This is a genomic window from Hymenobacter edaphi, from assembly GCF_003258365.1.
Classification (GTDB): Bacteria; Bacteroidota; Bacteroidia; order Cytophagales; family Hymenobacteraceae; genus Solirubrum; species Solirubrum edaphi.
Window position 1 is genome coordinate 115344 of record NZ_QHKM01000002.1, and the last position, 54055, is coordinate 169398.

Annotated in this window: 57 protein-coding genes (2 of these 57 only partly in view); 24 read left to right on the plus strand and 33 right to left on the minus strand. The window is 66.3% G+C overall.

Annotated features, from left to right (window positions below; genetic code table 11):
• The 4 genes from DLM85_RS08120 to DLM85_RS08135 all read left to right on the plus strand — a co-directional run.
• Window positions 1-347, plus strand: the 3' portion of a protein-coding gene (locus DLM85_RS08120; RefSeq protein WP_111477613.1) for a BLUF domain-containing protein. The gene continues 79 nt to the left of window position 1, outside the view; only the last 347 of its 426 coding nucleotides appear in the window; the start codon falls outside the window, past its left edge; its stop codon occupies window positions 345-347.
• A gap of 64 nt (window positions 348-411) precedes the next feature.
• Window positions 412-1731 carry an amidohydrolase gene (locus tag DLM85_RS08125; protein WP_111477614.1) on the plus strand — a complete coding sequence of 440 codons (1320 nt, stop codon included), beginning with the start codon at window positions 412-414 and terminating at the stop codon, window positions 1729-1731.
• 349 nt (window positions 1732-2080) lie between these two features.
• Window positions 2081-4537, plus strand: a complete 2457-nt coding sequence (locus DLM85_RS08130; RefSeq protein ID WP_111477615.1) for a M4 family metallopeptidase — start codon at window positions 2081-2083, stop codon at window positions 4535-4537.
• Window positions 4538-4659: 122 nt separating this feature from the next.
• Window positions 4660-5550, plus strand: coding sequence for an ATP-grasp domain-containing protein (locus DLM85_RS08135; protein WP_111477616.1), 891 nt, complete (start codon window positions 4660-4662; stop codon window positions 5548-5550).
• Window positions 5551-5760: 210 nt separating this feature from the next.
• Here the strand turns inward: DLM85_RS08135 and DLM85_RS08140 are convergent, their stop codons facing one another.
• The 3 genes from DLM85_RS08140 to DLM85_RS08150 form a co-directional block, all read right to left on the minus strand.
• Window positions 5761-6546 (minus strand): SDR family oxidoreductase, encoded by a 786-nt coding sequence (locus DLM85_RS08140; RefSeq protein WP_111477617.1) that lies wholly within the window; start codon window positions 6544-6546, stop codon window positions 5761-5763.
• Window positions 6547-6650: 104 nt separating this feature from the next.
• Window positions 6651-7352 (minus strand): hypothetical protein, encoded by a 702-nt coding sequence (locus tag DLM85_RS08145; RefSeq protein WP_111477618.1) that lies wholly within the window; start codon window positions 7350-7352, stop codon window positions 6651-6653.
• A gap of 67 nt (window positions 7353-7419) precedes the next feature.
• Window positions 7420-8145 carry a tetratricopeptide repeat protein gene (locus DLM85_RS08150; RefSeq protein WP_133256962.1) on the minus strand — a complete coding sequence of 242 codons (726 nt, stop codon included), beginning with the start codon at window positions 8143-8145 and terminating at the stop codon, window positions 7420-7422.
• A gap of 201 nt (window positions 8146-8346) precedes the next feature.
• Between DLM85_RS08150 and DLM85_RS08155 the strand changes: the two genes are divergently transcribed.
• Window positions 8347-9234 (plus strand): alpha/beta hydrolase, encoded by an 888-nt coding sequence (locus DLM85_RS08155; protein WP_111477620.1) that lies wholly within the window; start codon window positions 8347-8349, stop codon window positions 9232-9234.
• A 107-nt stretch (window positions 9235-9341) separates the two neighbouring features.
• Here DLM85_RS08155 and DLM85_RS08160 read toward each other — a convergent pair whose 3' ends face one another.
• From DLM85_RS08160 to DLM85_RS08170, 3 genes are all read right to left on the minus strand, one after another.
• Entirely contained in the window at window positions 9342-10046 is a 705-nt protein-coding gene (locus DLM85_RS08160) for a phospholipase D-like domain-containing protein (protein WP_111477621.1), read from the minus strand.
• A gap of 147 nt (window positions 10047-10193) precedes the next feature.
• Window positions 10194-11423 carry a glycoside hydrolase family 1 protein gene (locus DLM85_RS08165; protein WP_111477622.1) on the minus strand — a complete coding sequence of 410 codons (1230 nt, stop codon included), beginning with the start codon at window positions 11421-11423 and terminating at the stop codon, window positions 10194-10196.
• A gap of 203 nt (window positions 11424-11626) precedes the next feature.
• On the minus strand, window positions 11627-12568 hold the full coding sequence (locus DLM85_RS08170; RefSeq protein WP_111477623.1) for a cation diffusion facilitator family transporter: 942 nt from the start codon (window positions 12566-12568) through the stop codon (window positions 11627-11629).
• Between the two features lie 148 nt (window positions 12569-12716).
• On the opposite strand from DLM85_RS08170, the gene DLM85_RS08175 reads away from it, so the two are divergent.
• The 3 genes from DLM85_RS08175 (at window position 12717) to DLM85_RS08185 (ending at window position 16449) form a co-directional block, all read left to right on the plus strand.
• The gene (locus DLM85_RS08175) at window positions 12717-14153 is read left to right on the plus strand and encodes an APC family permease (RefSeq protein ID WP_111477624.1); all 1437 of its coding nucleotides are present in this window, start codon (window positions 12717-12719) and stop codon (window positions 14151-14153) included.
• A 223-nt stretch (window positions 14154-14376) separates the two neighbouring features.
• Window positions 14377-15069, plus strand: coding sequence for a hypothetical protein (locus tag DLM85_RS08180; protein ID WP_133256964.1), 693 nt, complete (start codon window positions 14377-14379; stop codon window positions 15067-15069).
• A 699-nt stretch (window positions 15070-15768) separates the two neighbouring features.
• The gene (locus DLM85_RS08185) at window positions 15769-16449 is read left to right on the plus strand and encodes a hypothetical protein (RefSeq protein WP_133256965.1); all 681 of its coding nucleotides are present in this window, start codon (window positions 15769-15771) and stop codon (window positions 16447-16449) included.
• Between the two features lie 119 nt (window positions 16450-16568).
• On the opposite strand, the gene hemB is transcribed toward DLM85_RS08185, so the two are convergent.
• The 7 genes from hemB to rocD form a co-directional block, all read right to left on the minus strand.
• The gene (gene hemB / locus DLM85_RS08190; protein ID WP_111477627.1) at window positions 16569-17561 is read right to left on the minus strand and encodes a porphobilinogen synthase; all 993 of its coding nucleotides are present in this window, start codon (window positions 17559-17561) and stop codon (window positions 16569-16571) included.
• Between the two features lie 223 nt (window positions 17562-17784).
• The gene (locus tag DLM85_RS25025) at window positions 17785-18546 is read right to left on the minus strand and encodes a hypothetical protein (protein WP_207890995.1); all 762 of its coding nucleotides are present in this window, start codon (window positions 18544-18546) and stop codon (window positions 17785-17787) included.
• A gap of 61 nt (window positions 18547-18607) precedes the next feature.
• On the minus strand, window positions 18608-18760 hold the full coding sequence (locus tag DLM85_RS25745) for a hypothetical protein (protein ID WP_207890996.1): 153 nt from the start codon (window positions 18758-18760) through the stop codon (window positions 18608-18610).
• Window positions 18761-19131: 371 nt separating this feature from the next.
• The gene (locus DLM85_RS08205; protein WP_111477630.1) at window positions 19132-19413 is read right to left on the minus strand and encodes a hypothetical protein; all 282 of its coding nucleotides are present in this window, start codon (window positions 19411-19413) and stop codon (window positions 19132-19134) included.
• Window positions 19414-19837: 424 nt separating this feature from the next.
• Complete coding sequence (locus DLM85_RS08210) at window positions 19838-20074, minus strand: hypothetical protein (protein ID WP_133256967.1); 237 nt, start codon at window positions 20072-20074, stop codon at window positions 19838-19840.
• A gap of 174 nt (window positions 20075-20248) precedes the next feature.
• Window positions 20249-20899 (minus strand): alpha/beta hydrolase, encoded by a 651-nt coding sequence (locus tag DLM85_RS08215; protein WP_111477632.1) that lies wholly within the window; start codon window positions 20897-20899, stop codon window positions 20249-20251.
• 101 nt (window positions 20900-21000) lie between these two features.
• A complete protein-coding gene (gene rocD / locus DLM85_RS08220; RefSeq protein ID WP_111477633.1) occupies window positions 21001-22263 on the minus strand; it encodes an ornithine--oxo-acid transaminase in 1263 nt (420 codons plus the stop codon).
• Between the two features lie 168 nt (window positions 22264-22431).
• On the opposite strand from rocD, the gene DLM85_RS08225 reads away from it, so the two are divergent.
• Both DLM85_RS08225 and DLM85_RS25405 read left to right on the plus strand, forming a co-directional pair.
• Window positions 22432-22812, plus strand: coding sequence for a RidA family protein (locus DLM85_RS08225; RefSeq protein ID WP_111477634.1), 381 nt, complete (start codon window positions 22432-22434; stop codon window positions 22810-22812).
• Between the two features lie 9 nt (window positions 22813-22821).
• Entirely contained in the window at window positions 22822-22983 is a 162-nt protein-coding gene (locus DLM85_RS25405; RefSeq protein WP_165822061.1) for a C1orf53 family protein, read from the plus strand.
• Here the strand turns inward: DLM85_RS25405 and DLM85_RS08230 are convergent.
• A complete protein-coding gene (locus DLM85_RS08230; protein WP_133256968.1) occupies window positions 22980-24458 on the minus strand; it encodes a DUF6056 family protein in 1479 nt (492 codons plus the stop codon). The two genes, DLM85_RS25405 and DLM85_RS08230, sit on opposite strands and share 4 nt — an antisense overlap.
• Before the next feature lie 199 nt (window positions 24459-24657).
• On the opposite strand from DLM85_RS08230, the gene rpmB reads away from it, so the two are divergent.
• The 8 genes from rpmB to rimO all read left to right on the plus strand — a co-directional run bounded on the left by rpmB (window position 24658) and on the right by rimO (window position 31797).
• Window positions 24658-24897, plus strand: coding sequence for a 50S ribosomal protein L28 (rpmB, locus tag DLM85_RS08235; RefSeq protein ID WP_059068864.1), 240 nt, complete (start codon window positions 24658-24660; stop codon window positions 24895-24897).
• A 212-nt stretch (window positions 24898-25109) separates the two neighbouring features.
• Entirely contained in the window at window positions 25110-26744 is a 1635-nt protein-coding gene (locus tag DLM85_RS08240) for an aminopeptidase P family protein (protein ID WP_111478036.1), read from the plus strand.
• Between the two features lie 204 nt (window positions 26745-26948).
• On the plus strand, window positions 26949-27131 hold the full coding sequence (gene rpmG / locus DLM85_RS08245) for a 50S ribosomal protein L33 (RefSeq protein ID WP_059068866.1): 183 nt from the start codon (window positions 26949-26951) through the stop codon (window positions 27129-27131).
• Window positions 27132-27139: 8 nt separating this feature from the next.
• The gene (locus DLM85_RS08250) at window positions 27140-27301 is read left to right on the plus strand and encodes a DUF4295 domain-containing protein (RefSeq protein ID WP_111477636.1); all 162 of its coding nucleotides are present in this window, start codon (window positions 27140-27142) and stop codon (window positions 27299-27301) included.
• Between the two features lie 257 nt (window positions 27302-27558).
• Window positions 27559-28536, plus strand: a complete 978-nt coding sequence (gene ftsY, locus DLM85_RS08255; RefSeq protein WP_111477637.1) for a signal recognition particle-docking protein FtsY — start codon at window positions 27559-27561, stop codon at window positions 28534-28536.
• A gap of 128 nt (window positions 28537-28664) precedes the next feature.
• Complete coding sequence (locus DLM85_RS08260; RefSeq protein WP_133256969.1) at window positions 28665-29000, plus strand: hypothetical protein; 336 nt, start codon at window positions 28665-28667, stop codon at window positions 28998-29000.
• A 91-nt stretch (window positions 29001-29091) separates the two neighbouring features.
• Complete coding sequence (locus DLM85_RS08265; protein WP_111477639.1) at window positions 29092-30237, plus strand: acyltransferase family protein; 1146 nt, start codon at window positions 29092-29094, stop codon at window positions 30235-30237.
• 246 nt (window positions 30238-30483) lie between these two features.
• Window positions 30484-31797 carry a 30S ribosomal protein S12 methylthiotransferase RimO gene (gene rimO / locus DLM85_RS08270; RefSeq protein WP_111477640.1) on the plus strand — a complete coding sequence of 438 codons (1314 nt, stop codon included), beginning with the start codon at window positions 30484-30486 and terminating at the stop codon, window positions 31795-31797.
• Between the two features lie 4 nt (window positions 31798-31801).
• Here rimO and DLM85_RS08275 read toward each other — a convergent pair whose 3' ends face one another.
• Both DLM85_RS08275 and DLM85_RS08280 read right to left on the minus strand, forming a co-directional pair.
• On the minus strand, window positions 31802-32983 hold the full coding sequence (locus tag DLM85_RS08275; RefSeq protein WP_165822062.1) for an acyltransferase family protein: 1182 nt from the start codon (window positions 32981-32983) through the stop codon (window positions 31802-31804).
• Window positions 32984-33173: 190 nt separating this feature from the next.
• Window positions 33174-33380 carry a hypothetical protein gene (locus DLM85_RS08280; RefSeq protein WP_111477642.1) on the minus strand — a complete coding sequence of 69 codons (207 nt, stop codon included), beginning with the start codon at window positions 33378-33380 and terminating at the stop codon, window positions 33174-33176.
• A gap of 163 nt (window positions 33381-33543) precedes the next feature.
• On the opposite strand from DLM85_RS08280, the gene bshC reads away from it, so the two are divergent.
• The 3 genes from bshC to DLM85_RS08295 are packed head-to-tail and all read left to right on the plus strand — an operon-like array spanning window position 33544 to window position 36322.
• On the plus strand, window positions 33544-35124 hold the full coding sequence (gene bshC / locus DLM85_RS08285; protein ID WP_111477643.1) for a bacillithiol biosynthesis cysteine-adding enzyme BshC: 1581 nt from the start codon (window positions 33544-33546) through the stop codon (window positions 35122-35124).
• Window positions 35125-35177: 53 nt separating this feature from the next.
• The gene (locus DLM85_RS08290; RefSeq protein ID WP_243635901.1) at window positions 35178-35768 is read left to right on the plus strand and encodes a 5-formyltetrahydrofolate cyclo-ligase; all 591 of its coding nucleotides are present in this window, start codon (window positions 35178-35180) and stop codon (window positions 35766-35768) included.
• A gap of 56 nt (window positions 35769-35824) precedes the next feature.
• Window positions 35825-36322 (plus strand): ExbD/TolR family protein, encoded by a 498-nt coding sequence (locus DLM85_RS08295; protein WP_111477644.1) that lies wholly within the window; start codon window positions 35825-35827, stop codon window positions 36320-36322.
• 103 nt (window positions 36323-36425) lie between these two features.
• Here DLM85_RS08295 and DLM85_RS08300 read toward each other — a convergent pair whose 3' ends face one another.
• The 5 genes from DLM85_RS08300 to mnmC2 form a co-directional block, all read right to left on the minus strand.
• The gene (locus DLM85_RS08300; protein WP_165822063.1) at window positions 36426-36974 is read right to left on the minus strand and encodes a GDYXXLXY domain-containing protein; all 549 of its coding nucleotides are present in this window, start codon (window positions 36972-36974) and stop codon (window positions 36426-36428) included.
• A gap of 5 nt (window positions 36975-36979) precedes the next feature.
• Entirely contained in the window at window positions 36980-38206 is a 1227-nt protein-coding gene (locus tag DLM85_RS08305; protein ID WP_111477646.1) for a DUF2157 domain-containing protein, read from the minus strand.
• 49 nt (window positions 38207-38255) lie between these two features.
• Window positions 38256-38801, minus strand: a complete 546-nt coding sequence (locus DLM85_RS08310; protein WP_111477647.1) for a hypothetical protein — start codon at window positions 38799-38801, stop codon at window positions 38256-38258.
• A 68-nt stretch (window positions 38802-38869) separates the two neighbouring features.
• Window positions 38870-39118, minus strand: coding sequence for a hypothetical protein (locus DLM85_RS08315; protein ID WP_111477648.1), 249 nt, complete (start codon window positions 39116-39118; stop codon window positions 38870-38872).
• Window positions 39119-39145: 27 nt separating this feature from the next.
• The gene (gene mnmC2 / locus DLM85_RS08320; protein ID WP_111477649.1) at window positions 39146-39826 is read right to left on the minus strand and encodes a tRNA (5-methylaminomethyl-2-thiouridine)(34)-methyltransferase MnmC2; all 681 of its coding nucleotides are present in this window, start codon (window positions 39824-39826) and stop codon (window positions 39146-39148) included.
• A 225-nt stretch (window positions 39827-40051) separates the two neighbouring features.
• On the opposite strand from mnmC2, the gene DLM85_RS08325 reads away from it, so the two are divergent.
• Both DLM85_RS08325 and rlmN read left to right on the plus strand, forming a co-directional pair.
• A complete protein-coding gene (locus tag DLM85_RS08325) occupies window positions 40052-40486 on the plus strand; it encodes a thioesterase family protein (protein WP_111477650.1) in 435 nt (144 codons plus the stop codon).
• 236 nt (window positions 40487-40722) lie between these two features.
• Complete coding sequence (gene rlmN, locus DLM85_RS08330; RefSeq protein WP_111477651.1) at window positions 40723-41796, plus strand: dual-specificity RNA methyltransferase RlmN; 1074 nt, start codon at window positions 40723-40725, stop codon at window positions 41794-41796.
• An 80-nt stretch (window positions 41797-41876) separates the two neighbouring features.
• On the opposite strand, the gene DLM85_RS08335 is transcribed toward rlmN, so the two are convergent.
• From DLM85_RS08335 to DLM85_RS26185, 12 genes are all read right to left on the minus strand, one after another.
• Complete coding sequence (locus tag DLM85_RS08335) at window positions 41877-42581, minus strand: hypothetical protein (RefSeq protein WP_111477652.1); 705 nt, start codon at window positions 42579-42581, stop codon at window positions 41877-41879.
• Window positions 42582-42634: 53 nt separating this feature from the next.
• On the minus strand, window positions 42635-43393 hold the full coding sequence (locus DLM85_RS08340) for a LytR/AlgR family response regulator transcription factor (RefSeq protein ID WP_111477653.1): 759 nt from the start codon (window positions 43391-43393) through the stop codon (window positions 42635-42637).
• Window positions 43332-44486, minus strand: coding sequence for a sensor histidine kinase (locus tag DLM85_RS08345; protein ID WP_111477654.1), 1155 nt, complete (start codon window positions 44484-44486; stop codon window positions 43332-43334). The genes DLM85_RS08340 and DLM85_RS08345 overlap by 62 nt, the downstream gene beginning before the upstream one ends.
• 74 nt (window positions 44487-44560) lie before the next feature.
• A complete protein-coding gene (locus DLM85_RS08350) occupies window positions 44561-45217 on the minus strand; it encodes a hypothetical protein (RefSeq protein WP_111477655.1) in 657 nt (218 codons plus the stop codon).
• A 120-nt stretch (window positions 45218-45337) separates the two neighbouring features.
• Entirely contained in the window at window positions 45338-46132 is a 795-nt protein-coding gene (locus tag DLM85_RS08355) for a hypothetical protein (protein WP_111477656.1), read from the minus strand.
• Window positions 46133-46175: 43 nt separating this feature from the next.
• A complete protein-coding gene (locus tag DLM85_RS08360) occupies window positions 46176-46643 on the minus strand; it encodes a site-2 protease family protein (protein WP_111477657.1) in 468 nt (155 codons plus the stop codon).
• 8 nt (window positions 46644-46651) lie between these two features.
• Window positions 46652-47380, minus strand: coding sequence for an ABC transporter permease (locus DLM85_RS08365; RefSeq protein WP_111477658.1), 729 nt, complete (start codon window positions 47378-47380; stop codon window positions 46652-46654).
• 13 nt (window positions 47381-47393) lie between these two features.
• A complete protein-coding gene (locus DLM85_RS08370; protein ID WP_111477659.1) occupies window positions 47394-48254 on the minus strand; it encodes an ABC transporter ATP-binding protein in 861 nt (286 codons plus the stop codon).
• Window positions 48241-49119 (minus strand): SagB family peptide dehydrogenase, encoded by an 879-nt coding sequence (locus DLM85_RS08375; protein ID WP_111477660.1) that lies wholly within the window; start codon window positions 49117-49119, stop codon window positions 48241-48243. The genes DLM85_RS08370 and DLM85_RS08375 overlap by 14 nt, the downstream gene beginning before the upstream one ends.
• 60 nt (window positions 49120-49179) lie before the next feature.
• Window positions 49180-50481, minus strand: coding sequence for a YcaO-like family protein (locus DLM85_RS08380; RefSeq protein WP_111477661.1), 1302 nt, complete (start codon window positions 50479-50481; stop codon window positions 49180-49182).
• Between the two features lie 3 nt (window positions 50482-50484).
• A complete protein-coding gene (locus DLM85_RS08385; protein ID WP_111477662.1) occupies window positions 50485-51456 on the minus strand; it encodes a TOMM precursor leader peptide-binding protein in 972 nt (323 codons plus the stop codon).
• A 115-nt stretch (window positions 51457-51571) separates the two neighbouring features.
• Entirely contained in the window at window positions 51572-51700 is a 129-nt protein-coding gene (locus DLM85_RS26185) for a hypothetical protein (protein ID WP_279387742.1), read from the minus strand.
• A 754-nt stretch (window positions 51701-52454) separates the two neighbouring features.
• On the opposite strand from DLM85_RS26185, the gene DLM85_RS08390 reads away from it, so the two are divergent.
• Window positions 52455-54055, plus strand: partial view of a TonB-dependent receptor gene (locus DLM85_RS08390; protein ID WP_111477663.1) — the 5' portion only. It continues 538 nt past the right edge of the window; 1601 of the gene's 2139 nt are visible here — the first part of the coding sequence; its start codon is at window positions 52455-52457; the stop codon falls past the right edge of the window.

Sequence of the window (54055 nt, forward strand, 5' to 3'; positions counted from 1 at the left end):
GCGCCCGCAACGCGGAGCTGAACGTCACCGGCATGCTGTTCTACGGCCCCGGCCACTTTCTGCAGCTGCTCGAAGGCGACGAGCTGACCCTGGCCGCCCTCTACGAGCACATCGGGCAGGATGCGCGCCACCACAGCCTGGTGAAGCTGGCCGACAAAGCCGTGGTGGGCCGCAGCTTCGGCGACTGGGCCATGGCCTTCCGCCCCCTCGACCCCGAGCTGTTCCGCTACGTGCACGGCTATCAGCCGCTGGAGGACGTGAACCTGGTCAATACCGGCCTCAGCCACGCCGACGTGATGCTGCTGGAGCTGCTGCGCACGCATCTGCTGGGTCCGCAAGCGGACTAAACGCGGGTTGGCCCGCCCGGCCGCGCATCGTACCTTGCCGCCCGACCTTGTCTGCCGGCCCCGTATGCTTCGCCTTCGCCCTACTGCCCTGCTGCTCGCCTGCGGGCTACTAACTGCCCCGCCCCTGCGGGCCCAGAAGAAACCCACCGCCGACGGGCGCATCGAGGCCGCCGCGGCCCGCGTGGAAGCCCAGGTCATTGCCTGGCGCCGCGACATTCACGAGCACCCCGAGCTGGGCAACCGCGAAACCCGCACCGCCGCCCTCGTAGCCGCCGAGCTCAGGCGCCTGGGCCTGGAAGTGCAGACCGGCGTGGCCCATACCGGCGTGGTGGGCCTGCTGCGCGGCGGCAAGCCCGGCCCCGTGGTGGCCCTGCGCGCCGACATGGACGCGCTGCCCGTGACGGAGGAGCGCAAAGTGCCCTTCGCCTCCAAGGTGCGCGCCCAGTACAACGGCCAGGACGTGGGCGTGATGCACGCCTGCGGCCACGACGCGCACGTGGCCATGCTGCTGGGCGCGGCGGGCGTGCTGGCCTCCATGAAAGCCGAGCTGCCCGGCACCGTCAAGTTTATCTTTCAGCCCTCCGAGGAAGGCCCGCCCCCCGGTGAGGAAGGCGGCGCCAAGCTGATGGTGCAGGAAGGTGTGCTCGACAAGCCCAAGGTCGACGCCGTGTTCGGGCTGCACATCAACGCCCAGACCGAGGTGGGGCAGCTGAAGTACCGCGCCGGCGGCATGATGGCCAGCGCCGACGTGTTTCAGATCAAGGTGAAGGGAAAATCGGCCCACGGCGCCTACCCCTGGCTGGCCGTCGACCCGGTGGTGGCCGCCGCGCAAATCGTGGTGGCGCTGCAAACCATCGTCAGCCGCGAGGTGCAGCTCACCGACGACGCGGCCGTGGTGACGGTGGGCATGGTGCACGGCGGCGTGCGCAACAACATCATTCCCGAGCAGGTGGAGCTGCAGGGCACCCTGCGGGCCCTCAACACTAAAACCCACGAGCTGCTGGCCCAGAGCGTGCGGCGCGTGGCCACCAATGTGGCCGAGGCCGCCGGCGCCACCGCCGAAGTGGAGGTGCGCCCCGCCGCCCCGCTCACCTACAACGACCCCGCCCTGACGGCCCGCATGCTACCCACGCTGCGCCGGGTGGCGGGCATTCCGAACGTGACGGAAATGCGCGCCGTGACCGGGGCCGAGGACTTTGGCTGCTACCAGGAAAAGGTGCCCGGCCTCTTTCTGTACCTCGGCGGCATGCCCGCCGGTACCGATGCGGCCCGCACCGCCCCGCACCACACCGCCGGCTTCTACGTCGATGACGCCGGCCTGAATCTGGGGGTGCGCACCCTCGCGCAGCTGGCCGTTGATTACCTGAGCGGCAGCGGCCGCTGATCGTACGTTTGCTGCTGCCCGCGCCGCCGGCTCCCCGCAAGTGGAGCCGGCGGCGCGCGTGTTAGCCGGCGGGCCGCCGGGGTGCGGGCCGCGGGTTCGTGTTGAAGCCGGTTGGTGGAAATGTTCAACAAGATGGCCCGCGCATACAAGGCTCGGGGGTGAGCGGGCGCGTTACGAAACCATGGATATTAGGTTGGGTTTATTGAGATTTTTCCATCAGGAAAAATATTTTGCCATAAAGCAGCCTAAGAAACGCTCGGAATTAAAAAATTATTAATTTGCTAACCCGCCAGGTCATATCTGGTATCTGTCCAACTCTTTTCCCAGCCAAACTCCCTTTCCACCGCTTATGCTTAACAAGTACTCCGCCCTCGGACTGGCATTGCTCGGCAGCCTGGCTGCCCAGGCACAGGATGGCGCCCGCGTTGGCGCCCCCCAGCTCCTTAAAGGTGCCGATGGCCAGCCCGAATTCGTGCAGTTCCCCGCCGCCGCCCGGCCCCTCGATGCGCGCCTGGCCCTGGCCGCCGCCCTGCCCCTCACCCAGCACGACGAGCTGCGCGCCGCCCGCACCGAAGCCGACGAGCTGGGCTTCTCCCACGAGAAATTTCAGCAGTACTACAAAGGCGTGAAGGTGGAGCACGCCACCTTCACCGCTCACCGCCGCAACGGCGCCGTGGAAAGCCTCAGCGGCGACTTTGAGAAGCTGCCCGAAGGCCTGAGCGTGCGCCCCTCGCTGTCGGCCGAATCGGCGCTGCAGGCGGCCATGAGCTTTGTGCGCGCCAGCCAGTACATGTGGCAGCTGCCCAACGAGGGCGCATCGGCGCTGGCCACCGAGGGCAAGAGCACCTTCAAGCCGGCCGGGGAGCTGGTGCTGGTGCGCAACGCCATGAGCATGGACGCGGCCAAGGCCGGCCAGCTCACCCTGGCCTGGAAGCTGGACGTGTACGCCGCGCAGCCGCTGAGCCGCGCTTACATCTACGTGGACGCCCACACCGGCGAAATCGTGCTGCAGGACGCCATCATCAAGCACGCCGCCGCCACCGGCAGCTTCGCCACGGCTTACTCGGGCACCCGCTCGCTGGCCACCGAAACTGCCACCGGCGGCTACCGCCTGCGCGAGTACACCCGCGGCCTGGGCATCGAAACCTACAACGCCAAGCGCAGCAACAGCTACACCGCCGCCGTTGACTTCATCGACGCCGACAACAACTGGACGGCCGCCGAGTACAACAACGCCACCTACGACAACGTGGCCGGCGACGCCCACTTCGGGGCCCAGGCCACTTACGACTACTGGAAGCTGGTGCACAACCGCAACTCCTACGACAACGCCGGCGCCAAAATCAAGAGCTACGTGCACTTCGACGACGTGCCCGGCGGCGCCGGCTACGAAAACGCCTTCTGGAACGGCTCGGTGATGACCTACGGCGACGGGGCCAGCACCTTCAAGCCGCTGGCCTCCATGGACGTGTGCGGCCACGAAATCGGCCACGCCGTGTGCGAAAAAACGGCCAACCTGACCTACCAGAACGAGTCGGGCGCCATGAACGAGGGCTTCTCCGACATCTGGGGCGCCTGCGTGGAGGCCCGCGCCGTGTCGAGCTACGGCCTGACCGGCAAGTCGACCTACCTCATCGGCGAGGAAATCATGAAGGCCGGCGGCGCGCTGCGTTCCATGAGCAACCCCAACCAGTACGGCCAGCCCGACACCTACCAGGGCACCTACTGGAAGGCCACCACGTCGTCGCCCACGCAGTCGAACGACTACGGCGGGGTGCACACCAACTCGGGCGTGCTCAACTACTGGTTCTACCTGCTGGCGCAGGGCGGCTCGGGCACCAACGACAAAGGCACCGCCTTCTCGGTGGCCGGCATCGGCATCGACGCGGCCGCCAAAATTGCCTACCGCACCGAAAGCGTGTACCTCTCGGCTTCCTCGAACTACGCGGCGGCCCGCACGGCCTCCATTTCGGCCGCTACCGACCTCTACGGCGCCGGCTCGACGCAGGTCACGGCCGTGACCAACGCCTGGGCTGCCGTGGGCGTGGGTGCCGCGGCGGGCGGCGGCGGTGGCACCGCCATGTACTGCGCTTCGAACGGATCGACGCAGTCGTACGAGTGGATTGACCTGGTGCAGCTGGGCTCGATCAACCGCACTTCCGGCAAGGAAACCGGTGGCTACTACAACGGCACGGCCACCAGCACCAGCCTGGCGGCCGGCGCGGCGGCCACCGTCTACTTCTCGGCCGGCTTCACCAGCACGGCTTACACCGAGTACTGGAAAGTATACATCGACTACAACAAGAACGGCGTGTTCACCGACGCGGGCGAGCTGGTAGTGTCGGGCTCCTCGTCGAGCGCGGCTACGCTGAGCGGCACCTTCACCGTGCCCACCACGGCCAAGAGCGGCACGACGCGGATGCGCGTCATCATGAGCGACGCTTCGGCTACTACCAGCTGCGGCAGCTTCAGCTACGGCGAAACCGAGGATTACACGGTGAACATCACCGGCGGCGCGGCCCTCACGCCGGGCGTGGCTGGCATCAGCGGCGCTACGGCCATCGGCAACGAAGTAGGCCGCGACGCCGTGGCTTACCCGAACCCCACGGCCGGCCTGCTGACTGTGGCCCTGCCCAACAACGGCGAGCTGAAGTCGGTGAAGGTGTACGACCAGCGCGGCGCCGAAGTGAAGGTGCGCGTGCTCGACCGCGGCCAGCTCGACGTGAGCAGCCTGAAGGCCGGCATCTACCAGGTGAGCCTGTCGGACGGTCAGAAAGCCTTCCGCACCCGCTTCGTGAAGGAATAACCGCCTTCCGCTACTGTTAGAGACCTGAAAAGCCCGTCGCGCAGCCGCGCGGCGGGCTTTTTTTATGTTTGCAGCCCGCGGCGGTGCGTCCGGTTGCGTCGGCGCCGCGTCTGTTTCGCCCTATGCACATTGCCCTTGTTACCTGCGACGCCCTGGCCCAGTACCAGAGCACCGGCGTCGCCGACGAAGACCACCAACTCGCCGCCTGCCTGCGCGCCCGCGGCCTCGACGTCACGTTCGCCTCGTGGTCGGATGCCGCGGTGCGCTGGGAGCAGTTCGACGCGGCCGTGCTCAAGTCGCCCTGGGACTATTTCGACCGCCCCGCCGAGTTTCACCGCTGGCTCGACGAGCTGGACCGCCGCGGCGTGCGCCTGCTGAATCCGACGAGCATCGTGCGGCCCAACGCCGACAAAAGCTACCTGCGCGACATGGAGCAAGCCGGCGTGCCCATTGTGCCGACGGTGTGGCTGCCCAAGGGCAGCCGCGTGGATACCGCCGCGCTGCTCACCGCGCTGGGCCACCCGGAGAAGCTGGTGCTCAAGCCCACGGTGAGCGGCGGCGCCAAGGACACCTTCGCCCTCACACCCGCCGAGGCCGCAGCCGCCACCGCCCAGCTGCAGGCCCTGGTGAATACTGGCGACTTCATGGCCCAGCCCTTCCTGGCGCAGATTCAGACCGCGGGCGAATGGTCGTTGGTGTTTTTCGGCGGGCAGCTCAGCCATTGCCTGCGCAAAACGCCCAAGTCCGGCGACTTCCGCGTGCAGCACATGTTCGGCGGCGGCATCCACGCCGAAACCCCGCCAGCTTTCATCCAGGAGCTAGCCGCCGACATCGTGCAGCGCTTCACCCCCGACTGCCTCTACGCCCGCGTCGATGGGGTGGAAAACGGTGCGGGCGGCTTCTGGCTGATGGAGCTGGAGTTGATCGAGCCCTTCCTCTACCTCGACTCGGCCGGCCCGGCCGCCTACGCCCGCTACGCCGACGCGCTGCTGGCGCTGCTGAACCGTGCGTAGCAAAGGCGGTGGCGCTGGCAGTCATCGTGAGCGAAGCGCGGCAGTCTTCCCTCTCGTGGCACCAACGGCGCAAAACGCCCTACTCGAAAACGGCGCCGCCCGAAACTGGAGTTACCGGTTTCGGGCGGCGCTGCTTGTTTGGTCGGCACATTGGTCAGGACCGAGTGCTTTGCCGTGCTTCCGCGCAATGACTGCCAGCGCTACCGTTTGCTAAAAGCCGTGGCCGATGAAGCCGCCGTCGACGGACAGCGTCTGGCCGGTGACGTAGCTGGCGGCGGGCAGGCAGAGGAAAGCCACCGCGGCGGCCACTTCCTGCGGCTCGCCGATGCGGCGCATGGGTGTGCGGTCGAGGACTTCCTGGCGGTAGTCCTCGTTGCTGAGCACGCCGGCGGCCAGGGGCGTCTGAATGTACCACGGCGCCACACAGTTGACGCGGATGCCGTCGGGGGCCCACTCGGCGGCGAGGTAGCGGGTGAGCTGCACCAGGGCGGCCTTGGTCATGCCGTACACGGCGCCGGTGCGCACGTGCGTCAGGCCCGCCACCGAGGAGATGTTGACGATGGCGCCGGCCCCGCTTTCCTTGAGCAGCGGGTAAGCCAGCTGGCACAGGCTGAACGCCGAATCGAGGTTGGTCTGCATCACGTGCTGATACTCCTCGGCGGTATACTCCGTGGTGGGTTTGCGCACGTTAGTGCCCACGTTGTTGATCAGCCCGTCGAGGCGGCCCCAGCGGGTTTGCACCGCGTTGAGCAGGGTCTGGCGGCCGTCGAGGCGGCTCACGTCGCTGGGAATGGCGTGGGCATCCAGGCCCTGCTGCTGCCAGGCCGCCACGGCCGCCTCCAGCGGCTCGGGGCGGCGGGCCACCACTACCACCGTGGCCCCGAAGCCCAGCAGCTCCTCGGCCACGGCGGCCCCAATGCCGGCCGAAGCTCCGGTGACGATAAACACGCGGTCTTGCAGCGACCAGCGCGTGGCCGCATCAGCGGGAAAGGGCATAGCTCGGTGGAGAAAGGGGAAGGTAGCACCAGGTGGCAGTTCGCGTACCGCTGAGCGGCAACCGGACGCCCGTCAGCGGCGGTACGCGAAACTACCGGTACGCGCTACTTGATCTGGTACTCGGCTTTCAGCTCGAAGGTGGCGTAGCCGTCATTCTGAGCGGGGTTGCCGCGCTGGCTCACGTCGTCGAGGTGGTCGGTGGTGGTGAAGGTGTAGAGGCCCTGGGCCGATATCCAGAGGCGCGGCACCACATTGAAGCTCAGCCCGCCGCCCACGGGCGCAATCAGGGCCGTGCCGGGGTAGTCGGGCCGCTCGGGGGGCAGAAAGCCTTCGGGCACGTTCGGGATGTTCACGCCCCGGTAGGCCTTGGGGTTGTAGATGGCGAAGCCCCCGCCGGCCTGCAGATAGGGCTTGATGCGGGCGTACTGGTTGCGCGTGGCGCCGTACCACGAGGGGTCGGTCAGCGGCTCGAAGCGCACGAAGCTGGTCAGCGAGAGGTTACGGCCGCGGAAGGCCAGGGCGCGCTCCAGCAGCTTGTCGGTGCCGGCTAGCTGAAACCAGGTCAGGTCGCCGCCCACGGCCCAGTGCGGGCGCCAGGTGTACACCAGCCCGGCGCTGACGGCCGGGCCCGGGCGCAGGCCGCCCAGGTCGCCGAAATAGAGGGCTGCGCCGCCGCCGGCGGTCAGGCGCAGCGGGCCGCGGTAGAAGCCGCGGCCCTGCGCGTCGTAGTGGCGGCGCGGGCCCTGGGCCTGCGAGGCCAGCGGCGCCAGCAGGGCGGCGCCGAGGAGAAAGGAGGCTATGCGCACGAAATCGAAGCAATGGTGAGTAGGCCGGAGTACGCCCGCCGCGCGGCGGGCGTTGCCGGGCCCGAACTTACTTAAACATGCCCTGCGGGTCGGGCAGCTTGTCCTTAAGCTGGCTGATGAGCTCAAAATCGATGCTGCTGAAGTCCAGCGTGCGGGCTTTGTGCAGGGATTCCCAGGCGCCCGGGTAGTTTTCCTGCTTGAACTGCACCCAGCCCAGCTGCTGCCAGGCGTAGGCGTTGTTGGCATCGGCGGCGAGGGCGCGGCGCAGGTACTCGTCGGCCGTTTTCAGGTCCTTATTCTTCTTGGTCTGCTCGAAGCGGATCAGGTACACGCCGCCCACGTCGGTGAGCAGCTGGGCGTCGGTGGGAGCCAGGGCCAGGGCCTGGCTGAGCAGGCCGATGGCCTCGTCGGGGGCGGCGCTGGCCGTGAGCAGGCCCAGGCCGCGGTACGGCGCGGGATTCTTCGGATCGAGCACCCAGGCCAGGTTGAAGCGGTAACGGGCCGTATCGGCCTGGCCTTCCTTGAGGTATTCGTAGGCCTTGTTGGCGAAAAACTGGCTGGCTTCGGTGCGGGAGGCAAAGCTCTGGTCGGCGCTCCGCAGGAAGGCCGCGCCCACCAGTTGCTGGCCCGCTTCGGGCGTGAGGCCGCCGAACAGGGGCAGCAGGCGCCGGGCCGCGGCGGGCACGTCGGCGGCGGCGCCTTTGGTTTTGGCTTTGACTTTTTGGGCCAGGGCCGGATCGGTCAGCAGCAAGCCGGCCGTGAGCAGGGAAAGCAGAAAAGGAAGTCGTTTCATCGGTACTAACCGGGACGCAGGCGGCGCGCCCCGAGTTCCTAAAGGTAAGCTGCCGGACCGAACAGCGCCCCGCCTGCCCCCAACGTCGCTGCGCCCCGATCATTGCCCGCCCCGGCCAAATCCGGTTCGGCCCGCATCCGCCGGGGCCGGGGCTGCGTAGGTCGGCTGCACCCGCGCCGGGTGCCGCTTTTTCGGCTGCTTATGACAATTTTCCGCTGGCTGCTCGGGCCGGCTTTGCTGGGGCTGCTGCTCGTGGCCGCCAACGAGCTGGCCGTGGCCCGCGCCAGCCGCCGCACGGCCGACGTGGCCTACGTGCCCGCCGCCGACTCGGCCTACGACGCCACCCGCCACCGCCTCGACGTGTATGCCCCGCGCCAGCCAAGCCCCGCGCCGCGGCCGGTGGTGGTATTCGTTCACGGCGGCAGCTGGGCCAGCGGCAACAAGGATTTCTACAGCTACGTGGGCCGGCGGCTGGCCCGGCTGGGCGTGGTGGCGGTGGTTGTCAACTACCGCCTGGCGCCGCAGGTGCGCGTGCCGCAGATGGCCGACGACTGCGCCCGCGCCGTGCTCTGGGTGCAGACCCACATCGGCCGGTACGGCGGCGACGCCGGGCGCATTTACCTGATGGGCCACTCGGCCGGTGGCGGCCTGGCCGCCTGGCTGGCCACCGACGACGCCCTCTTTGCCCGCCGCGGGCAGCCGCGCAACCCCGTGCGCGGCGTCATCCTCGACGATGCCGCCGGCCTCGACATGTACGACTACCTGCGGCGCATGGAGTTTTCCGACGACCGGCAGTACCTGGTGCCCTTCGGCCCTGAGCCGGCGGGCTGGCGCGCGGCCTCGGCGCTGTACCACCTGCACGCCGGGGTGCCGCCCTTTCTGGTATTCGTGGGCGCCAAGACCTACCCCTCCATCACCCGCAGCAACGAGAAATTCCGGCAGCGGCTGGCGGCGCTGGGGGCCGCACCGCCCTACCACGTGCTGCCCGGCAAAAAGCACGCGGCCATGGTGCTGCAGCTCTACTGGCCCGGCAACGTCATCTACCGCGAGCTGCGGGCCTTTGTCGGAGCCGGCACGCCGCAGCGGTAGGCGGTTTCGGCCAGCTGCCCGGCCGGGCCGCGGCGCTGCTGGCTGATCCATAAAAAAGGCCGCTCCAGTTAGGGGCGGCCTTGTACGTTGAGCATACTGCCAGACTTTCAGCCCTCAAACACGGCCATTTCGTGCCAGAGCTTCTCGAAGGCCCGGTCGTAGGGCTGCACCACGGCCGGGTCGTCGGTGACGAGCAGGTTTTCGAGGTTGTAGAGCGCGGCTGAGCGCGTCCAGTTGTAGCTGCCGGTGAGCACGGCGCGGTGGTCGGCCACGGCAAACTTGTGGTGCATGTGGTCGGTGGTGTGGTCCACGCGCACGGGCACGCCGGCTTGCTGCAGCTCCCGCACGTCGGAGCCGCGGTCCAGCAGCTTGTCGTTGTCGGTGATGAGGCGCACGCGCACGCCGCGCCGGTGCGCGGCCAGCAGGGCCTCGGTCAGCCGGTCGTCGGCCACCGTAAACACGCACACGTCGAGGTGGGCAGCGGCCTGCTCGATAAAGCGGCGGATGGCGCCCACGCACTCGTAGCCGGGGCTGAAGTACACCTGCGGCTGGTGGGCCGCCGCGCCGGGCAGCACCGCCGTGGCCCCGGCCAGCCAGTTGATGATGGCCTTGTCGAGCGGGCTGGTTACCATTTCCTTGGCCAGTCCGAATACCTGCTGCCGCAGCCGGGCCACGTCGCCGCCCTGCGCCACGAAGGCCGCGGTTTCGCGCTGCAGCATAGTGGCTTCCTGGGTGGAAAGCGTGGCATCGGCCAGGGCCTGGCGGAAGCGGGTCAGCAGCACTTCGGTATCAGCGGCGGAGGCGGTGGGCATGGAAAAGCGGGTGGGGAGGGGAGAGCAGATGCACAAATCAGAACATTCTGCCAAGCCTTGCGAAACATCTCTACCGCCTTGTTCGCCTGGAGTCGTTCGGTAGAGATGCTTCGGCAAGCTCAGCATGACGGCCTTTTTCGTTTTCAATCAGGGCAGCAGCAGCGCCGGGGCGTTGCGGGCCTTGCTGAGCTGTTTGGTGCGGCCGGGCACGGCGGCGGCTACGTGCTGCTGGGCGTCGCGCAGGGCGGCGGCGTAGGGCTCGTAGAGCACCCGCTCCAGGGTGCCGTCGGCGCGCTGCTCCACGTCCCAGAGGCCCGAGCGGTGCCAGGGCCGGTCCAGGTGGTCCCAGTCGGGCCGGTCGATGATGGGATAGAGGCACACGCCCAGCAGCGGCACGCCGGCCTCGATGGCGGCGGCGCACTCGGCGGCCACGAAGCGCAGCCAGTCGGGGCGGTGCTCCAGCGGGTGGCTGGTTTCGGTGATGACGACGGGACGGTGGTAGCGCTTGTAGGCCTCCTTCAGCAGGCTGCGCAGCGGGCGCCAGCGCGGGTCGCAGGCCTCGTTGGCCCAGCCCAGGCGGGCGTTGCTGTGGCACTCCCACTGGTTGTCGTAGTAGTAGTTGAAGCCCAGCAGGTCCAGGTACTCCGGCCGCCCGCCCAGCTCGGGGCAGATGCGCCCGCTGAGCATGTCGACGGCCTGGTACTGGTACTCGTGCTGCTGCCGGGCCTCGCGCAGCTGCCGGGCCGTGGCCCCGGGCGGCGGCACGATGCTCACCAGCGGCTCGGTGGTAAGGATGCGGATGTTGGGGTCGGCTTCGCGCAGGGCCGCCACGCCCTCGATGTAGGCGCGCATCAGCCCGTACTTCACCTGCCAGCCCTGGCCGGTGCAGTAGGGCACCGTGCCGCGGGCGTCGCCGCCCAGCCAGCTCATAAAGCTGACCTCGTTGATGGGCGTCACGATCAGCTCGCCCTCGGGCCGCACCGAGCGGTAGAAATCAACAAAGGCGCGGCACAGCGAGGCGAAGCGCCGCGCAAACATGGGGTGCAGCGGCGTCAGGTCGTCGGGGTAGCCGAAGTGGCACAAATCCCAGAGCTGCTGAATGCCCTGGCGCCGGCCGCCGGCCAGCAGCTCGGCCACGGTGCTCCAGTCGTAGTGGTAGGGCGTGCGCTCCACCTGGCTCCAGCGAATACCCTCGCGCACCGTGCCGATGCCGAAGGGCTGCAGGCGCTCATAGTCGGCGTCGAGCTGTTGGTAGTGGCCGGTCAGGTGCAGAAAGTCCACCCGGTGGCCGAAGCAGTTCTGCTGGTCGGTGCATTCGTAGCCGCCCATCCAGAAAGATTGAAACGGGGAGGCGGAGCGGTTGTCGACGTACGTCATGCGAAGTACAGGTTAGGTGAGGACCGGCGGGGCGGCCACAGAAACGATTCGCAGTGGGGGGCGTGGCAGGCGGCGGGCGGCAGTTTGGGGTGTTAGGGTACTAAAACGGGGTGACGGGGAATCCGGCTGTCCGGGTGAGCAACCTTGAACGTCATGGCCCGGCTTCGCTCGACATGACGTTCTGCTATTGACGCTCCAGCAAGCTACGCTTCGACCCGCTCGCGGGCGGATACCGAGTGGGCTTCGATGAAAATGCGCTTGAACTCCGGGTATTTCGCCCGGATGCTGTCCTGCAGCCGGTCGACGGCCCGGGCTATTTCGGCGGCGCCCAGCCCGGGGTTGAAGTTCACGTCGAGGGCCAGCACCACGTCGGTGGGGCCCAGGTACATGGTGAGCGGGGTGCGGGCCTGGGAGCCCACGGCCGGGTCGTGGTTGATGATGCTTTCCAGCCCGGTGAGGGTGGCTTCGTCGACGCCTTCGCCCACAATCAGGGCGCGGGTGCGGGCCACCAGAAACACGGCTACCAGCATCAGCAGCACGCCGATGACGATGGAAGCGGCCCCATCGAGGAAGGGGTTGTTGAGCATGTGGCCGAAGTACACGCCCAGCAGCGCCACCACCAGGCCGAGCAGGGCGGCCAGGTTTTCGAGCACCGAGGCGTACACGGCCGGGTCGCGGCTTACGCGCAGCGTCTTCCAGAAACCGGCCTGGCGGGCGCCTTCCAGCTGGTAGAGCGCCTGCATGGCCAGGTAAAACGCCCAGCCTTCGAAGCCGATGGACACGCCCAGCACCACGTAGTTCCAGAGCGGGTCGGTGAGCGGCTCGGGGTGCTCGATGTGCTTGATGCCCTCGTAGAACGACATGCCCCCGCCGATGGCGAAGATGAGCACGGCCACAATCAGGCCCCAGAAGTACAGCTCCTTGGAGCGGCCGAAGGGGTGCCGCGCGTCGGCCGGGCGCTGGCTGCGGCTCATGCCGTAGAGCAGCAGGATGGCGTTGCCGCTGTCGACGAGGGAGTGAATGCCCTCGGAGAGCATGGCCGAGCTGCGGGTGAAGTACGCCGCCACAAACTTGCTAATGGCAATGCCGACGTTGGCGAGCAGGCCGCCGTAAAGGGCGGATTTGGAGGAGTTGGGGTTGGCCACAGAAACGCGGTTGGAGTGGTTCGTCCGGCCTACCTATACGTAAGCCGGCGCTTTTGGCTGAATAGCCCGCAACTTACACCCAAAACCCGCCGTGCCCTTCGCGGGTTACTCCGCGCCGGCCGTCCCGCCGCCCTCACACCCCGCCGCTATGCCCGACACCGCTACGCCTGCTGCCTACCCCGATACCGCTGCTCCGCCCGACGCGCCCCCGCTGCGCCGCGAGCTGGGCCTGCTCTCGGCCACGGCCCTGAACATGATTGACATGGTCGGCATCGGCCCCTTCGTCACCCTGCCGCTGGTGATGGGCTTCGTGGGGCCGTACTTTCTGCTGGCCTGGCTGGTGGGCGCCGGCCTGAGCATCTTCGACGGCCTGATCTGGTCGGAGCTGGGGGCGGCCTACCCCGAGGCGGGCGGCTCCTACCGCTTTCTGAAGCTGGCCTACGGCGAGCAGAAATGGGGCCGGCTGCTCTCCTTCCTCTACGTGTGGCAGACCCTGGTGCAGGCCCCGCTGGTGCTGGCCTCGGGCGCCATCGGCTTCGCGCAGTACTTCAGCTACCTGGTGCCGCTGCCCGCGTGGTGGCAGCCCAAGCTGGTGTCGGGCACCGTCGTGCTGCTGCTCATCGCGCTGCTCTACCGCCGCATCAGCGACATCGGTCGGCTGGGCGTGCTGCTCTGGACGGGCGTGCTCGGGCTGATGGCCTGGCTGATCATCGGCGGGCTCACGCACAGCACCCACGCGGTGGCCTGGCTGCCGGCGGGCGGCGCGGCGGCCCTGCCGGGCATTCTGCTGTCGGCGGCCATGGGGCAGGCCACCGTCAAGACCATCTACAGCTACCTGGGCTACTACAACGTGTGCCACCTGGGCGGCGAAATCCGGGAGCCGCAGCGGGTGATTCCGCGCAGCATCTTCCTGAGCATCCTCGGCATCATGGCCCTGTACCTGCTGCTGAACTGGAGCGTGGGCACGGTCATTCCCTGGCAGGAAGCCAAGGAATCGAAGTTTATCGTCAGCACCTTCGTCGAGCGGCTTTACGGGCCTGCGGCGGCCCAAGTGGCCACGGCCCTGGTGCTCTGGGTGGCGTTTGCCTCGCTGTTTGCGGTGCTGCTGGGCTACTCGCGTATTCCCTACGCCGCCGCCGCCGACGGTGAGTTTCTGCCCATTTTCGCCCGCACCCACCCCACCAAGCACTTCCCGCACGTGTCCTTGCTGCTGCTGGGTGGCATGGGCTTCGTGTTCAGCCTGCTCTTCAAGCTAGGCGAAGTCATCAGCGCCATCCTGGCCATGCGCATCCTGGTGCAGTTCGTGGGGCAGGCCGTGGGGCTGGTGCTGCTGCGCCGCCGCCGGGGCACGCAGGGGCTGCCCTTCCGCATGCCGCTGTACCCGCTGCCCGTCATCGTGGCCGTGGCCGTGTGGCTGTGGGTGTTTTTCAGCATCAAGGACGGCTTCGTGCTCTACGCCGACGCGGCGGCGCACACCCGGGTGTTTTTGCCGTTTCAGGTGGCGGCCCTGCTGATGATGGGGCTGGGTACCGTCATTTTCGTGCTCTGGAGCCGGCGGCTGGGGCGTTGGCCGTTCCGCCGTTAGCGGCCCGGCTTTTATCTTGCGCTTGCTATAAAAAGCCCCATTTCGGCGGACCTCATCCGCGGCGTGGGCAAGCGGCTCACGTCGTTGCTGCCAGTCCGCGCTATGCTTATCCCATGCGCCAAGCGTACCCGGCAGCCGATTGCCGCCAGCCGTTCGGGCGTGTAGTTCGATTTGGTCGATCCGTCCGGTTGGGCTTTCGGCCGTGGCTGGCTGTCGTCTTTACTTGTGCCGTTACCAGCTGCGGGCCTTTTCGCGGTTATGTCGGACTGAAGCGCAGCGGCGGCTTCGTGCCCCGGCAGGGCGCCGACCTGACGCTGGTTACGCCCGTAGCCAGCGTGGGCACCATCTCAGCCGCGGCGACCGGGCCGAGTACAATGCGGGGGCCTCGCAGCAGATGGAAGAGCTGTTGCTGCGGGCCGCGCAGAAGTTTGCGCCGCCGCTGCACGTCGCCGAAACCCTGCCGCTCGACCCCGCGCAGCGCCTGCAGTTGCTACAGGAATTGCAGGAAGCATCACGGGCGCTAAACGAGACCCGGTCTTTTCGCAACCGCAGCCTGCTCCCCGTGCTGGATCGGCTGACTGCCGGGGCCAAAACCCGGTACGTGGTGGCACTGTTGGAGCAGGGCATCACCCGGCAGCCCGGCAATTTTGATAAGCAGAAAGTGAAAAGCGCCCTGGTGACGGCCTTCTCGCTTGGCACGGTCCGGTACACGCCTTACCTGGCGGTGACGTACGTGGGGCTGTTCGTGTTCGACCGGCAGGAAAAGCGCATCGACTACTACAACTACCCGTCGATTGCGACGGTAGAAGCCGACCCGTTGAACGGTAGCAACGTCGAAACCGTGCTGCACACGCTTCTGGCCCGCGACTTCGATGTGCCCCCGCATACATCCGCGCTGAATGCTCCCCAGCCTTAGCACGGCCCCAAGCTTGCCGCCGGCCCAGCAAAACGCCCCGGCCGAACACCACTTCGACCGGGGCTCATTGAGTTGGCAGCAGCAGACCGCAGCTAAAAGCCACGCTTGCCTCTTGCCTTGCAACGGCGCCAATATAGCGACACATGCAGCGTAAAAACATGACAAATGTCAGGTCGCGCGTTTGGCGGGCGTGAATAAAGGCGGGCCGGTAAGGCTGAGAGAAGACCGGACTTATAGCCGTTCCCAAAATCGGTGTAGCCAAGCCCGCGCTACACGTGCCCGAAACCGTTATATTTATTGTATTAATTTGTAATTAAATAATATTTAATATATATTAACTGATACATTATTCCGCCGCCTGCGGGCCGCCGGCGTACGGACTGCCCGCAGCACGGCGGCCCGTATCTGCAAGCTGCTGCGACCAGTATGGCCTGACTGCCTGTGCGCTGCTCCGCTCGGGCCGTTCCGCTTGTTCGACTTGGGGAAGCATTCGGGATACACCCGCCGCCGGCTGGCCGCCGGAGTGCGGTGGCCGTTTTCCATGCTTCTGCTGCTAAAGCCGGCCGTTGGGGCATGGCTTTACCGTGGAAAGCCCGCTCCAGCTTTGGGGCGGGTTTTTTTCGCGTGGGCGGCTCTGGCGCCTTGCCCCGCCTGCTACATTTGCTGAGGTTGCTCCATCCTTATTGATTATCAGCCGCCATGCATCGTTTTATCAGGCTAGCTGCCCTGCTGGGCGCCGTTCTGCTGACCAGCTGCAATGCCACCCGCCATACCTACCATGGCTTCCGGCCCGCTGAAGCGCGGGGAATGACCTGCGTACGGCCCGTGGTGACGATGGGCCTGATCGTGCGCGACGACGAGGTTCGGCCCGACGAATGGTTTTCGGCGCACACGGCCACGCGCCTCCAGCGCAGCCTGCTGCGGCAAGCCGGGCCGCTGCACCTGCAAGCCACCCGGCCCGCCGACGACTCCTTGCACCGCGACCAGCTGCGCCGCGAGGTAGAGCGGGCCGCGGCCACCTTCGTCCGGCAGCGCGGCGGCGCAGGTTTTGCCGAGCCGCTGCCTACCGTGGAAAGCGCGTTGGGCGAGCAGCCTGGCCGCTACGCCTTGCTGCTGGTGTGCCGCGGCTTCATGCGCACCAAAGACAACTACCAGCGCCAAGCCAGCCATTTCGGGCACCAATACGCCATGTACGGCGCGGTGGGCAGTGGGCGGGCGCCGGAAGCAAACCGCCTGGGATTGTACGCGCTGGTGTACGACCGGGAACAGCACCGCGTGGTGTACTTTGGGCACCGCCGCAGCAGCTCCGGCAAGCTGCTCAACGACCGGGTGCTCGACCGACGCGTTAAACAGCTGCTGGCCGCCGATTTCGGCTCCTGACCCCGCGCCTGGCCGCTATGAATGTGGCGGCGCCGCTGCGGTAGGGCAGAAAAGCAAAGCGGCCCCCGTCGAGACGAGGGCCGCTTTGGCAAACGGGTAAGCAAGCGGCGGGGCCCAGACTAGCCCCGGCGCAGCACCGCGGCCGCTTCCTTGGCGAAGTAAGTCAGGATGGCGTCGGCGCCGGCGCGCTTGATGCTCATCAGCACTTCCATCATCGTCCGCTCGCCATCCACCCAGCCGTTCTGCGCGGCGGCTTTCACCATCGCGTACTCGCCCGACACGTTGTAGGCCGTCACGGGCAGCTGGGTGTGGTTGCGCACCTCGCGGATGACGTCGAGGTAGCTCAGGGCGGGCTTGATCATCACCATGTCGGCGCCTTCCTGCTCGTCAAGAACCAGCTCGCGCAGGGCCTCGCGGCGGTTGGCGGGGTTCATCTGGTAGCTCTTTTTGTCGCCCTTTTTGGGGGCCGAGCCCAGCGCGTCGCGGAAGGGGCCGTAAAAGGCCGAAGCGTACTTAGCCGTGTAGCTCATGATGCTCACGTGCGAAAACGCGTTGCGGTCGAGCACGTCGCGAATCCAGGCCACGCGGCCGTCCATCATGTCGCTGGGCCCAATGATGTCGGCGCCGGCGCGGGCCTGGGCCAGGGCCATCTGCCCGAGCACTTCCAGGGTGGCGTCGTTCAGGATTTCGCCCGAATCGGGGTCCACAATGCCGTCGTGCCCGTCCGAGGAGTAGGGGTCCATGGCCACGTCCGACATGATAACCACGTCGGGGAAGGCCTTTTTGATCTGGGCAATGGTGCGGGTGTAGAGCCCGTCGGGGTTGTGGCTTTCCTGGGCCAGCCGGTCCTTCAGCCGGTCATCGATGCTGGGAAAGGGCGCGAAGGACTTGATGCCGAGGTCGACGCAGGCGCCGATTTCGTCGAGCAGGCGGTCGGCCGTAAAGCGCTGAATGCCGGGCATCGACGTGACTTCGATGGTCTTGTTCTCGCCCTCGATCAGGAACACGGGGTAGATGAAGTCGTGCACGGACAGGGTGGTTTCCTGCACCATGTTGCGAATGACTTCGGACTTGCGGTTCCGCCGGGGGCGGTGCGTGGGGATTAGTGCCATGAGAACGTGTGAATCAACCGGGCAAAACAGCCGGGGCAAAGATAAAGTTGCGGGGCGGCTGGTTAGCCGCCGGCCCAGTACCAAGAAAGCCGGAAGTACGTTGCGCGAAGCCGTCGGTCAGCCTGCGCCGAGCGAAGAGCCGGCTCCGGCTCGAACGAAGCCGTGCAGACGTGCCGCGTTTCCTCGCCCCGCGCAGGACGACCAGCCTTAAACAGCTCCGGGCTTAGGCATTGAGCAGCACCAGGGCCAGCACCGCCACAAGAGCCAGGCCGATGCCTCCGATGACCGCCGCTGCCGACGAGCCAAAAATCAACCCTAGAACAAGCGTTGCTAGAAAAACCGAAGCCACTGCCACGGTTACTTTGACCAGAAAACGGCCCAGCGCGTCAATGCCATCGGCGGGATGCGCGGCCGCAACGCGAGTAGAAGTTCGCAAAGGCCGCGCGGCGGAATTCCAGCTGCCGGCATAGCCGCGCCCCAGAAACAGGTACCCCGGTACGCCCAGCGCCAGCCCGCTCAACAAGCCCGGCCAGCCGCCAATGATCAGGCCCACCGCCAAGCCAATGCCCACCAGAGCCAGGCCACCGAGGAAAAACAACTCGTCGGTACTGACAGCCGGGCGCAGTGGTAGAAGCGACTGATTGACGGAGTAAGCCCGCGCCGTCGTCCGCCAGACATGGGACGACCGAGGGGCCGCCTGATGGCGTTGCCCGGCAGTGGAGCGGGTGGGCCGCTCCAGAAGCGGCGGCGCAGCAATGGGCCGCGGCGGTTTTGGGGCCGCCCGTCGAGAAATGGTCGGGGCCGCGGCGAGTGGGGCCGTTTTAGGCTGCTGGCTCGCCACGGCGGAAACCGGCCGCTCCACTACCGCCGAATCGGAAGCCGCCACGGAAGCGGGCGGCCGCGGCGCGGGCCAAAAGCCGAAATAGAACGCCGAACGGCTGCTCTGGCAGCTGCCCAGCAGCACCAGCAGCACCAGCAGACACAAAAAGCACCTCGGATAAACGCGCATAAACGCTGGCGAGAGTTGCGGACTACGTAAGGCAGTGCTAGGGCATGTCGCCCTTGCCGAAGCCCCAGATCATGATGCCCAGTATCACCAGCAGGCTCAGGGCGAACAGCCCCGCCCCGGCCCAGCCGCCGACGGCAACCCAAAGCACAATACCGCCCGCCAACGCCAGGAGGCTGAGAACGTCGCGCACATCGCCTCCCCGCAGCGCCGGCTCTGCCCGCCGCCGAACCGCGGCCGGGCGCTGAACTCGGCGGCTCACTGCGGCAGCCGGCCGGGCCCGGTGCCTGGCCGCGGGGGCGGGCGAGGAGGGCAGGCGGGGCGGAAGCAGCCGGTGGGGCACCCGGCGAACCGGGCGCGGCGGGCTTGTTTCCGGGGCGGCAGCTTCGCCGGCTACGGGTGGCGGGCCCGCCGCAACGGGCCGGGCCGCTGCCGGGGCGGCCCGGCGGAAGTGGAAAGCCGCCTGCTGCGTGCGGCAGCCGACGGCCAGCACGCTGGTCAACAACAGGGTAGAACAAAGCCAATGGCTGACCAACCGAAGCATGGCACGTGAGGCGAAATACCTTACATATTAAAGAACTCCTGGAAGATTTCCTGCCAGGCGTGCTTGCCGCCGATGCCGAGCACCAGGAAATAGTCGCCGAGCAGCATGATGGCCGCGCCCACGCCCAGCCCCAGCCAGCCGCCCAGCCATAGCCCCACGGCCACGCTGCCCACAATGAGCAGGGCTCCCAGCACGATGTGCCAGGTATCGTGCGGGCGGCGGCCCTCGTCGGCCGGCCGGCGGACTTGATGGCGGCTCACGCGGCGCAGCGGCCGCACAAAGGGCGCACGGCGGTGCACCACGCGGGCGGCCGGAATAGCCCCCGCAGCGGATGGCTGAACGGCGGCGCGCGCCGCTGCACGTGGCGCCGAAGCCGGTGCTTCTGCGGTTGGCTGGGGAGCAGGAGTTACAGCCAGGTCGGCGGGGCCGGCCAAGGCCACTGGGCCGGCCAAGGCCACTGGGTTGGCAGCGGCCGAGGGCGCGGGCTGAAAGGAAAAGGAGGCCTTGGCGCCGGCGCAACCGGTCAGCAAGCCCCCGAGCAAGCCAGCCCAGGCGGCCTGGCGCACAACGCGAGGGGTAGAAAAACGCATCAGCAAGTAGCGTAAGCTGCGCCAATGTAAGCGGCAGTGGGCCTAGGTACGCACCGGCCGCAAAGCAGTTCGCCGCGCCCGGTCCCCATCACAAGACCTGACGCGGCGACGCATCCACTCATTTCCCTTCCCCGGTTTAGCGCTCCGCTTCTGTCCGCTCGGCTAGCAGCGCCCGTGCCTCCGTGGCCGGCAGCACCACCCGCGTGGGCTCGGGGCCCTGCGAGCTGTGCATGAGCACCACGGCCTCGGTGCTATCCGTCGCGTCGACGGCGGTAAACTGCCACTGCGGCGTGGTCAGCGCCGATTTGGTGGTCTGGCAGCTGGCCAACGTCAGCGCGGAAAAAGTCAATATTAGAGCGTAGCGGAGCAGCATAATTGGGGTTCGGTGGTGGCGACAGTACAAAACTATCCTGTCGTTCAGCGCCCTAACCGTCCGCCTCGCCGAAACTGTTCCCCCTCTGTGCGAAAAACCGTTCCGGCTGGCCAAAGCGCTGATAGCGTGCGAATAGGTACCCGGTGGGGCAACGTTGAAGAGCGTTTTCGACGGCTACGTCAGAAAGCGCAAGAGCGCCGCATCATTGATGCTGCTAGTGTGCAGATTCCAGCGGCGGTACAGCGGAAAAAAATGGTTTTGCACCAGCGGATGCCCGGCGCCGGTCAACCCAGCGGGCCAGCGCCCGTGCAGCGCCGCCGAAGCCAGCAACGCCTGGTCCCAACTGCACCACAGATTCAGCCAGGACAGCTCGCCGGCAACCAAGCGGGCCTGCACCGATACCGAGCCGGGGACAAAGCCGGCCGCCACATCAGCTTGCACGAAGACCACGCGGCGTACGCTCGGCTCCAGGGCGTACGCCGCCGCGTAGTGCAGCCACAACTGGCAGCCCAAGGAATGGCAAAGGATTACTTCCGGCTGTTGCGCCCGGCACTGCTCGTGCAGGGCGCGCAAGGTGGCGGTCCGGGTGGTCTGCCGGCGCTCCAGGGCGTAAAGCCGCCAGTGCGTCCGCGGATTGAGGTGGCCCGCCAGGGCGGCCGCCTGCGCCGTTACACCCCAGCGGAAAGCAGCGGCGCGACCAGTAGCCAGTAAAGGTCGCGCCGCTCCGAAGCCGGCATGCGCGCTGAGTGGGCCGTGCTGCAGTGGCCGCCGGAGCTCAGTGCCGTAGCCGGGAATGAGCAGTACCCCGCCCGAAATCTGCCCCATGATAGCAGCCCTTAGCCCGCAGACAAGGCACGACGAACGAAACAACGACGGAGCAAAAGCCCCCGGCAAAGTCGTTGGTGTGCCTCGTTTTGGTTTACCGCCTAAAACGCCAGAATTACCTCCTCAATCACGTCGCAGGCTTCGTGCAGCTGCTCTTCGGTGATGACCAGCGGCGGGGCGAAGCGGATGATGTCGCCGTGGGTGGGCTTGGCCAGCACGCCGCGCTCCATCAGGGTCACGCACACGTCCCAGGCGGTGCGGCCGTCGGCGGCGGGCTTGATGACGACGGCGTTGAGCAGGCCCTTGCCGCGCACCAGCTCCACCACTTCGGGGCGCTTGGCCTGCAGGCGGCGCATCCGCTCGCGGAACACCTCGCCCAGGAAGCGGGCGTTTTCGGTCAGCTTTTCCTCCAGCAACACGTCGAGGGCGGCTACCAGCACGCAGCAGGCCAGCGGGTTGCCGCCGAAGGTGCTGCCGTGCTGCCCGGGCTTGATGCCCAGCATGATTTCGTTGCGGGCCAGCACCGCCGACACCGGCAGCACCCCGCCCGAGAGGGCCTTGCCCAGCACCAGCATATCGGCGTGCAGGCCCTCGTAGCAGGAGGCCAGCAGCTCGCCGGTGCGGCCCAGCCCGGTCTGGATTTCGTCGGCAATCAGCAACACCTTGTGCTTTTTGCAAATGGCGTGGGCGTGGGCCAGGTAGCCATCCGAAGGCACCACCACGCCGGCCTCGCCCTGAATGGGCTCGACAAGGAAGGCGCACACGTGCGGGTCCTGCACGGCCGCTTCCAGGGCCGCCAGGTCGTCGTAGGGCACCACCTGGTAGCCGGGCATGTAGGGGCCAAAGCCGCCGGTGGAGTCCGGGTCGGTGCTGAAGGAGATGATGCCGGTGGTGCGGCCGTGGAAGTTGTGCTCAGCCACCACGATGCGGGCCTGGTTGGGGGCAATGCCTTTCTGCTCGTAGCCCCAGCGGCGGGCCAGCTTCAGGGCGGTTTCCACGGCTTCGGCGCCCGAGTTCATCAGCAGGGCTTTGTCGTAGTTGAACAGCTCGCAGAGGTATTTTTCGGCCCGGCCGAGCTGGTCGTTGTAGAAGGCGCGCGAGGTCAGCGTGAGCTTCTGGGCCTGCTCGGTGAGGGCCCGGATGATGCGCGGGTGGCAGTGGCCCTGGTTGACGGCCGAGTAGGCGGAAAGGAAGTCGTAGTAGTGCTTGCCTTCCACGTCCCAGAGGTGCACGCCCTCGCCGCGGCTGAGCACCACCGGCAACGGGTGGTAGTTGTGGGCGCCGTACTGGTCTTCCAGCTGCATCACATCGTGGCTGCTGAGCTGAATGGGGGCGGCGGTAGCGGGGGGCGTGCTGACGGACATGGTGGGGAATGGGGTTTGGTGAACGGGAGCGGGGAAGGTCCTAAAAGTACGCAAAACGGCTGCCCGAGGTACCGGCGGCTTACCGATGCCGCGGGGCACCGGCGCCGAGCAGCCGATGCCCCGCGGCAGCTACCTTTGCGGCCACCGCTACTTCTCACCCGCTGCTGCATGGAAATCCTGCACCACCCCGACGCCCCGCAGGCCGTCGGGCCCTACTCCCAGGCCATCGTCACGGGCGGCCTCGTGTTCTGCTCCGGCCAGACGCCGCTCAACCCCGCCACCATGCGCATCGAGGCCACCACCATCGAGGAGCAGACGCGGCAGGCGCTGATCAACCTCGACGTGGTGCTGTCGGCCCGCGGCCTGGGGTTGCAGGACGTGGTCAAGACCACCGTGTTTCTGAAGAACTTCGCCGATTTTCAGCGCATGAACGCCGTGTACGCCGTGGTGTTCGGCACGCACCGCCCGGCCCGCACCACCGTGGAAGTGTCGCGGCTGCCGCTGGAGGCACTGGTCGAAATCGAATGCATTGCCGCCCTGCGGGGGTAAGCGCCGCCGATGAAAGCCCAGCCCCAGCCCCTGCAGCCCGGCGACTTTTACTACACCCCGGAAGGCTACCTGGTCTTCACCGAGCAGTACCACCGGCGCCGCGGCTCCTGCTGCGGCAGCGGCTGCCGGCACTGCCCCTGGCGTAAGAAAAAGCCCGACGGCCGGCCCTAGCGTTCCGCCGGGGCGCGCCACTGCCCGCCGAAGTCGTGGTGGGCCTGCGGCAGCAGCCGCTCGTCGGCCACCAGCTCGGTCAGGCCGAAGTACACGGCCGTTTCGGCATTGGCGAAGTAGCCCGGCCACACCGCCAGGTCCTGCCCGGTGAGCAGCACGTGGTAGGGGCGCACGTGCACGATGGGCGGCACGGTGAGCTGCCGGCGCCCGGCCCGGCGCGCCGCTTCGAGCAGGGCGTAGCGCTGCTGCATCTGCCGGGCGTAGGGCCGGGCGCTGTACAGCCATTCCTGCCAGGCCCGGGCCGTGGGGCCGGTGGCGCACAGCACCAGCAGCCCGGCCCACGCCAGCCGCCGGCGCCAGCCCGGGCCGGGCGCCGGCAGCTGGGAGGACGTTGCTGGCTGCTGCTCGGCAGCGGCCAGCAGCGCCGCGCTCCAGCCCAGCAGCAGGGCGTAGATCAGCACGTTATCGATGCGGGCGAGGCTGCCGCCCAGGCCGATAAACGATACCAGCTGCGCCAGGCCCAGCCCCGCCAGCAGCAGCGGCAGGCTCTGGCGCAGCGGAATGCGGTGCCCAAACGGGTTGCCCCGGCCGCGCACCAGCGGCGCCAGCAGCAGGTACACCAGGCCCAGCCCGGCCAGCAGGCGCGGCTGGGCCAGCAGCAGCAGCACGCCCCGCCCGGTGCGCGGCAGGGCCATCAGCAGCTTGTGCGGCAGCGGCTCCAGCCCCGAGCCCTTGTCCACCAGCCGGGTGAAGTTGCCGGGCGCGGCCACCGCCACCACCCCGGCCAGCAGCGTAATCACCAGCAGCCCGGCCCACCAGCGGCGGGTGGCCGGCGCGGCGCGCCGCCCGCTGAGCACCAGCAGCCCCGCCAGCGTGGCCAGCAGCAGCAGCAGTTGCACCTCATTGGCGCCGGCCGTGGCCACCGCGGCCGCCCCCGCCGCCACGGCCCAGCCGCGGCGCTGGCCGGGCGGTTGCCGCAGGCCCGCCAGCGAAGTCAGCAGTACCAGCAGGAAGCCCAGCTGCCCCACCGTGTACACCGCCGCGGCGGTGTACCAGTAAAAGGCGGAGTATACGTCGGGCATCAGCTGCAGGTACAGCAGCAGGGCCGCCAGGCTGGCCACCGCGGCGGGCGTGCGGCGCCGGTGGTCGGGCCACAGCTGCCGCACGCCCGCATACTGCACTGCCGCCAGGGCCAGCAGCAGCCCGGCCGCCGCCCAGCGCACCCCGGCCTGCCACCCCCAGGTGAGCGGGTTGGCCACCGTAATCAGCACGGTGGAGAAAAAGCGGCCCGTCCACTGCTGGTACAGCTCGCGCTGCACGCCCGCGGGGCCGTACGTCCAGGTGCGCCAGGCATTCAGGAAGTCGTCCGAGTACGGCTCGGCGTACGCGCACAGGGCCACGAAGGGCAGCAGGCCCAGCAGCAGCAAGGCCGGCTGCGCGTAGCGGAAAGAGCGGGGGGGAAACGCAGAAGGCATACAACTCGGGCCCCGGCGCCGTGTAGTGGCCGGCGGAGCGCGCCGCCAAAGAACGCACCGGGGCCGCAGAACTCGCGGCGGCGGCCCCGGTGCGGGGAAGGCTAACGCACTATTTTTCAGGGATAGTTTGACTTAGTCAGACTTTTGCCGATATTTGCGTCCCTTTTTCTAGCATCGTCACTTCAAAGTACACATAGCCATGGCCCGAGTTTGTGATCTGACCGGCAAGCGCACGCGCGTTGGTAACAACGTGTCGCACGCCAACAACAAGACCAAGCGCAAGTTCTACCCGAACCTGCAGAAGAAGCGCTTCTACATCCCCGAAGAGGATGCTTGGGTAACGCTGCGCGTAGCCGCTTCGACTATCCGCACGATCAACAAGAACGGCATCATGGCCGTGCTCAAGAAAGCCAAGCAGGAAGGCTACGTAGTATACTAGTCCCGGCTGGTTGATACCGCGCCGTTGGCTGCCCGACACTAGCTGTTGGGCGGCCAACGGCTTTTTTGCGTCCGGCTCCGTAAGCGGCGGCCCCGGCGAAAGTTGTGGCCGCGACAGCGCAACTTTCGCCCAACTTTCGCTTCTTTCAACCACGGCCAGCGCCACCGCCTCCGGTGCCGCGCGCAGCCCCGCTTATTTTTGGTATGAAGTCGATGTCGTGGTTCCGTCGCGGAACCTTCGCGCTGCTTTGCGCGGGCGCCCTGAGCGCCGCGCCCGCCCTGGCCCAGCGTCCGGCCGGCCCCGGTCGCCCCGCTGATTTTCTGGACCCGGGCTTCCACCGCGGCCGCCGCGAAGCCCTGCGCCAGCTGCTGCCCGCAGGCGCGGCGGCGGTCATCTTTACGGCCCCGATGCGCAACCGCGCCAACGACGTCAGCTTCATCTTTCACCAAAACCCCGACCTCTACTACCTCACGGGCTACGACGAGCCCGACGGCGTGCTCGTGCTCTTCAAGGAGCCGCAGACGGTGGGCGGGCAGAGCGGCGTGACCGAGGCCCTGTTTGTGCAGCCCCGCGACCCGAAGCGCGAGCTGTGGAACGGCCGCCGCCTGGGCAAGGACGGCGTGAAGCAGGAGCTGAAGCTGCAATACGTGGCCGACAACAAGGAATTTGCCGCCGCGGGCATCAACTGGGATAAGTTCGGGCAGGTATTGCTGACGGAGCTGCCCGCCGACGTGCGCGACGACGCCAACGACCCGGCCGACCTCTTCAGCCTCGTGGCCACGCTGCGCCAGCAGGCCAAGATTCCGGCCGACTTCGACCCCCGCGTGGCCGAGCTGCACCAGATGATCAGCCGCTTCGGGGTGGCCAACGCCGACAACCTGCGGCCCTACCTGACGGCCCAGGCCAGCGCCCAGCCGGCCCTGGCGGCCGACGCCTACGTGCAAGCCTACCTCAAAGCCGACACCAAGGAAGCCCGCGAAAAGGCCGTGGCCAGCCGCCCCGTCGCCCGCATCGACATCACGACGCTGGGCCAGGCCCTGGACCAGCTGCGCGAGGTGAAGACGCCGGAAGAAATCAAGCTGCTGCGCCGCGCCATCCGCATCAGCGCGGTGGGGCAGCAGGAGGTGATGAAGGCGCTCAAGCCCAACATGGGCGAAATGGAAGTGCAGGGCCTGCACGAGTACGTGTACAAAAAGTACGGGGCCGAGTTTGAGGGCTACCCCAGCATCGTGGGGGCGGGGGCCAACGGCTGCATCCTGCACTACGAAACCAACGACAAGCCCCGCATCGGCTCGGACCTCATCCTGATGGACTGCGGCGCCGAGTACCACGGCTACACCGCCGACGTGACGCGCACCGCCCCGCCCTCGGGCAAGTTTAACCCCGAGCAGAAGCAGATCTACGAGCTGGTGCTGGCCGCCCAGGACGCCGCCTTCTTGGCCTGCAAGCCCGGCGCCACCTTCCGCGCCCCGCACGAGGCGGCGGCCGGCGTCATTACCGAAGGCCTCAAGAAGCTCGGCATCATCAAGGAAGACGCGGAGGTGCGCCGCTACTTCCCGCACGGCACCTCCCACTACCTCGGCCTCGACGTGCACGACCGGGGCCGCTACGGCCCGCTGGCCGCCGGCAACGTCATCACCGTGGAGCCCGGCATCTACATTCCCGAAGGCAGCCCCTGCGACAAGAAGTGGTGGAACATCGGCGTGCGCATCGAAGACGACGTGCTTATCACGCCCGCGGGCTGGGAAAACCTCTCCAAGGAAGCCCCGCGCACCGTGGCCGAAGTGGAAGCCATGATGGCCAAGGCCAGCGCCCTGGACAATTTTAAGCTGCCGGAGCTGAAGTAAGCGGCCCGTTTTTCGTTGTTGGCTATTCCTTTTCCGGCGTCGCCAAAGCGGGCAATACGGCCTGCTGCCAGCCATTCGGGCCGGGCCACGGCCAAGGAATAACCAGAAATCAACAACGAACAACCACTCAGGTGTTTGACTTTTTCAAACCATTTCGTATCTTTGCAGTCCTAAAATCGAAACCCACGTTCTGACCGTACCACGATGGCCAAGAAAGGAAACCGGGTGCAGGTAATCCTGGAGTGCACCGAGCACAAGAACTCGGGCCAGCCGGGCACCTCGCGCTACATCACGACGAAAAACCGGAAAAATACTCCGGAGCGTATTGAGTTGAAGAAATACAACTCGGTGCTCAAGAAAATGACCGTTCACAAGGAAATCAAGTAAGCTGAGTCATGGCTAAGAAAGTAGTAGCTACCCTGAAAACCTCGGGCGGCAAAGACTGGGCTAAGGTTATCCGTGCGGTCCGCTCGCCCAAAACCGGCGCCTACACCTTCAAGGAGGAAATGGTGCCCGTTGACAAAGTGCAGGAGTTCCTCGCTACCGGCACCAAGTAAGGCCTTTAGCGGGTGCGTACGGTCAAGAGGCTGTGCCAACGCCCATCCGGTGCCCCATGGGGCCACCGTTACGCGCCCGTTCAATAAGTGAAGAAGTCCCGCCTTTCCGTGGGACTTTTTTGCGTATTACCCCCGGTGTGCTGCGTGCTCAGAGCTTGGTGCCTGGGCCGGTGGCACCCCTCCGTCGCCGCAGACGGAAGGCAGCCGCGGCTGCCTGTCTCCCAAGCACCAAGCACTAGGCACGAAGCACCAGATACATGGGCCTGTTCGATTTTTTTAAGAAGGACAAGGAAAACCAGGAGCAGCGCGAATCCCTGGACAAGGGGCTGGAAAAAACCAAAACCAGCTTTTTCGACCAGCTCAGCAAAGCCGTGGTGGGCAAGAGTACCGTCGACGAGGAAGTGCTCGACGAGCTGGAAACCGTACTCGTGCACGCCGACGTGGGCATCGACACCACGGTGAAGGTTATTGACCGCATCGAGAAGCGCGTGGCCCGCGACAAGTACGTGGGCACCTCGGAGCTGGACCGCATTCTGCGCGAGGAAATTGCCGAGCTGCTGCAAAAGAACGACTCCGGCTCAACGGCCGTGCTCGAGCGCAGCGACCGGGCCAACGGGCTGCCCTTCGTGATTATGGTGGTGGGCGTCAACGGCGTGGGCAAAACCACGACCATCGGCAAGCTGGCCCACCGCTTCCACTCCGCCGGCAAGAAAGTGGTGCTTGGCGCGGCCGACACCTTCCGCGCCGCCGCCGTCGACCAGCTCATCATCTGGGGCAACCGGGTGGGCGTGCCCGTCATTTCGCACGGCATGAACACCGACCCGGCCTCCGTGGCCTACGACGCGGTGCAGAAGGGCGTGGAAATGCAGGCCGACGTGGTCATCATCGACACCGCGGGGCGCCTGCACAACAAGGTGAACCTGATGAACGAGCTGAGCAAGATCAAGCGCGTGATGCAGAAGGTGATTCCCGACGCGCCGCACGAGGTGCTGCTGGTGCTCGACGGCAGCACCGGGCAGAACGCTTTCCTGCAGGCCAAGGAATTCACCAAAGCCACCGAGGTGACGGCCCTGGCCATTACCAAGCTCGACGGCACGGCCAAGGGCGGCGTGGTCATCGGCATTTCCGACCAGCTGAACGTGCCGGTGCGCTACATCGGCGTGGGCGAGAAAATGACCGACCTGCAGCTGTTCGACCGCCGCACCTTCGTCGATTCGCTGTTTTCCAAGAAGTAAGGCCCGTGGCTGGACGCTATTTGATGAGAGCGGTGCGGGTTATTCCGTTGGTGCTGGGGGTGGCGCTGGCGGGGTGTGGCAAGAAGCAGGAGGTGCAACCGGCTCCCGCTCCGCCGGCCCCCAGTACGATGGAGGTAACCATCAACGGCCAGCTCAAGCAATGGACGCCAACCAAGTACGAAACCTGGAGCCCCGGCGAAAAAACGCTGGCCGTGACCGGTGCTGATGCCGATGGGCGGACCGCTGTAACGCTGAGCTACCGGCAAGGCCCGTACGTGACGGGGTGGGGCGAATTACAGCTTTATCAGGTGGAGGCGAAAGTGAACGGGCAGGTGGTGCCCGTAACCCTGGCCAGCCATACCATCAGCTACGATGCCGCCAGCAAGCGGCTCCGGGGCCGCTTTGCTACCGGGGCGCAAAGCACGCTGCGCATCGAGAACGGTTCCTTCGACCTGCAGCAGTAAGGCCCCGGGCTCACCCGATTATGCGAGTGCGCCGGGCAAATTATCTGACTATCTAGCCAACGGCTGCGCCACCGGGCGCATCTGCTAGGTTATGGAAGTCGTTTACAAAGCGCCGGCCCCGGTTGTGGTGCCGCCCGCCCGCCTCGATGCGTTTCTGAGCCAGAAGCTGCGGTTCTGGTCGCTGGTAGCCATGCTGCTGCTGGTGTACGTGCACGCCTACAACCTGCACAGCCGCTACCTGCAGCCCTTCACGCCGGTCGACGAGCCGCTGGCGGTGGGTACCTTTCTGCAGTACTTTCTGGCCAACGGGCTGCTGCGCTTCCGCATCCCGATTCTGTTTGCCATTTCGGGCTACCTCTTCGCCCACCACGACGCGGGCACGCCGCACCGGGAGCGGGTGAAGCGGCGGCTGCGCACCTTGCTGCTGCCCTACCTGCTCTGGAGCCTGCTCGGGCTGGTCTTCACCTGGGCGCTGGAGCAGCACCCCTACACCCGGCAGCTGGTGCAGCAGGCGGCACTGAGCATCTTCGGGCCGGATAACCCCTTTGTCAGCGGCTACTCGCCGGGGCAGCTGCTGCTGCGCTGGCTGCTGGCGCCGGTGCCCTTTCAGCTCTGGTTTCTGCGCAGCCTGCTGGTGCTGAACCTGGCCTACCCGGCCCTGCGCTGGGTGCTAAGCCGCGCCGCGGGCGCCTACTTCGCCGTAGCGGCGCTGCTGTGGCTGCTGGATATCAACGTGCTGCTGATCGAAGGCACCGGGCTGCTGTTTTTCGGGCTGGGCGTGTGGCTGCGGCGCCGCGACCAAGAAGTGCTGCTGCAGCCGCGCTGGTTTCGGCTGCTGCCGTTCGCGGTGCTCTGGCTGGGCCTTGTCGGGCTGAAAACCTGGCTGGCTTTTCACTACGCGCACCCGCCGTTTATTCCGATGACGCTGCTGCACCGCGCCGCCGAGCTGCTGGGCGTGCTGGTCATGTGGTTTGGCTCGAACGCGGCGGTGCGGGCCTCCATGCGCCGGCCCTGGTTTGTCTGGCTGACGGGCTTCTCGTTTATGATTTACGCCCTGCACGTGCCGCTGGTCAACTACGCCACCGAAGCCGTGCTGGGCCGCTGGCCCGAGCAGCAGATGCTCACGTTTCTGCTGCTGCCGCTGGCGGTGGTGGCCCTGGCGGTATTGCTAGGGGCCGGGCTGCGCCGCGTGGCCCCGGCCGCGTACGGGGTGCTGACGGGCGGCCGCGGGCTGTAGCGCGACCTTCCCGTTCGCGTATCGTTGAACGCCAATCGTTCGGACATCAGCAACGATACGCGAACGGGAAGGTCGCGCTACGGGCAAAGGAACGTTCACAGTAGGAAAAGGCGTTGCCGGGTTCGTACCTTTGCCCTCCGATTTTCGCCGGTGGCGAAAACGCGGCAATTTGTTCAGAACTAGGTGCTTCCCGGCGGGCGGTGCCGCTCAACGATACGCGAAGTGAAGCTTCGCGCCACAGGCAGAATGAAAGTAAAAGGCAATCGGGCCAACAAGGTCAACGTCATCACCCTGGGCTGCTCCAAGAACCTGGTGGACTCGGAAGTGCTGATGGGCCAGCTGCGCGGCAACGGCTACGACGTAACCCACGAATCGACCAAAGATGAATCGGGCATCGTCATCATCAACACCTGCGGCTTTATCGACAACGCCAAGCAGGAAAGCATCGACACCATCCTGCAGTACGCCGACGCCAAGGAAGCCGGCAAGGTGGACAAGGTGTACGTGACGGGCTGCCTCTCGCAGCGCTACAAGGACCAGCTGGAAGTGGAAATTCCGCAGGTCGACGCCTACTTCGGGACCCTGGAGCTGCCCCAGCTGCTCAAGACCCTGAACGCCGACTACAAGCACGAGCTGGTGGGCGAGCGGCTGCTCACCACGCCCAAGCATTACGCCTACTTCAAGATTGCCGAGGGTTGCAACCGCCCCTGCTCGTTCTGCGCCATCCCGCTGATGCGCGGCAAGCACGTGGATAAGACGATGGATGACCTCGTCACCGAGGCCACCAAGCTGGCCCGCCTGGGCACCAAGGAGCTGATTCTTATTGCCCAGGACCTGACCTACTACGGCCTGGAGAAATACGGGGAGCGGAAGCTGGCCGAGCTGGTGCGCCGCATTTCGGACGTGAACGGCATCGACTGGATCCGGCTGCAGTACGCCTACCCCTCGCAGTTCCCGATGGAAGTGCTGGACGTGATGCAGGAGCGCGAAAACGTGTGCAAGTACCTCGACATGCCCCTGCAGCACATCAGCGACAACATGCTGAAAACGATGCGCCGCGGTATCTCGAAGCGCCGCACGGTGGAGCTGGTCGACCAGATCCGGCAGCGCATGCCCGACATTGCCCTGCGCACCACCCTCATTGCCGGCCACCCCGGCGAGACGGAGCAGGACTTTCAGGAGCTGTACGACTTCGTGGAGAAGACCAAGTTTGAGCGCCTGGGCATCTTCACTTACTCGCACGAGGAAAACACCCACGCCTTCTCGCTGGAAGACAACGTGCCCGCCGAGGTGAAGCAGGAGCGCGCCGACGCCATCATGGAGCTGCAGCAGGGCATTTCGATGGAGCTGAACGAGCAGAAAGTGGGCAACACCTACAAAGTGCTGTTCGACCGGAAGGAAAGCGGCTACTGGGTGGGCCGCACCCAGTACGACTCGCCCGAAGTGGACAACGAAGTGCTGGTGCCCGCCACCGAGCAGTACGTGCGCCTCGGCGACTTTGCCCAGGTGAAGATTACCGAAGCCTCCGACTTCGACCTGTACGGCGAAGTGATAAAATAAGCCTTTAGCCGTTGACCACAGCTTTGCGCGCCTCCTTGGTGCGGGGGCTGCCGACACCCGGCGCCGCAAGGCGCCGGGTTTTCAGCTTCAGGAAGGGCCGCTCCAGGTACTCGTAGCTCAGCCAGGCCAGGCCCGCGCTCAGCGGCAAACTCACCAGCGTGAGCCCCACCACCGTGGGCAACTGCGTGGGCAGGCCGAACTGCCTGATGGTTTCGCTCACCACCATGAGCACGATGGGGTGCAGGCAGTAGAAGCCGTAAGTATACGTGCCCCAGTACGTGAGCCAGCGGCTGCGCCCGAGCTTGAACGGGGAGTGCGCGGCGTAATTCTGCTCCAGCACGATGAAGGCGAAAAACGCCGCCCGTAGCAGTCGTTCCACGGCCACGTTCAGCGGGTGCGGGCCGAGCACGTACTGGGCGGCCAGCAGCACCAGCAAGCCGAGGTAGACCGCGGGCACGGCCCAGCGCGGCCAGCGCCCCAGCCAGGCCCGCAGACCGGCGTAGCGGAAGCTGGCCCAGCCGGCCAGGCTGCCCACGGCCAGGTCGCCGGCCACCGAGAGGGTGTGCGCGTAGAGCCGGGCCTCGTCGGTGGGGTGGGTGTAGCGAAACCACAGCGAGAGGCCGATGATGAGCAGGCAGGCGCCGGGCCGCCACCAGCGAAACAGCACCATCAGCAGCACCGGCCACACCAGGTAGAACTGCTCCTCCACCGATACCGACCAGAGCACGGCCAGGTTGAAGGCGGCGGGAATGGCGTTGCCGTGGCGAAATCCGTCGAAGTTGGCCAGAAACAGGGCGAACATGCCCGGGTCGGCCGTTTCGTGCCAGGGCTGCTGCGTCAGGTGCATGTACCAGGGTACCAGTACGAAACCGAAGCCCATGCAGACGAAATACAGCGGCCAGATGCGCAGCGCGCGCCGCCAATAAAACGCCCCGATGCTCACGCGGCCGCGCGCAGCCTCTTCCTGCAGCAGCAGGTAGGTAATCAGAAAGCCCGACAACACGAAAAACAGGCTCACGCCCTGGGCGCCCAGGCTCAGCAGGCGCAGCCCGTAGCGAAACACGGGCGCGTCGTGGGGCGTCCAGAGGTAGGCGTAGATGAACAGCGAGTGAAACAGAAATACGCCCAGGCAAGCCACGGTGCGCAGGCCATCGAGGTGAGAGAAGTACGTAGCGCGTGGTTTCATAGCAGCAGGGCAGGAATAAATATGCTCATTTTTTGCCACAAAATGTAACAATTGCAATAAAACATATAACATTAAATATATTTAATGTCTGCCCGGCCTATCCAAAAAAGAAGCCACCGCAACGCACCCGGAAGGGTGGCAGCGGTGGCATAAATCGAAGCCGGGCGCTCGGCGGCGGCCGGGGCCGGGCTTAGTGGTGCGAGAGGTTGCGGCGGTGTACGCCGCTGGTCCAGTACTGCCACATTCCGATGACGGGCAGGTAGGTCACGGTATTGAACCAGCGCCGCCGTTCCCAGCGGCCGGGAAATTCACCGCTGCGAATGTGCCAGATGGTGAACAGCCAGGGCAACAGCCCGAGCAGGGTCAACCAGACCCAGGGAAGCGTGAAGAGGTGCATAAATGGGTGGAGGCAAGCGGTGAAGGGTGGTTAAGCAATATACAGAATTACCACGGTGCAAAAAAGACGCAGCCGGCGAAATAAGGTTACGTCTGAACATTCGGGGCGGGGTGCGGTTTTTTTGCGAACGTTGCAGCCCGCACCGTTTCCCCAAGGTTCCCCCATGCCCGTGCACTGTCTGCCCTACGCCGCCACCGGCGCGTTCAGCTCCTTCCTTTCCGATTACCTCCAGCAGGAGCCCCGGCTTCAGCCGTTTTACCACCGCTTCCCCACGCTGGCGGCCTTTCGGGAGCAGATGCAGGAGAAACAGGCACAATATCCCGCCGCCACCCGCGCCCGCCTGACGGCCGCCCTGCAGCGCCAGTACGAAACCCTGCCCGAAGTACACCCGGCCGTGCAGCAGAACCTCGCGCTGCTGGCCCGGGACACGACGTTTACCGTCACCACCGGCCACCAGCTCAACGTGCTCACCGGCCCGCTCTACTTTATCTACAAGATTGCCACCGTCATTAAGCTCTGCCGGCAGCTCAAAGCCGAGTACCCGCAGCACGACTTCGTGCCGGTATACTGGCTGGCGTCGGAAGACCACGACTTCGCCGAAATCAACCACCTGCACCTCTTCGGCCGCAAGCTGGAGTGGCAGACCGAAGGCACCGGCGGCCCCGTGGGCCGGCTGCGGCTCGATGGCCTGGCCGAGCAGGTGCTCAGCCAGCTGCCCCCCGAGGTACCCGCCGCCTTTCGCGAGGCCTACGAGCAAAGCCAGACCCTGGCCGAAGCCATGCGCCGCCTCGTGCACACCCTGTTCGGCGAGTACGGCCTGGTGAGCGTGGAGCCCGACGACGCCGCGCTCAAGCCCGTGCTGGCCCCGGTGCTGGCCGAGGAGCTGCGCCGCCAGCCCGCCTACCAGGCCGTGCAGGCCGCCGACGCGGCCCTGGAGGCCGCCGGCTACAAGCCCCAGGTATACACGCGCCCGCTCAACCTGTTTTACCTCACCGATGCCGGGCCGCGCGAGCGGCTGGAGCTGGAAGACGGCCAGGTGGTGGTGCGCAACACCGACCTGCGCTGGCCGGTGGAGGAGGCCGTGCGCCACGCCGAGGACCACCCCGAGCACTTCAGCCCCAACGTGGTGCTGCGCCCGCTCTACCAGGAGCTGCTGCTGCCCAACCTTTGCTACGTGGGCGGCGGGGCCGAAGTGAACTACTGGCTGCAGCTCAAGGGCGTGTTCGACCACTACCAGGTGCCCATGCCGCTGGTGCTGCTGCGCAACTCGGCCCTGTACGTGGGCCGCACCCACCTGGGCAAGCTGCGCAAGCTGGGCCTGAGCCCCGACGACTTGTTCCGGCCGCTGCCCGAGCTGAAAAAGCAGGTGGCCGCCGCCGTGGGGCAGGAGGAAGTGAGCCTGGCCGAGCAGCAGCGGCAGCTGGCCGAGGCCTTTGCCGCCGTGTCGGCCCTGGCCCAGCGCCTGGACCCGACGCTGGTGAAAACCGTGGCGGCCGAGCAGCAGAAGGCGACGGGCATCGTGGCCGGGCTGGAAAAGCGCCTGAGCAAGGCCGCCGAAACCAAGCACGAAACGGCCTACAACCAGCTCAGCGGGCTTAAGGAAAAGCTGTTTCCGGCCGGCAGCCTGCAGGAGCGCCACGACAACGTGCTCAGCATCCTGACCAACAACCCCGGCTTCATCGCGCAGCTCATCGACGCCTTCGACCCGCTGGCGCTGCAGTTCACCGTCATCGAAGAGGAATAACGGGCGCCGCCCGCGTTGGCCGCCTCGTCGTTATCCGTTCTTATCGTTCTTCCGTGGTCCTGAAAGCCGACCTGCGCCGCCTGATGCTGGCCCGCCGCCGGGCCCTGCCGCCGGCCGCGCTGGCTGCCCGCAGCGCGCAGGTGGCCGCCCGGCTGTTCAGTAGCTTCGAGGTGGCCGCGTGGCGCGCGGTGCACGTGTTTCTGCCCCTGCAGCGGCGGCAGGAGCTGGATACTTGGCCCCTCATCCGGCAGCTGTGGGCCCAGCAGCCCGGCACCCGGGTGGCCGTGCCGGTGGTGGAAGCCGACGGCACCCTCACGCACCGCCTGCTGACGCCCGACACGCCGCTGGTGGAAAGCGCCTGGGGCATTCCGGAGCCGATGGCGGCGCCGCGGATGGAGCCGGCCGAGCTGGATGTGGTGCTGCTGCCGCTGCTGGCTTTCGACGAGCAGGGCCAGCGCGTGGGCTACGGCAAGGGCTTTTACGACCGGTTTCTGCTGGAATGCCCGCAGGCCCGGCGCATCGGGCTGAGCCTGGAGCCGCCGGTGCCGCGCATCGACGACGTGTGGCCCGGCGACGTGCCCCTGCACGCCTGCGTGACGCCCGAGCGGGTGTGGCACTTCGGCCCGCCGGCGGGCGGGCAATAAGCGGGAAGGCGGGGCCGTTCAGCGGGTAGGTATTCACCCCAAACCCGCTATCCGTCATGGCCGAAATCCAAGCCGCCGCCCAGCCCCGCAGTGCCAAGCCCCGCGCCAAAAAGCACGCCTTTCGCCTCGACATGACGCCGATGGTGGACCTGGCCTTTCTGCTGCTGACCTTTTTCATGCTCACCACCACGTTCAGTAAGCCCAACGTGATGCAGCTGACCATGCCCGCGAAAGGCCCCGAAACGGGCGTGCCCGCCCGCAACGCCCTGACCCTGCTGCTCGACAAAAACGGCCAGGTACACTACTTCCTCGGCCTGAACGACCCCGCCGCGCAGCCCGCGCTGCGCACCACCAGTTTCGCCGCCGACGGCCTGCGCCGGGTGCTGCTGGAGCAGCGCCGCAGCAACCCGAACCTGCTGGTACTCATCAAAACCACGCCCGAGGCCACCTACCGCGACATGGTCGACGCCCTCGACGAAATGACCATCACCGGCCAGAACAAGTACGCTGTGGTCGACACGGCTCCGGCCGATCTGGCGCTGCTGCACCGTTAGCAGCTGATAACAGCCAGCGGCGCCCGGCTTTCAGGATTGAGAGCCGGGCGCCGTTGTGTGAGGGGACGTGTTAATGCGCCGGAGTTCTTGCCAGACAAGCCGCTCAGCGCGCGGTGTCGGCCGGCAGCTTTTCCAGGCCGGTGATGCGCGACTGGCCCCAGGGCGCGATGCTGATGCGCACCAGCAGCGGCTGCCGCTGCAGGCCCAGGCCGGTGTTTTCGGGCACGTAGTAGCGCTCCAGGCCGTAGCGCAGCTGCAGGCCCTGCCGCCACACATTGCCGATCCAGCCGCGCAGCACCACGTGGCCCGCGGGCAGGGCGGCGGGCGCGGCCGGGTACACGGCCACGGCGCGGTGGTAGCCGGCCGCGGTGGGCTGCAGTTGCACGTACACCGGCCGGCGCCGGCGGGGCTCCTCCTCGCCGCGCCACAGGCGCCGCGGCACCTGGCTGATGTCGTAATTCAGGCTCACGTAGTCGCCGCGCAGCAGGTCGCGCGGGTCGACGGGGGAGGTGCGCAGCGCCACGGTGCGCCCGTAGTGGCTGACGGCGTAGCCCGCCGCGGCCACCAGCAGCACAAACAGCACCTGCGCGGCCACCAGCCGCAGCAGCCAGCGGCGCCGACGTTCGGGCACGGGCGAAAAAAGCGGTAGCATGACCATCAGGGAAGCGACGTGGGCGGCTGGTCGGTGGGCGGCAGGGTGCGGGCCTGCCGGCGCAGGTACCAGCTCAGGCCGAGCAGCAAGAGCCCGCCGAGCAGGAAAAACAACGACTTGTTCAGGAAGTCCCAGGTCAGCTTGAAGTACGCCACCATGGTGGTCAGCACGAAGAGCACGGTGCCGAGGTTGACGCGCTCGGGCGCCTGCTCGCGGAAGCCCCGGTAGAGCACCGAGCCGGAGTAGGCGTAGAGCACCACCAGCGCCGCCACGGCCAGCGGCAGCCCGCCGGGAAAGTAGTAGCCGGGCAGCAGCAGCAGCCAGTCGGTGGTGCTGCCGAGGCGGCCGCGGGCGCGCTTGCCGGCCACCGAAATCAGCAGCACCAGCAGCAGCGCCCCCAGAAATCCTACGAACTGCGGCCGGAGCCGGTCGGTGTAGCTGCCGGCCTCGCCGAACATGGCCAGCCCGAGCATGAACAGGAACGCGGCCACCAGCGGCGGGGCCTGCCAGGTGCGGGCCGCCGGCCGGTCCGGCTGCCAGTCACCGACGGCGTACACCAGCATGGTCGGCACGAAAAACCAGGTGATTTTCAGGTGCAGGTGCTCGATCAGCAGGGCCGATTGCCACAGCAGCCCGGTGGCCAGCACCGCCCCGCAGAAGCCGTCGGGGCGGCGCCACCAGTAGTAGCCCAGTCCGCCGGCCGTCAGCAGGGCGGTGGCGTAGCTGTAGGTGCTCAGGCTGCCCACGCTGTAGCCCTGCGCCATGGCCCCGATAAACACGGTGAGCAGCAGCAGCGTGCGGCTCTGGTACACGTAAGTCAGCGCCACGCCGGCCACCACCCAGGCCAGCAGCCCGGTCACGTCGTAGCCCACGAGCTGGTAAAGCTGGCTGGTGAGCACGATGCTGGCCCCGAACAGCAGCAAGCCCAGGCTGGCCAGCCCCACGCCCAGCCCGCGGTGCCCGCCGGCCAGGAAATACTCGCTGCCGGCATAGGCGCCCACCAGCGCGCCGATGAGCAGGCCCAGCCGCAAAACTTCGGGCAGGTCCTGCCAGTTGGCGGCCACCACGCTCAGCGCGCTCAGGCCCACCAGCACCGAGCCCAGAATCGGCAGCAGCCCGATGGCGCGGGGCTGCTCGGGGTACAGCGCCCGCAGCTGCTGCAGCTGCGCGGGGCTGATGATGCCGCGCTCCACCCAGCCGGGCCCTTCGGTATCGAGGAAGTGTTGACTCATAATGCGGCTTCAACTTACGCGGAACCGCGGAAACAGACCGGGTCGATTGTTATTCTTCGACGTGCCCGCGGCCGTTAGCCCACGCTGTTCGTGCCCGGCAGCGCTGGTCGGAGCGCCGGTTGTGGCCGAGCCAGGGACTGCGCCGGTCGGTGGAAAAGCACACCGCATCTTCCATGATGGGTGAGCCCGGGCGAATCATCAGGCCGTTAAGCGGACAGGTATCGTAGCCGCAGCTGTGCTTGGAGTACGTGCCGAAGTTGCGGTGCCGGAGGCGCTTATCGGCCAGCAGGCGCTGCTGCGCCTGGCTGATTTGCTTCCAAAACGCCCGTTCGTCGGCCACGGTCAGCTCCTGGCCCAGGGTGCAAAGGCGGAAATACGTGCGCGGGTCCTTCAGCTGCAGAAACGCGTAGAACTTCGGAAATACGTCGATGGCGGCATCCCGCAGGCGCTGGCGCTGCGCCAGGTCCAGCTTGTCGTTTTCGAGCAGGCTGCGAAACAGGCCCAGTGAGTTGAAATCGGTGTAGCGCCGGTAGTTGGCCAGCAGGTGCCGGTACTCGGCCTCGGTGAGTTGGTTGAGAAGACGGTTGAGCTTCATGGCAAACGAAAGCGGCCGGTGCCGGGCTGCAGAAGTGCCCGGCACCGGCCGTCAACGGATAATCAGAATTAGCGGGCCACGGGCTGCAGCTCGGCTACCAGTTGCTCGGCCACCCACTGGTCCAGGTTGCGGTACCAGTCGAGGTGGGGCGACCAGCCGGCGCAGCTCAGGCACTGCGTGTCGTGCCAGCGGTGCAGGCAGCGCGGGCAGGTGCCGCCGGTGTCGAACGTGTTCCAGGAATGGCCGCAGGTGCATTGCCAGCGCGACCCGGCCTGGGGCTGCCAGTCGCATTTGGGGCAGGCTATTTCCACTTCCATCGCGCGCTACGGGGTCTTCGACGGGTTTTAGCGTTTCCAGGCCCGGGTCATTTCGCGCTTGCCGGCCGGGCCGGGCAGGCTTTCCACCTGCCAGCCGGCGGCTTTCAGGCTGCGCTTGAAGGAGCCCTTGGCGCAGTAGCTCACCAGGCAGCCGCCGGGGGCTGCGGCGGCGTAGAGCTGCTGAAACACCTCGTCGGTCCACATATCGGGCTGCTTTTCGGGCGCGAAGGCGTCGAAATAGATAACCTGGTAGGTGTCTTCGGCCAGGGGCAGATCCTGCAGGGCGCCTTCCAGCTTGAGCAGGGCAAACTGCGCGGTCAGGGCCTCGGGCGTTTCCCAGCTGGCCTCGTGCAGCAATTCATAGCACTCCAGCAGCTCGGGGTTGAGGATGTAGCGCTCGGCGCCGAGCTTGCGGATAACCGCCGCCGACAGCGGATGCTTCTCGATGGTGTCGTAGAAAATGGGGGCCTTGGCGGTGAGGCTGCGCTGCAGCGTGAGCAGCGCGTTCAGGCCGGTACCGAAGCCGATTTCCAGCACCCACACCGGGGCCGGGCCGGTGGCCGTGGCCAGCACCGGTTCCAGCCCGGCTTGCAGGTACACGTGCAGCGCCTCCTGCACGGCGCCGTGCGTGGAGTGGTAATGCTCGTCGAGCGCGGGCACGTACAGCGTATTGGAGCCGTCGGCCGTGGGGCGTACTTCTACAATCATTAGGGGAACGGTGAAGAAGAAGGGAACAGAGGGGAGAATGAACCGGTGGGGAGCCGGGCGGCGGGGTAAGATACGGGCAAAACGTTCGTTCACCAATTCGGCATGCCGATATTTGCCTCCCCCGAAAAACTTGTCTTTCAACGTGCTGCCTCGCCCGGCGGCGCGGCCTTAATCGTATCTGCGGCCCGGTAAGTTTCACCGCCGGCGCGCTTTTTTTGCCGGCTCATGGCCCGAATCAAACTTGTCCTGCCCCAGTCCTTTTCCGTGGCCGTGGAACTGCCCGTGCGCATCACCGACCTGAACTACGGCAACCACCTCGGCAACGACGCCCTGGTGAGCCTGCTGCACGAGGCCCGGGTGCAGTTTCTGCGCCACGTGCAGCTGGCGGAGCTGGACCCCGCCACCGGCCAGGGCCTGATCATGGCCGATCTGGCCGTCGAGTACAGAGGGGAGGGTTTCTACGGCGACGTGCTGCGCGTGCAGATGGCTGCTACCGAACTGCACAAGTACGGCTTCGACGTGGTGTACCAGGTGCAGACCACCGCCGGCCGCGACATTGCCCGCGCCAAAACCGGCATGCTCTGCTTCGACTATACCACCCGCAAGCTGCGGAGCCTGCCCGCCGAGGTGGCCACCCGCCTGACGGGGCAAGGTGAATGAGTGATTTAGAAGAACGTCATGCTGAGCCTGTCGAAGCATCTCTACCGCTTCGTCAGATAGTGTTCAACGAAGCGGTAGAGATGCTTCGACAGGCTCAGCATGACGGCAACTACTCGGATTCAACCCGCAAGACATCCTGCGGGGCTCGACATGACGTTCTGAGTCAATGGATTCATACAGCACAATGACCACCCGCGCCGGGAACCTAAGCGGCGGCTAGTTTGTACCTTTGTGCCATGATTACGCTGCCCATCGTCACCCGACGCGACATCCGCAAACTCTCGCTCGACGAGCTGAAAGCTTTCTTCGTTGAGCACGGCGAAAAGCCCTTCCGCGCCAAACAGGTGATGGAGTGGCTCTGGCGCAACGTAGCCACCTCGTTCAGCGAGATGAACAACATCTCGCTGAGCACCCGCGAGCTGCTCGAAGCCCACTTTTCTATCAACGCGGTGCAGATCCACACCCAGCAGCAAAGCTCGGACGGCACCATCAAGTACGCCTTCCGCCTGCACGACGGGCACCTCGTCGAGGGCGTGCTCATCCCCAAGGATGAGCGCATGACGGCCTGCATTTCCTCGCAGGTGGGCTGCTCGCTCACCTGTAAGTTCTGCGCCACCGGCTACATGGAGCGCAAGCGCAACCTCGACACGGCCGAAATCTTCGACCAGGTGGCCATTATCGCCCAGCAGGCGCAGGAGCACTTCGGCACCCCGCTCACCAATATCGTGTACATGGGCATGGGCGAGCCGCTGCTGAACTACGCCAACGTGCTCAAGAGCGTGGAGCGCATCACCGATAACAAGGAGGGGCTGGGCATGGCTGCCCGCCGCCTCACCGTGAGCACCGCCGGCATCTCCAAGATGATCAAGAAGCTGGCCGACGACGGCTTCAAGGCCAACCTGGCGCTGAGCCTGCACGCGCCCACCGACGAGAAGCGCAACACCATCATGCCCATCAACGAGTCGAACTCGCTGCCGGTGCTGAAGGAGGCCCTGCAGCACTACCACCAGGTGACGGGCCGCATGGTGACCTACGAGTACATCGTGTTCGACAACTTCAACGACTCGATCGAGGATGCCAAGGCGCTGCTGGAAATCACGAAGTGGATTCCCTGCAAGGTGAATTTGATCGAGTACAACCCCATTGCGCCGGCCGCCTTCCTCAATGCTCAGGAAGACCGCCTCGTGCCCTTTATGAAGTACCTGGCCGACCGCGGCGTGCAGGTAAACGTGCGCCGCTCGCGCGGCAAGGACATCGACGCAGCCTGCGGGCAGCTGGCCACCAAGGAGGGCCAGCCCCAGCCGGCGTAGGGCAGCCCCGGCACCGAAACGCGCAACGGCCCGCCGAGCAGCATTTGCTCGGCGGGCCGTTGCGCGTGTGGACCAAGGAATTAATTGGTGCCGAAGGCGGCGACCAGCGCCGTGCACTGACTTGTGGTCAGCTTGCCCACTTTGGCCCCCATCGTTTGCAGCCGCTCCGAATCCAGGAAGATTTCGGGGCCGTACTGGGCGCTGATTTCCTTGGCGTGGGCCTTGGTGACGCGCTGCATCGCCTGCTGAATCAGCTGCAGGCGCTGGTCTACCGACTGGCCTGCCAGGGGTTGCTTGGCGGTAACTGCGGTGAGGTCGGCGCAAACGCCCTGCGCCAGCTTCTCCAGCAGGGGCCGTTCGGCCTCCGTAACGGTCAGATCAAGGGTCGCTACCGTCTCGGCCGGGCGGCCGGCCAGCCGCGTAAACAGTACCAGCGCCACGGGGCAATCGGTCATCAGCTTGACGCCCACCCGCTGGCCCAGCGCCTGCATGGCGAGCTGCGAATCGGCGCCGCCGGTCTGCATCAGCTGCTCCACCTCGGCCGGATGCCGCATGGCCGTCTGCATCATCGACTGCTGCAGCGTGCTGCGGGCCTCTTCCTGGCTGAGCCGGGCGAAGGGCTTGGCGGCGTTCAGCTTCTCGAAATCCTGGCAGATTTCGGTGCTGAGCTGGCTTTCCAGCTGCGCGGTGGACGAAGCGGCCGCCGGGGCGGGTGTGGCTTTGGTTTGGCCGAGGGCGGCCAGCGGCAGCAGGGCAGCGGCCACCAGGAAAAACGTGCGGGTCATGCCGGAGGGATATAGCCCAAAGGTACGCCGCCCCGGCCGATTGGGGCCCGCCCCTACAGCTCGATCAGGCGCTTGAGGTTGCCGCCGTAGGCCAGCCCGGTTTCCAGGCACGAGGCGGCGCGGTCGGTGAGCGTGACGAGGAACTTGCCGCCGAAGTAGCGCTGCAGGTTGCTGATGTGGTGGGTGTTGACGATGCACGAGCGGCTGATGCGCACGAATTGCTCGGGCAGCTTTTCCTCCAGCGCGGCAATGGTGTAGCTGCTCAGGTACTGCTGGCCCTCCACCGTGCGCACGAACACGTAGCGCTCCTGCGACTCGAAGTAGCTGATGTCGTTCATCGAGAGCAGCAGGATTTTCTCGCCCGACTTCACCGAGAGGCTGCGCAGCGTCTCGCGCGGCTTGAGCTGCTGCAGCAGCTGGCCCAGGTCGTCGAGGTTGAGGCCGGCGGTGGAGCGGGCCGGGCGCAGCTGCCGCAGCCGGGCAATGGTTTTGGCCAGGCGGGCCGGCTCGATGGGCTTGAGCAGGTAGTCGATGGAACACTCCTCGAAGGCCTGCACGGCGTAATGGTCGTAGGCGGTGGTGAACACCACGCTGGGCAGCTCCTCCAGCTGCGAGAGCAGCTCGAAGCCGTTGAGCAGCGGCATTTCGATGTCGAGGAACACTACGTCGGGGCGCAGGGCGCGCACCAGGGTCAGCCCTTCGGCACCGTTGGCGGCCTGGCCCACCACCTGCACGTCGGCGGGGTAGTGGCTAAGCAAGGACGTGAGCCGCCGGAGGGCCAGGGGCTCGTCGTCGATCAGAATGGCTTGCATGAGTTGGGGAATCGGAAGATGAAGTGAGCAAATGGGCCGCAAAGGCAATTTCGACCTGCTTGCGGGGCGTGGCCTGAATGCTGAGCGTGGCGTCGGGGCCGTAGAGCAGGCGCAGCTTGTCCTGAATGCTCTGCAGGCCGTAGCCGGGGAGCACCGCCCCCGGGAAGGCCGGGCCGTTGTCGTGCACGGCCAGCACCACCTCGGCGCCGCGGCGCCGGATGTCGACGTGGATGTGGCCGTGCTCGGCCAGGCGCGAGATGCCGTGCTTCACGGCGTTTTCGACCAGGGGCTGCAGCAGAAAGCGCGGAATCAGCAGGTGCTCCAGCGCGGGGGCCACGTCCACGGAATAGGTCAGGCGCTCCTGAAAGCGCACCTGCTCGATGGCCAGGTAGGTGCGCACGATGTCCAGCTCGCTGTGCACCGCGTTCAGGGGCGAGCCGCTGGTGCCGGTGGTATAGCGAAACAGCTTGGCCAGCAGCAGGGTCATTTCCTCGGCGCGGGCCGGGTCCAGCGTCACCAGGCTGGCAATGCTGTTGAGCGCGTTGAAGAGGAAGTGCGGGTTGATGCGGGCCTGCAGCGCGTCCAGCTCGGCCTTGGTGCGCAGCTTTTCCAGCTGCAGCAGCTGGTAGGCCTGGTCGCTGATGGTCTGGCCCAGCTGCGAGTACCGCTCCCAGAGGAAGTAGTAGAGCACGGCCACCACCACCGGCGACACTTTCACCGGCAGGGCCGACTCGCCGCCCAGCGGCAGGCCGCTGCCGTCCAGCTGGCGTAGCACCAGCCACATCAGCCACTCGGCCACCAGGGCCAGCACCAGGGTGGCCAGCATCACGGCCGCGTACTGCTGCCAGCGCCGGGGCAGGCCGTGGCGGCGCAGGCGCATCACCACCTGGCACACCAGCAGCGCCACCACCGCATCCACGATGTTGGCGCCGATGGTGCCGAGCATGTACACCAGGCTTTCCTCGGTGACGTAGACAAACTCGGTGGTGAAGTACACGATGCCGCTGATGCCGTAGGCCATCAGCACGCAAACCCCGAGCGAGCCAAGGACGCCGCGCAGGGAGTGGGCAAACAGGTGGCGGGAGAAGTTCATGGGGCGTCGGCAGGAGTGGGCGGCGGGCCAAGGCGTCGGCGGCCCCGCCCTGAGGAGCGGAGCCGCCGGCCAGCTTAGTTTTTCGAGGTTTTCTCGGCCTTCTGGCAGGAAGCCAGGATCTGCTTGGCCTGGTCTTCACCCCACACCGGGTGCAGGGGCGAGGCGGGCTTGAAGGCGCCGAACTGGGCCAGCGACTCCTGCACCACCGGCAGGGCTTTGTCTTTGCCGCCGCCGTACTCCTTGGGCGTGTAGTACAGGTTCTGGGCTTTGAGCAGCGTCACGCGGGGGTTGCTGGGGTTCAGCTTCTCGGCCTTTTTCAGGCTGGTCTCCACGATGTCGCCGTATTTCTGCCAGCGCTTCTGCGGGTCCACCGTGATGCGGGCGTTGGCGATGTTGGCGCGCAGCACCTCGATTTCCTCGTTCTGGGGCTGCAGCTTGGTGGCCTGGGCCAGGAACTTCTCGGCTTTGTCGAGCAGGGCGTCCTTCTTCACGTTGTCCTTCTCGGTGAAGGCCACGATGGTGTTGACCAGCGAGGCGTAGTAGGCCGGCAGCCAGGCCGTCTTGTCGCTCAAGCTCAGGCGCTCGAAGTCGTTGGCGGTTTGCTGCACTTCGGTCCGCGAGTGGGCCGAGGCAAACTTGGCTACCGCCGTTTCCAGCGTGGCGGGCGTCTGGGCCAGGCCGGCGAAGGCGAAGGACAGCAGCAGGGCGAGGGTAAGCGTAATGCGTTTCATTGGAGAAGGGGGTTGGGGTTAAGGTTTTGAAGGTGAAAGGTTTGGCGTTTGATGTCGGTGAGCAAATGTGGGGCGCCGGGCGGGGCAGTTTCAACAACCGCGGGTTGTACCTTATGCCCGTTAGTTATAAGCCGCCGCGGGTTGCTCAAGGGCTTTGCCCAGCTCGGCCAGCGTGGTGCTGCTGGGGTAGCGGCGCCGGGCTTCGGCGTAGTACTTCTGGGCCAGGGCCGGTTTCTGCTCGCGGTGGTAGAAGCGCACCAGCAGCTCGTAGGTCTGCTCGCGGCCCCAGCTGGGCCCCTGGGCGCCGGCCGCCGACTGGTCGGGCTGGGCCAGGGCCTTCAGCAGGTAGCCCTCGGTTTTCTTGCCGCCGCCGTAGCGGGCGGGGGTATAGAAGTCGTTGGAGGCCAGCACGTAGTAGGCCCGCAGGTTGCGCGCATCCAGCTTCAGGGCGCGCTCGGCGTTGCTTTTCACCTTGGCCGCCGCCAGGGCCGCCGCCATGCCGTGCCGAAACTGAATGGCGAAGCTTTGCAGGTGGGCCAGCAGGGCGTAGTCCTCGGCGCGCTGCGGGGCCGGCTCCTGCAGCTGCTTCAGGCCGTTTTCCACCACCTGCTCGGCGCGCTTCCGGTCGTTTTGCTGCAGGTAGTAGATGGACTCGTGCAGCGCCACGTAGCCGTGCCAGTAGCGGGCCTGGCTGGCATCGGCCAGGCGCAGGCGCTGGCGCAGGTGCACGAAGGGCTCGGGGCTGCGGGCCCGCAGGGCCTGGTCGAGGGCCTTGTCGGTTTCGGCCTGCACATCGAGCTGGAGCACGGCGTGGGGCGGGCGCAGCGCCGGCAGGATGCTGCCCGGGGCGCTGCCGCCCAGCAGGGCCAGGCAAAGGGCGGTCAGGACCGGGGTTCGAACGAACGCGGTTTTCATAGTCCAGAAAGAGTAGGGGTGACGGGAAGGGCGGGCCCGCGGGCTAGAGGAAGAGCAGGCCGTAGAGGTAGCGCGGGCTGAAGAGCCCGATGATGAGCAGCAGCCAGAGCGTGACGTGCACGTACCAGCGCAGGCTGAACATGTCGGTGGCCTGCCGCCCCTGCCCGCTCACGAACTGCTTGGCCAGGGTGAAATCGGAGTACACCGGGTTGGTTTCGAGCACCAGCTGGGCGCAGAAGCCGAGGTACACGTAGCGCTGGTCGAAGAAGCGCGTGGTGCCGAGCAGCAGGGCAAACTGGGTGAGGGTGAGGGCCACGCCCACGAAGAAGAAGATGAGCACCTTCCAGCGCACCGGCGACCAGCGGATGGCCACGTAGGGGTGCGGAATCGGTTTGGTCAGGATGCCCACCTTCGTCACGCGCAGGCCCAGCAGCTTGGCCGCCAGCACGTGGCCCGACTCGTGGATGAACAGCAGCACCAGCATGGTGAGGGGGAGCAGCAGCGGTTCCATCGGGCGGGCTAGCGGGCGGAGGTGAAGCGGCGGAACTGGAAGAGGAAGAAGCCCAGGGCCAGGGCCGTCCAGGCCACCAGGGTCAGCCAGGCCACCGGCTCGCCGCGCAGCAGCTGCAGCACCGGGTTCATGGGCGAGAAGTGCAGCACCTGGCCCAGCACCGGGTTGATGTCGCCCAGCGGGTAGAAGGCGTCGCTCAGGAACACCAGCACGTAGTATACCGCGCTGGCCAGGCTGCCGCGCTGGGCCACCCCGCCGCCCTTCTTCACGTTCAGGAAAGCCACCGAGAGGCCGATGAAGCCGAACACCGTCAGGCCCGCCGTGAGCCCGGCCAGCACCTGCCCGAGCAGCGCCGGCGTGAGGCGGATGCCGAACAGCAGGGCCCCGGTGACGAGCAGCAGCGCCGTGGAGAGCAGCATCAGCAGCAGCTGGCTGCTGATCAGGCCGAAGAAGTGCGTGAGAATATTGAAGGGCAGCTTCTTGAAGTAGCGCAGAATGCCCGAGGAGTTGTAGTCCTTGATGGCCGGCCCGATGGCGAAGATGCCCTCGGTGGCCACGTTCATGCCCAGGATGCCGGTGAGCGTGAACAGGAGGTGGTCCGGGTCGCCCTGGCCCCAGAGGTTGCCGAAGAGCACGAAGAGGAACAGCGGGAAAGCCAGCGTGAAGAACATGGCCTGCTTCATGCGCAGGGCCATCAGCAGCTGGTAGTATATCGAGAGCCGCAGGGTTCGGATCATGGTCGGGGCGGGCTTAGGCGTTGATGAGGTAGTGGTACACGTCCTGCAGGCGCTTCGGGGCGAAGGAGAAGTTGGGCATGCGGCCGTTGAGCTTGGCGAAGAAGGTCTTCATGTCGGCCACGAACACGTGGTAGCTCTCGTCGCTTTCCACGTACACCTCGTCGGCCAGCATGGCCGAGTCGCACTCCTGCTTGCTGACGATGATTTTCTTCTCGGCCGCGATGTAGCGCTGCGAGAGCAGCCCCGCCGGCGACTCGGGCGGCAGCAGCAGCTGGCCCTCGTGCATGAAAATCACCTTGTCGGCGTGGGCGCCGGCTTCTTCCCAGTCGTGGGTCACGAAGAGCACCGAGCGGGCGTAGCGGCGCAGCACCTTGGTCCAGAGCGTCTCGCGGGTCTTGGGGTCCAGGTCGGCCAGGGCCTCGTCGAGCACCAGCAGGTCGGGGCGGTGCATCAGGGCCAGAAACAGCCCCACCCGGCGCCGCTCCCCGCCCGAGAGCACCCGCATGAACTTATCGAGCAGGGGCTCCAGGCTGAGCACGTGCAGCAGCTCGCCCTGCTCCTGGTAGCGCAGCCCGTAGATCGAGCCGAAGTAATCGAGGATTTCGCGCACCTTCAGCGGCCCGAACGAGGGCACCTGGTCGTACACCACCCCGATGCGCCCGCGCATGTCGGCGAAGGGCTTGCCGTTGAAGGTGGCCGTGCCGGCGGTGGCGGGCACGTCGCCCAGCAGCACCGCCAGCAGGGAGGATTTGCCCGAGCCGTTGGCCCCGAGCAGGGCCACCGTCTCGCCGTCCTCGATGCGCAGGGAAATACCCTTCAGAATGTCGCGCCCCTCGGCGGCGTAGCGCACATCCCGCAGCTCAGTTGTTAACATGGCAGCCGGTGTCTAAGGGTTTCTTGCCCAGAATCATCACGTTCTGCACCGTCTCGAACACCCCGTTCACGCCCAGGAAGCGGTTGAGCTTCTGGTCGTCGTAGCCGCCCACCATGCAGGAGCCCAGGCCCAGGGCCTCGCCCAGCAGGGTCATCATCTGGCTCACGAAGCCCGACTCGTGCAGCATGAAGCGGTAGCCCCGCTCGCCGTACTTGATCATCACCCGCTCGAAGATGCCGGTGGTGAGCACCAGGCCGGAGGCGGCGTTGATGTTGATGTAGGGCTCGGCCTGGATGTGCTTGCGCATCTCGCTGCGGAAGTCGCCCTCGCGCAGGCACTCCAGCTCCAGCGTGTCGGGGCGGAAGTGGTAGAGGCCGGGCGTCACGTGGCTGTCGAAGAGCACCACGTACAGCTCCAGCGGGTAGAGGCCGCCGGGCGAGGGCACGTAGCGGTACGACATGTGGCCACCCTCCGGAATCGGGTCCTGCCGGCTGATGCCGTAGGAGTAGTTCAGCAGCACAAACAGCTCGTAGAGCGAGAGTTGGTAGCCGGGCTGGTAGTTGCGGGTGCTCTGGCGCTGGCGCACCAGCTCCACGAAGTCCACCGCCGGCGCCGGCACCTCGCGGTAGTCGGCCAGGGGCACGGTGCGGGTGCCCGGGTACACCTTATAGGGCTGCACGGCGCGCTGCGTGATGTAGGGGTTGAAGAAGCCACGCACGCTGTGGGAGAGTTTGATCTGGTCGAAGCGGGTGAGCTTGGTGTTCTGGTGGTAGAGCAGGGCCAGGGAGTCCTGCACGTTCTTGGCGCCGTACATCCCCCGCTCGATGGTGTCCAGGCTTTGCTGCGCCGTCGTGATGCGTTTCATGGGTCTTGGGAGTTAGAGTGCGTGAAAGGTGTTGGGGTCGGGCGGAGGCGGGGCCGGCGCCTACGGGAAGGGGTGGGGGTACTTGTTGAGGCCTGCGTAGTCGTGGGACGTGTAGCCCATCTTCGCCGGCACTTCGTAGAGGCGCTTGCCGCCGTGGTAGTAGAGCGGGTAGCCGCCGGCCAGCGGGATGAGCTGGGGCACGAGCACCTTCACGCTGTAGAAGCCGAGCTGGCGCACGTCCGGGGTGCTGATGTCCTTGAAGAGCACGTCGCAGCCGGCCGCCTTGAGCGTCTGCACCAGGTGGCGCACCTCGTCGATGTCGGAGCGGGTGTGCTTCTCGTGCAGGTCGATGTCCTTGGTCTCAAGGGCGGCGCGGTACTCGTCGAACACAAACCACATGTCCGGGCGCTTCACGTAGAAGATGGAGTGGTCCTCGAAGCTGAGCAGCTGGTTGTAGTTGTCGGAGGGCACCCAGTCCTTCTTCTCGTTGAGCAGGTAGCGGAAGTAGCCCACGCCCTGCCCGATTTCCTTGATGACCTTCTGCACGGCCTCGCCGTAGGTGGCGCGGGTGGAGGTGCCCACCGCCACGAACTTGCCGAACTCGGCCTCGCCGAAGCAGATGCCCAGCACCGAGGGCACGTCCAGGTCGTAGCGGATGTCGAAAAAGTGCCACTCGTAGCTGGTCGGGAAGCTCTTGTCGATGAAGGCGCGCATGTCCGGGGAGATGCGAATCTTGGGCGGCACAATCTTCTGCGACCAGGTCAGCACGAAACTGTCGCGCTCAATGACCTCGTACAGGCCGGTCAGGATGGCCTTGTGCGGGTCGGTGTGGGCCGCCAGGCCGGTGCTGGTATTGGCGTTGATCCACGGCTTCTCGTGCGACCAGGGCAGGTAAATCAGGCTGCCCGGGGCCCACTTTTCCTCGCCGGTGGCCAGGTCCGTCATCGGGAACCAGTACAGGTCGGTGTCCTCGGTGAAGGGCTCGATGGGCGTCTTGCCCTTCAGGAAGGCGTACTGCTCGGGGTGAAACAGGGCGTACTCGCTCGGGGCCACCGCCGGCTTATTGAGCGTGCGGAAGGGCGACTTGATGGCCGTGCGCAGGTCGTAAAAGGCGCAGGCGTAGCGCTCCACCGTCTCGCCGATGGTGCCCATGAAGGCCTCTTGCCAGGTGGAGCCGCAGCCGCTGCTGCGCCCGCCGAATTCCTCGGCGCCCATCACCTTGGTGTTGCCCGGCCAGATGCCGTAGCTCATCAGGCGCGGGTCGCGGTTCATCATGGGCATCTTGGAGATGCGCCCGAGCAGGCCGACTTCGTGCGAGATGCTGCGGAGCGCCTTGTTGACGCTGGTTTCGATGACGCTCATGGCTTAGCGCAGGGTTACGGGTTCGAGCCAGGGCGCCGGGGCGTAGGCCAGCTCGGGCTGGCACACTTCGCAGAAGGGCACCTTCAGCAGGTGGTGCTTGGTCATGCCGTAGTTGAACACGTTGATGCTCACGTAGGACTTCCACGTCTCGGGCACGCTCCAGCAGTGGAGAAACTTGCTGGTTTCGAGCACCGCGTAGCCGGCAATCATGTCCACCAGGATGTCGTAGCCGGGCAGGCGGTCGGGCTTGGCCGTCAGGTTGTTGGCCTTCAGGTGGGTTTCGTACTCCTCGGAGTAGTTCAGGTAGGCGTCGTGGCTTTTCAGGCGCAGCTTCAGGCAGTGGTAGCAGCCGCACTCCTCGCCCCAGAAGATAGGGCCCACTTTCAGGCTGCCGCCCTCGATGCCGCCCACGTACAGCCAGGGCTTCTGGGCCTCCACGGCCAGCTCGTTGAAGCGCTCCAGGAACAGGGGGTTCCAGTGGTGGCCGTCCACCACCAGGAAGTCGCTGTCGGCCAGCACCTGCCGGATCTGCTGGTCGTCGGCCTCGGCAATGCTCGTGAAGAGCTTCACCTGCGGAAAGCCGTACTGCTCGGCCTTCTTGGCGAAGAGCTTGCCCAGGCTTTTCTCGCCCACGAAGCTGATGGTAGAGAGCTTCTGCTCGCCGATGCCGTAGGGGTCGTCTTTCTTCAGGCCCAGGGTCTTGGTCAGCTCCCGGGCGTTTTCGAAGGAGAGGAAGTTGTTGGCGTCCAGCTCCTGCAGCACGTCAAAGATTTTCTCCTTGGGGTAGCTGCGCTCCAGCTTGGTCACGAGGCCCGCCAGGGCCGCGTCGGGGTCTTTGTTGAGCAGGCCGGCCAGCTCGATGAACAGGGCCGCCTTGTCCGGGTCCTGGAATTCGATGGCGTACACGTCCGTCTTGGTACGGACCTGGAACGTGCCGTTTTTCCGGTCTTCGTAGATATCGAAGTGGTGCAGCATGGGTGAGAGAAGGGATAGAACTTACCGCTGGTGAAAACGCAAACTCTGGTGCCTGGCGCCGTAGCAGGAGAGAGCCGGCAGACGACCCGAAAGCCGTCTGCCGACTCGTCCTGGCTTACTCAGCTACCATTTCTTCGGCGAACATGCCCCAGCAGCAGCAGGTGTTGCAGCAGCAGTTGCTGCAGCCGGCGGCTACAATGGTGCGGCTGTCCATCGGGTTGGCGGAGAGTTTGGTGATTTTCATAGTGGTAAGAGGTTGGGGTTGGTTTGCCTACTCTGTTAAATGGGATTTTCGGCGACGTCCCGGTATTGTGCCATGGCTCACAATAGTTCTTCGGTCGGGGGCCTCCCCGCCGGCGGGCCGAAGCAGCCGCTGCGTCGGGTCCGGGGCGGGGATGGCCGGGTTGGTGATTCAAAGGTGGACTACCGCCGGCCCGGCTTCAATAACCCCGGGTTATACTTTATCCCCTGCGGGAATAAGCGGTTATATGCGGTTATAAGCGGCCGAAAAACCGCCCCGAAACCAGCGAAAAAGGCCCGGCGCGGCCTCTTTTTTTGGCGCCGGCGGCTACGGCCGGCTTGCTCGGTGCCGCCGGGGGGAGGCGAGCCGCCGAAGGCTCCCCGAACAGCCCTGCTGCGTCTGGCGTCCGCCCGTCGAACCGCCGGAAGGCGTAGCCCGGCAGCTCTACCGCTTCGTCTGGGCAACTCACCCGCCCCAGGTTTCACCTCCCGGGCTATCGACAGGGCCGCTACGCCGGAAGGCAAGCCGACGAAGCAGTCTGGATGCTTCGGTTGCCCGCCGCAAAGCGCCCGTTTTTCAGCCACCCTGCGCCGCGGTTCGCGCCCCGATTCGGGCGGTTTATCCGGCGGCGCCCAAAATTTCATGACGGCTTTTTCGAGGTCTATACCGGCCTTATCTGTGTTTGCCCGAATTGCCTGGTAGGCCCCTGGGGGTGCCGATAGTTTCGACTCATCGACCTCCCCAACGGACCCTACCAATGAAAGCTCTCCTCCTCTCCGCGGCCCTTCTGACGGCCACCTTCGCCCAGGCCCAGACGCAGCAGCTGCGCGGCCTCGTCACCGACAAAAACGGCGAGCCGATTCCCGGCGCCAACGTCTACCTGAAGGATAACTACGAAGGCACCAGCACCGACAGCGTCGGGCGCTTTGTATTGCGGACGCAGTTGAGTGGCGCCCATGTATTGGTAGCATCATCGGTGGGCTACACCAGCCAGGAGCGCCGCCTGGTGCTCGGCGCCGACACCACCCAGCTGCGCCTGGCCCTGCCCGACGCGGCCAACGTGCTCGGCGGCGTGGTCATCTCGGCCGGCATGTTCGAGGCCGGCGACGAAAAACGCATGACGGCCCTCAAGCCGCTCGACATCCTGACTACCGCCGGCGGTCAGGGCGACATCACCGCCGTGATGCAGAACCTGCCGGGCACGGCCCGGGTGGGCGAGCAGGAAGGCCTGTTTGTGCGCGGCGGCTCGGCCAGCGAAACCAGCACCCTCATCGACGGCATGATCGTGCAGAACCCGTTCTACAGCAGCATTCCCGACGTGGCCCAGCGCGGGCGCTTCAACCCGGCCATGTTCAAGGGCACGGCCTTCAGCACCGGCGGCTACTCGGCCCAGTACGGGCAGGCGCTGTCGTCGGTGCTGCTGCTCGACACCCAAGACAAGCAAAGCGACGCCAACAAGCTGACCCTGGACGTGAACCCGGCCAACGCGGCCGTGGAGTACACGCACCGCGGCTCGGTGGCCGGCCGCCTCTCCTACACCAATATGGCCCCCTACTTCGGGGTGATGCGCCAGACGCGCAGCTGGCGCAAGGCCCCCGAAGGCCTCGACGGCTCGGTGACGGTGCGCGAAAAGCTCGGCGCCAACAGCAGCCTGAAGCTGTACGCTATGACCAGCCACAGCGCCTCCGACATCAACCTGCCCAGCTACGAGCTGGCCGGCACGACCTACAACCTGCAGCTGCGCAACCACAACTACTTCACCACCAACTCCTACCAGCACGCCTTCGGCGAAGGCAAGTGGGAGCTGAAAGCCGGCCTCTCCTTCAGCCTCAACAACGACTACGTCAACATCGCCGACGGGGCCAAGTCCCTGGACCGCTACGACCGGCGCCTGCAGTACCGGGCCACGCTCACGCGCTTTCTGCCCGGCAACCACACCCTGCTGGTGGGTGCCGAAATGCACCACATCCGCCTGACCAACGAGCTGTTTGACGCCAGCTACGTGATGAACGACGCCTACCGGGCCGCCTTTGCCGAGGGCGAGTTTCACCTGGGCCTGAAGCTGGCCGCCCGCGTGGGGGCCCGTGCCGAGCAGGCCCATGTCATCGGCCGCAGCAACGTGGCTCCGCGCTTCTCGCTGGCCTACCAGCTCAGCGCCACCAGCCAGCTGTCGGTGGCCGCGGGCCAGTTCTACCAGACGCCCGACAAAAACTACCTCTACCGCAACCAGCAGCTGAACTTCGAGCAGGCCAACCACTTCATCCTCAACTACCAGTACATGCACAACGAGCGCACCTTCCGCGCCGAAGCCTACTACAAGCAATACGACCAGCTGGTGCGCGAGAAAGGCCTCGTGGG

What these genes read in the sequence shown, in the direction of transcription:
- DLM85_RS08125 (WP_111477614.1), top strand. Translation starts at nt 412, where the DNA reads ATGCTTCGCCTTCGCCCTACTGCCCTGCTGCTCGCCTGCGGGCTACTA.
- DLM85_RS08130 (WP_111477615.1), top strand. Translation starts at nt 2,081, where the DNA reads ATGCTTAACAAGTACTCCGCCCTCGGACTGGCATTGCTCGGCAGCCTG.
- DLM85_RS08135 (WP_111477616.1), top strand. Translation starts at nt 4,660, where the DNA reads ATGCACATTGCCCTTGTTACCTGCGACGCCCTGGCCCAGTACCAGAGC.
- DLM85_RS08140 (WP_111477617.1), bottom strand. Translation starts at nt 6,546, where the DNA reads ATGCCCTTTCCCGCTGATGCGGCCACGCGCTGGTCGCTGCAAGACCGC.
- DLM85_RS08150 (WP_133256962.1), bottom strand. Translation starts at nt 8,145, where the DNA reads ATGAAACGACTTCCTTTTCTGCTTTCCCTGCTCACGGCCGGCTTGCTG.
- DLM85_RS08155 (WP_111477620.1), top strand. Translation starts at nt 8,347, where the DNA reads ATGACAATTTTCCGCTGGCTGCTCGGGCCGGCTTTGCTGGGGCTGCTG.
- DLM85_RS08160 (WP_111477621.1), bottom strand. Translation starts at nt 10,046, where the DNA reads ATGCCCACCGCCTCCGCCGCTGATACCGAAGTGCTGCTGACCCGCTTC.
- DLM85_RS08165 (WP_111477622.1), bottom strand. Translation starts at nt 11,423, where the DNA reads ATGACGTACGTCGACAACCGCTCCGCCTCCCCGTTTCAATCTTTCTGG.
- DLM85_RS08175 (WP_111477624.1), top strand. Translation starts at nt 12,717, where the DNA reads ATGCCCGACACCGCTACGCCTGCTGCCTACCCCGATACCGCTGCTCCG.
- DLM85_RS08185 (WP_133256965.1), top strand. Translation starts at nt 15,769, where the DNA reads ATGCATCGTTTTATCAGGCTAGCTGCCCTGCTGGGCGCCGTTCTGCTG.
- hemB (WP_111477627.1), bottom strand. Translation starts at nt 17,561, where the DNA reads ATGGCACTAATCCCCACGCACCGCCCCCGGCGGAACCGCAAGTCCGAA.
- DLM85_RS08210 (WP_133256967.1), bottom strand. Translation starts at nt 20,074, where the DNA reads ATGCTGCTCCGCTACGCTCTAATATTGACTTTTTCCGCGCTGACGTTG.
- DLM85_RS08215 (WP_111477632.1), bottom strand. Translation starts at nt 20,899, where the DNA reads ATGGGGCAGATTTCGGGCGGGGTACTGCTCATTCCCGGCTACGGCACT.
- rocD (WP_111477633.1), bottom strand. Translation starts at nt 22,263, where the DNA reads ATGTCCGTCAGCACGCCCCCCGCTACCGCCGCCCCCATTCAGCTCAGC.
- DLM85_RS08225 (WP_111477634.1), top strand. Translation starts at nt 22,432, where the DNA reads ATGGAAATCCTGCACCACCCCGACGCCCCGCAGGCCGTCGGGCCCTAC.
- DLM85_RS25405 (WP_165822061.1), top strand. Translation starts at nt 22,822, where the DNA reads ATGAAAGCCCAGCCCCAGCCCCTGCAGCCCGGCGACTTTTACTACACC.
- DLM85_RS08230 (WP_133256968.1), bottom strand. Translation starts at nt 24,458, where the DNA reads ATGCCTTCTGCGTTTCCCCCCCGCTCTTTCCGCTACGCGCAGCCGGCC.
- rpmB (WP_059068864.1), top strand. Translation starts at nt 24,658, where the DNA reads ATGGCCCGAGTTTGTGATCTGACCGGCAAGCGCACGCGCGTTGGTAAC.
- DLM85_RS08240 (WP_111478036.1), top strand. Translation starts at nt 25,110, where the DNA reads ATGTCGTGGTTCCGTCGCGGAACCTTCGCGCTGCTTTGCGCGGGCGCC.
- rpmG (WP_059068866.1), top strand. Translation starts at nt 26,949, where the DNA reads ATGGCCAAGAAAGGAAACCGGGTGCAGGTAATCCTGGAGTGCACCGAG.
- DLM85_RS08250 (WP_111477636.1), top strand. Translation starts at nt 27,140, where the DNA reads ATGGCTAAGAAAGTAGTAGCTACCCTGAAAACCTCGGGCGGCAAAGAC.
- ftsY (WP_111477637.1), top strand. Translation starts at nt 27,559, where the DNA reads ATGGGCCTGTTCGATTTTTTTAAGAAGGACAAGGAAAACCAGGAGCAG.
- DLM85_RS08260 (WP_133256969.1), top strand. Translation starts at nt 28,665, where the DNA reads ATGGAGGTAACCATCAACGGCCAGCTCAAGCAATGGACGCCAACCAAG.
- DLM85_RS08265 (WP_111477639.1), top strand. Translation starts at nt 29,092, where the DNA reads ATGGAAGTCGTTTACAAAGCGCCGGCCCCGGTTGTGGTGCCGCCCGCC.
- rimO (WP_111477640.1), top strand. Translation starts at nt 30,484, where the DNA reads ATGAAAGTAAAAGGCAATCGGGCCAACAAGGTCAACGTCATCACCCTG.
- DLM85_RS08275 (WP_165822062.1), bottom strand. Translation starts at nt 32,983, where the DNA reads ATGAAACCACGCGCTACGTACTTCTCTCACCTCGATGGCCTGCGCACC.
- DLM85_RS08280 (WP_111477642.1), bottom strand. Translation starts at nt 33,380, where the DNA reads ATGCACCTCTTCACGCTTCCCTGGGTCTGGTTGACCCTGCTCGGGCTG.
- bshC (WP_111477643.1), top strand. Translation starts at nt 33,544, where the DNA reads ATGCCCGTGCACTGTCTGCCCTACGCCGCCACCGGCGCGTTCAGCTCC.
- DLM85_RS08295 (WP_111477644.1), top strand. Translation starts at nt 35,825, where the DNA reads ATGGCCGAAATCCAAGCCGCCGCCCAGCCCCGCAGTGCCAAGCCCCGC.
- DLM85_RS08300 (WP_165822063.1), bottom strand. Translation starts at nt 36,974, where the DNA reads ATGCTACCGCTTTTTTCGCCCGTGCCCGAACGTCGGCGCCGCTGGCTG.
- DLM85_RS08305 (WP_111477646.1), bottom strand. Translation starts at nt 38,206, where the DNA reads ATGAGTCAACACTTCCTCGATACCGAAGGGCCCGGCTGGGTGGAGCGC.
- DLM85_RS08310 (WP_111477647.1), bottom strand. Translation starts at nt 38,801, where the DNA reads ATGAAGCTCAACCGTCTTCTCAACCAACTCACCGAGGCCGAGTACCGG.
- DLM85_RS08315 (WP_111477648.1), bottom strand. Translation starts at nt 39,118, where the DNA reads ATGGAAGTGGAAATAGCCTGCCCCAAATGCGACTGGCAGCCCCAGGCC.
- mnmC2 (WP_111477649.1), bottom strand. Translation starts at nt 39,826, where the DNA reads ATGATTGTAGAAGTACGCCCCACGGCCGACGGCTCCAATACGCTGTAC.
- DLM85_RS08325 (WP_111477650.1), top strand. Translation starts at nt 40,052, where the DNA reads ATGGCCCGAATCAAACTTGTCCTGCCCCAGTCCTTTTCCGTGGCCGTG.
- rlmN (WP_111477651.1), top strand. Translation starts at nt 40,723, where the DNA reads ATGATTACGCTGCCCATCGTCACCCGACGCGACATCCGCAAACTCTCG.
- DLM85_RS08335 (WP_111477652.1), bottom strand. Translation starts at nt 42,581, where the DNA reads ATGACCCGCACGTTTTTCCTGGTGGCCGCTGCCCTGCTGCCGCTGGCC.
- DLM85_RS08340 (WP_111477653.1), bottom strand. Translation starts at nt 43,393, where the DNA reads ATGCAAGCCATTCTGATCGACGACGAGCCCCTGGCCCTCCGGCGGCTC.
- DLM85_RS08345 (WP_111477654.1), bottom strand. Translation starts at nt 44,486, where the DNA reads ATGAACTTCTCCCGCCACCTGTTTGCCCACTCCCTGCGCGGCGTCCTT.
- DLM85_RS08350 (WP_111477655.1), bottom strand. Translation starts at nt 45,217, where the DNA reads ATGAAACGCATTACGCTTACCCTCGCCCTGCTGCTGTCCTTCGCCTTC.
- DLM85_RS08355 (WP_111477656.1), bottom strand. Translation starts at nt 46,132, where the DNA reads ATGAAAACCGCGTTCGTTCGAACCCCGGTCCTGACCGCCCTTTGCCTG.
- DLM85_RS08360 (WP_111477657.1), bottom strand. Translation starts at nt 46,643, where the DNA reads ATGGAACCGCTGCTGCTCCCCCTCACCATGCTGGTGCTGCTGTTCATC.
- DLM85_RS08365 (WP_111477658.1), bottom strand. Translation starts at nt 47,380, where the DNA reads ATGATCCGAACCCTGCGGCTCTCGATATACTACCAGCTGCTGATGGCC.
- DLM85_RS08370 (WP_111477659.1), bottom strand. Translation starts at nt 48,254, where the DNA reads ATGTTAACAACTGAGCTGCGGGATGTGCGCTACGCCGCCGAGGGGCGC.
- DLM85_RS08375 (WP_111477660.1), bottom strand. Translation starts at nt 49,119, where the DNA reads ATGAAACGCATCACGACGGCGCAGCAAAGCCTGGACACCATCGAGCGG.
- DLM85_RS08380 (WP_111477661.1), bottom strand. Translation starts at nt 50,481, where the DNA reads ATGAGCGTCATCGAAACCAGCGTCAACAAGGCGCTCCGCAGCATCTCG.
- DLM85_RS08385 (WP_111477662.1), bottom strand. Translation starts at nt 51,456, where the DNA reads ATGCTGCACCACTTCGATATCTACGAAGACCGGAAAAACGGCACGTTC.
- DLM85_RS26185 (WP_279387742.1), bottom strand. Translation starts at nt 51,700, where the DNA reads ATGAAAATCACCAAACTCTCCGCCAACCCGATGGACAGCCGCACCATT.